Raw genomic sequence first — 57671 nt, forward strand, 5'->3', positions numbered from 1 at the left:
AGTCGCACCGCCGAGCTTGCCATCGGCTTCGATAATCATGACCCGGGCACCTGCGAGGCTCGCCTCGATAGCGGCGCACATACCTGCCCCGCCGCCACCGACAATAATCACGTCATAGTCAACTTGATCTTCATTGCTCATCACTCACCACCTTACTCAACCCATCGTTGTCAGTTAGAACTTGAACCCAAACCACTCGCGTACAAGTCGCACGATTCCTGCGCCACCTTCAGCTCTGAAAATTCGATGGCCAGTTGGGCTAGAACCATACGGGTTATCCGGCCTTAACAAACAATCGTATCTGTCTTTTTGCTTGAGCACGAGCCGTGGAAACCCTCACTGCTGAAATGGTCACACCGCTACCGCGACTCGTCCCCGCGCAAGCAAGGCGAGCGCTGTCGATTCCATGAACGACTATGAACCGCCCCGGATTTGGTGGAGGCTCCAACTCTTGAGAGAATGGAGCCATGAACAAGTCGAACAAGTTTTCCCCCGAAGTCCGAGAGCGCGCTGTCCGCCTGGTGCGAGAGCAGCGTAGTGAACATCCGTCGCTGTGGGCGGCAGTCGAGTCCATTGCGCCGATGATCGGCTGCACACCACAGACGCTTCTGGACTGGGTCAAGCGAGACGAGGTTGATACGGGCGGGCGCGATGGGGTGACGAGCGCTGAGCGTGAACGCCTCAAGGCATTGGAGCGCGAGGTCAAGGAACTGCGCCGCGCCAATGAGATCCTGAAGCTGGCGAGCGCGTTTTTCGCCCAGGCGGAGCTCGACCGCCGCCTGAAGTCCTGAAGGCCTTTGTCGATCAACATCGCGACACCTTCGGAGTCGAGCCGATATGCAAGGTCTTGCAGATTGCTCCGTCGGGCTACCGTCGCCATGCTGCACGGCTTCGCGATCCGTCGCTGCGATGTGCCCGGGCCAAACGGGATGGCATCCTGCGCCCCGTAATCAAGCGTGTCTGGCAGGCCAACATGCAGGTCTACGGCGCGGATAAGGTCTGGAAACAGATGAACCGGGAGAGCTTCACGGTGGCGCGCTGCACGGTCGAGAGGCTGATGAAGCAACAGGGTTTGCGCGGTGTGCTTCGCGGCAAGCGGGTTCGCACAACGATCCCGGATGCTGCTGCCCCGCGTCCGCTGGACCGTGTCAACCGCCAGTTCAAGGCCGACCGGCCGAATCAGCTCTGGGTTTCGGACTTCACCTACGTTTCGACGTGGCAGGGCTGGCTCTACGTGGCGTTCGTGGTCGACGTGTTCGCCCGCCGCATCGTCGGCTGGCGCGTCAGTTCGTCGATGACCACGGACTTCGTTCTGGATGCACTTGAACAGGCGCTGTACGCTCGTCAGCCGGGCAATGACAGGACGCTGATACATCACTCCGACATGGGGGCGCAGTACGTCAGCATTCGCTACAGCGAGCGGCTGACTGAGGCGGGCATCGAACCATCGGTCGGCAGCCGGGGCGACAGCTACGATAACGCGTTGGCTGAAACGATCAATGGCCTGTACAAGGCTGAGCTGATTCATCGGCGCGCGCCATGGAAAACTCGTGAATCCGTCGAGCTGGCGATACTGGAATGGGTGGCTTGGTTCAATCATCATCGGCTGATGGAACCCCTGGGCTATATCCCGCCCGCTGAAGCTGAGGCAAACTACTATCGGCAACTTGAAAAAACTGCCGCCGAACCACTATCAACTTAAACCAACCAGCCTCCACGATTCCCGGGGCGGTTCACTACACCAAAGGCGGCCGTTAATTTGATACCCGGGATTCCAGATCCGCTAAGGGTTACTCAGAGTCGCGTGATCACTATCCTTGACTCACCGTGGCTGGATTCAGTTCGAGCCAATTTCACTCACTCAAATGAAACGAAGCCTGCTCAAGGATAAGCATGAACCCAAACAGTTCGCACATACTTCGAGAAATTATGGATCGCATGGAAATCGAGGCGCTTATTTGCAAAACATGCGAAGCCTCGACCGCATGCTGTTGGATGAACTTCGCGAGATATTCCATGACGACTCCGTTGTGAATGTAGGGGGTCTCTTCAAAGGAACTGGCGACCAAGCCGCGGTTCACGCCTCCAGGTTTCTCTCCGCATACGAATCCACACACCATCAACTCGGGCAGATGAGTATTCACCTCGAAGGGCATAGTGCCCATGGTGAAAGCTATTTCACCGCCTACCATAAGGTGATCAGGGACGGCGTATCGAACGACCTGGTTGTTGCAGGTAGCTATAAGGATCGCTATGAAAGCATGGATGGCGCATCGCATCCTGCGTTATCGTCACCGACTGGTCCAGCACTCGCCCAACTTCACAAGGGTTCATGGATGATCCTGGAGTCATTACCGGCTCAAGGGGTCAACTCGGCTAATTTCGGTATTATCTAAAAAAAAAACGCCGACATTATTTTAGCGCGTCGGCGTTTTTGCTTTTTCATATTCCGTCATCCATACCTTGGTCAGCAACGCTTTAAAGTCGTCGGTGATGAAAAAGCGAATCGATACACGATCAAACTGTACTGCCTGTGATATCGACTTCAGTGGTTACCTGATTGCCATTCCAGTTCTACGGCCATCGGCAATAGCGGCTTGAATATCCCGGGGCGAAGCGGCGTCACCAATGCGGCGAACGTCAGGAAGTTCGTCTCGCAATTCCATATAAAGCTCGTTGTTGGCGCTATTAGGCGTCACCAGCACAACCAGGTCTGCCTCCACCGACTCAGGGGAAACGCCACGCAGGTGACGAACACTGCACGCGTCGGCTTCGATTTCCTCCAGGTGCGAATCCACCATCAAACGGAACCGGCCGCGCGAGAACCGCTCGCCAGCAGGAATCGTGCGCTGCGTAGAATCGACATAAGGCGTCATCATGGCGTGGCGGGTAACCAGCGTGACTTCCATGTCCTGCGCCATCAGCGTATCAATTACCGCAATCGCTTCGAGATGCCCAACGTCATCCAGTACCAAGGCCTTCTTGCCCCAAATCTTCGGCGGATTCGTCAGCAGTTCGATGCTCGTATAAACATGGGGCAAATCGACGCCCTTAGGACGCACCCACGGCGTAAGCGTCTGGACTCCGTCTTTACGTTGAGTCGCACCCGTGGCCACGATCAGGACGTCGGGCTTCTGATCTCGCATGTCCTCTGCATCCACGTACGAATTGAGTCGAACATCGACGCCGAGCCTGTACACCTCCCGCTCGAGCCAGTACATGATGTCGCCAACACTCGACATATTGGGGGCTTTCATCGCCACTCGAATTGTGCCGCCCAGATTCGGTGAGGCTTCGAAGAGGACCACGTTGTGGCCCGATTTTGCTGCCACTCGAGCGGCTTCCATGCCGGCAGGGCCACCGCCGACGACGAAAACGCGGCGGGGTTCCGTTGCCTTGGCAATCAAGTCCTCTGAAAGTGTGGTTTCGAATCCGACTGCAGGATTCACCAGGCACCCCATTTTGCCACCGCGATAGAGTCCGCCGATGCAACCTTGATTGCACCCAATGCAAGGCCGTATTTCATCAACGCGACCGTCAACCGTTTTCCGAACCAGATCAGGATCGGCGATCTGTGCGCGAACGATCGAGACCATTTCTGCATCGCCATTCTTGATCACCTCTTCCGCCTCCTCGAGAGTACGGAATCGGCCAGCAACAATGCGTGGCAATGTCGAAGCTGCAGCGATGGGGACCGACGACGGCAACTCGTACCCGCTGGGGGTTTCCATCGTGGCAGTCATGGAGGCGATGCGATAGTAATCGCCCAACGAAACGTTCACGTAGTCGATCAGCCCCTCTTCTTCGAGTGCGCGGATGATCGCGTGGTTGTCCGACTCGTCAACGCCAATCGGGGCTTCGGTTGCCGACAAGCGAATGCCGACCACGAAATCAGGACCCACACGTGAGCGCACGGCTCGCATCGTCTCCATCAGAAAACGCATGCGGTTTTCCAGCGTCCCCCCGTACTCATCCGTGCGTTTATTCGTAACGGTCGACAGAAATTGGTGAAACAGGTAGCCGTGTGCGCCATGGATTTCGACGCCATCCAACCCACCTCGCTTGCAACGCTCAGCAGCAGCGGCAAACGCTTCGATAATGGTGTCGATTTCGCGACGGCCCATGGGTTGCGGCACCGACCCATAGAGCCCAGGGACGTCCGACGCCGACCACGAAAGTCCATCGATCCCCGGGAAATGCGCACCACCGTGATGTAGTTGCTGAAACAACTTCATCCCATAGGGGTTGATTACCTTGACCAGCTTCTGGTACTCCGTGACGATAGAGTCATCGAAATTTCGAATCGACCCCACTGACGAAGGATGGACGCTTGCGATCTCCAGGATAGTGAGACCGCAGCCGCCTCGGGCTCTCGCCTCATGGTAGGCAATGAAATCGTCGGTAAGGTGAGTCGTAGCGAAGTGCGTGCCATGCGCGGTGCGCACGATCCGGTTGGGAATCTCTACACCGCCGATTTTGATTGGCGTAAACACGCGAGACAGTTGCATATATTCCCCCTCTGTCAGTGGCTTATCTGACCTATACTAACAAACATACATGTTTGTTCTTATAATGGTTAACAAGGAGACTAGATGTCTAAAGGTTTCTTGAACAATCCCCAGCGCCGCCGTGCCCTTATTAAAGGCGGCGTCCTGGCTAGTGGTCTGGCTGCACTGGGATCAGCGGCCACCCACAGCTTCGCTGAAACCGAAGCCCCGACCCAACACTGGGACTATGAAGTCGATGTGGTTTGCGTGGGCTCCGGAGCCGCTGCGTGCTCTGCGGCAATCACCGCGGCCTCTCAAGGTGCCAGCGTTATCCTCGTAGAAAAGCTTCCCGTGGCGGGCGGCACGACTTCCAAGAGCGGCGGCGTCGCATGGATTCCCAATAACCACTTCCTGCGTGAACGTGGCGTCACCGACAGCAAAACAGATTGCCTGCGCTTCCTGGCCCGTCTGGCATATCCCCAGCGTTACACCCCTGACAGCGCCACCCTGGGCCTTTCCGAGCCCGATTACAAGCTCCTGGAAGCCTTCTATGACAACGCGGCTCCCATGATGGAATCGTTGGAGCGCGAAAAGGTAGTGACCTTCCAGCCGTTCACCATGTGGAGTGTGAACAAGTTGGCGCCGGACTACGCCGATCACCTCCCCGAAAACAAGGTGCCGTTCGGCCGTGCAGTCGAACCCGCTGCGGGTGCCGGTGCCGTTGGTGGATCTGCTCTCGCCGCGCAATTGCACAAATGGTTGACGAATCACCGGATTCCCGTTCTGCTGGAGCACCGGGTCGCGAAGCTGGTCAAAGACCACGAGACGGGACGAATCATTGGCATCGAAGCAAAGACCGACGAGAAGGTGGTTCGGATTCGCGCCCATAAGGCTGTCATCTTCGGCACCGGCGGCTACGCCCACAACACCGAACTCATCGGCTATCACCAGGCGGGTCTTTATGGCTCTTGCGCGGTCTCGGGCTCAACAGGAGACTTCATCGACATTGCGACGTCCGCAGGGGCGCGTCTTGGTGCAATGTATACGGCGTGGCGTTGTCAGGTGGTACTCGAAGAGGCTTTGGAAAATCGCTTCCTGCCATCAGGCGCCTACGTGTTGCCTGGGGATTCGATGATCCTCGTGAATCGCTTTGGTCGTCGTATCGTCAACGAAAAATTGAATTACAACGACCGCACGCAAAGCCATTTCATTTTCGATCCAGTTGGCAAGACGTATCCGAACCAGCTGCAGTTCATGATCTTCGATCAACGCACGCTCGACGCCTTTGGCGGAGACTTCCCCATCCCGGCTGATCCGGCCAACTATCCGTATCTGATTTCCGCCAGGAACCCCGCGGAACTGGCTTCGAAAGTCAGCGAACGGCTGAGCAAGATCGCACCGAAGACCGGAGATGTTGTCCTCGATTCGGCGTGGGCGACGACACTGACGAAGACCATCGCGCGCTATAACGAGTTCGCTCGCACCGGCAAGGATCTGGATTTCGAACGAGGCGCCCATGCCTATGATCGCGATTGGCATTTGCTGTTTTCGGCACGTCGTCAGGGTACCAGGCAGGAGCCGAACACGATGCCTAATGTCACCATGCACCCGATTGCTTCGGGTCCGCTGTACGCAATCATTCTCGGTGCGGGTGCGCTCGACACCAATTCAGGTCCCGCCATCAACGAACATGCACAAGTGCTGGACGTCGGCGACCGTCCTATTCCCGGGCTCTATGGCGCTGGCAACTGCATTGCGAGCCCAGCACGCGGCGCCTACTATGGCGCAGGGGGCACCATTGCGCTCGCCTTGACCTATGGCTATATCGCAGCAAACCACGCTTTGAAGGAAAATGTTTGATGTCGATACGAAAGAACATTTCGGTGGCCCTCGCGGCCCTGTCTGTCACCGCTTGCGCATATGCAGCACCCGTGAGCTTTTCGAAAGACCTGGCTCCGGTTTTAAGCGCGCGTTGTGCTATGTGTCATGCGACAGGTACTGAGGGCGGTGGGATCAGCCTTGCCCCCTCGAAAGCCTATGCGAACCTGGTCGGCGTACAAGCCACCGAAAGTCCCGCCATGGCTCGCGTCAAAGCGGGGGACCCCGATGCCAGCTACCTGATTCGCAAGCTCGATGGCACGCAAGCCAAGGCCGGTGGACATGGTGCGCAGATGCCTTTCGGCGGCCCCTACCTCGATAAACCCACGATTGATGCGTTCCGCGCATGGGTTCAAGAGGGTGCCAGGAACAATTAAGTTCCGAGCGCAAAAGAATAGGCCGACATGCAAAACATGTCGGCCTTTCTGGTTAGCGCCCTCCGAAGAGAACGCTATGCGGAGCAGGTATTAGCGAACGCCGTTACCCACGAGTGCGTCTTGCTTGTAGAACGATTCGCCCTTCGATGCGATAGCCGTGACAGAACCCTTCATCGAGGACCAGTCCTGCATACGGACGTATGCGCCCGAGGTCAGGTCCAGCGTAACCCATTGGTCGGTGAACTGGCCTTGTGCTTCGTACATCGGCGTCGGGATCGACATACCCACGCGGAAGATCTTGCCAGCGGAGTCGTAGTTAGCTGCGACGCCAACGCCCGGCATATCTTCGTCCCATACGATGTTACGGCGCTGATACACGTGGCGCTTGCCAGGCTTGAGCTCGGCTTCAACAACCCACACGCGATGGAGTTCGAAGCGCATGCAGTCCGGGTTCATGAAGTTCTTGACCTTGTCCTTGACGTCACGCGGGCACACCGTGTTGTCCTGGGTCTTGAAGGCGTTGTATGGAATGTACATTTCCTTCCTGCCGATCAGCTTCCAGTTGTAGCGGTCAATTGCACCGTAGAACAAGGCTGAATCGTCCACCGTTGCTGCTCCGCCGCCAGTCGGGCTCGGCGTGTCATACGCGATATCCGGGGCGAGCTTCACGCGACGTTGGCCAGGCAGATATGACCATGCACGACGACCAATGTCGACCATGTTCATGCTGTCCTGAACGACCAGCTTTTCGCCGTCCTTTCGAGCCGGCGCGAACCAGTCGATACGCAGGCGCTCGTACGGTTCGTCCTTGCCGATGGGGGTCGTTTTCTTCGGATCATAGATCGGGTATTCAACCCACATCCACGAGTCGCCCATGACGTCCGGCGTACCGCCCGCTTCCATCAGAACGGACGATTGCGACGACATGTAGTACGAGTATTGGTCGTACTTCAGCAGACGGTTCCACATGACTTCCGCGCCCGTATGGGGGATCGGGAACGGGGTTCCTGCGTAGCAGCCGTCGAGTTGCAGTTCGCCCGCAGCGGTCTTGCAGGCCGTTGCATTCTTGATGGCGTTGTCCTGCACGTACTGCGGATACTGCGCGGTACGGTGCGTCGGGTACACGTCCATGCGGAATGCCGGATACTTCTTGAACAGTTCCTGCAGGGCTTCCGGAAGCTTGTCCTTGTGCTGTTCCCAATTGTCGTGGGTGATGACCAGCACCGGCTTTTCGTCAGCGTACGGATCGGGACGGCGCGTCGGGTTCTTCGGGTCGAAGCCCGCAGGAATCTTCATCTTCTCGCCGTAGGCGGGAATCGTGCCTTCCTTGTTGCCTGCCTTGATCGCGCCCCATGGCAAGAGGTCCTTACCGAGGTGTTCAGCTTCTTCCGGAGTGGCAGTCGCAAATGCGCTGCTCGCAGCGACAGCGGTGATCACCGCTGCCAACAATAACTTCTTCATTACATCAATCTCCTAATTTAGAACGTCGAAGTGAACGTCAGCGAAACCCAATTACGGTCGGAGTACACTGCGCCGCCCGTGTTATCCGAGCCGACGTACAGGCCATTGGTCGTGTTGTAGTGACCGAGATAGCCGTTGTACGCCAGCTTGAAGATGTACTGGTTGCGAACTTCAGCCGTCAGGCCCAGCGAGTACGTACCGTTGCCCTGGTGACCGCCGCCCAACGTCGCTTCGTTGCCACTCAAACCCATACCGAAGTTAATCGGGGCCTTCAGGTCCACACCCGGAACGACCTGGTACCACACCGGCTCGAGCGCCAGGTTGATACCCACCGCGTTCTTCGTCGCGCAACCGTTCCACTTGTTGGAACCCGCAACCGAGCACGAATTGAACAGGTCGGCATTGCTGGTCGCCCGAATCCAGTGCTGGTACGTCAATTCAGCCATCAGCGAAGCCGAATCCCACAACGGATTCTTGCCAAAGTACGCCATGCCGTTCACGAGGGCATGGAACGTATCGCCACGAGCGCCTTCCGCGCTGAGCGCCGCATTGCTGATCAAAGCGGTGTTCTGGCGGTATGAAATTTCCGTTGCCAGGCTCATGCCCGCAACCTGCTTGGCGAAGCTGATACCGTACAGGTTCACATTGCCTGCGTAGTTGAACGACAGGGGAGCGCCACCCGAGCCCATATTGAACATTGCCCAAGGCAGACGCTCGGACAGGCGACGGAAGTAGAGGCCTGCGGTGCCGTCAAGCCAGTCCGGCGAATAACGGGTCATCACGCCCCAGTCGCCAATATTGTGCGGCTGTACGCGCTTGCTGGAGAAAACGCTGCTGCCGCCCAGCGAGAACGTATCCATAGAACCGAAGTACGTTCCACCATCGGGCAGACGCGACGGGCTCCAGTCGAGCATCATGTAGGTGCCCAGCGTCAGGTCGGGCGTGACCTGCGAGACAGCCGAGATTTGCGGCGTCGGCAGGAACAATTCCTTGGCCTCTGTGCCCGGATTAGCGAGTGCCTTGCGCAGATCGACTGGGCCTTGCGCGTAGGCAATCGAGTCCGACAGGGTGAACAACGATTCACCCCAGAAGATGTTGTGCTGACCGACTTTGACGTTGATCGGAATATGGCCCGCGTCGATCTTGCCGAACACGAACGCGTCGAGCAGGTCAGCCGAAGGGCCCTTGTTCCAGCGACGCGTGTAATTCGAGTATGGAACGCCGAGACCGTCGTTCGTGTCGCTGTATGCCGAGTCGTACCAGCCTGTCCCGCTGATGCGGAAACCGTAGTCCTTCTTGTAGACCATGTCGAATTCCGACATCAGGTCAACGCGGTTAGTGATGATTTCGCCCGTATTGCGGAACTTCGAATCGGAGCCCGCCTGAATGCTGCCGGGGTCCGCGAGATCGGCGTTGGCCCGTTGAGCACGCAGGCCGATGTTGTAGCGCACGGTGTTGTCCCAGCGCATATCGATGTCGGGGTTACCTGTATCGATAGAGAACGCTGCAGCATGGCCGCTGGCCAGTGCAAAGGCCAGGACAGCCAGGGTCTTCACTTTAGGTCCAACGGCTCGACCCTTCGCGTACTTCTTCATGTCTTCCTCCTCTCTACCCACTTATATGCATGCCCCTCTCGGAGGAGGAACACGTTCTCACAAAAAACGTACTTGTTCGTTTTTTATCAAGATACCGTGTGCATCCGTGCTTGGCAAGTTGGTGCCCTGGTAAGGGAATACGAGACTTGCTGAGGACGCAATTGCATCAACCCCTCCACGCCACCATCGTATTGAGGTGACCAGTAACAAACAATCAGGTATGCTTGTTTGGAACACTTTATATAACGGCGAGTCAGTGCGCTTATATAGGTATCAACACTCACTCTTTCGAGGAAAACAGATGACGAATCGCCAGGTCTATGTCGTTTCAACCGCACGTACCGCAATCGGCACTTACGGCGGTTCGTTGAAAGACGTTCAGCTAAGCAAGCTCGCAACCACGGCTGTTCGAGCAGCGCTGCAACGTTCCATGATCGACCCGCTAGAAGTCGGACACGTGGTGCTTGGCAATGTCGTGCCCACGGAGCCCGCAGATGCCTATCTGAGCCGAGTGGCATCGGTCGATGCAGGTGTCAGCCATGAAACTCCCGCATTCAATGTGAACCGTCTGTGCGGTTCTGGCCTGCAAGCCCTGGTGTCTAGCGCGCAATCGATTCTCCTGGGCGAAACCGAAGTCGCAATCGCAGCGGGTGCTGAATCGATGTCACGAGGCATCTATGTGATGCCTTCCGCACGCTGGGGCCAACGCATGGGCGACAGCCAGATCGTGGACTATATGAACGGCATCCTTCACGACCCGTGGAAGCGCACGCACATGGGTGTTACGGCGGAAAACGTGGCAGCTCGCTACGGTATTACCCGCGAACAGCAAGACGAACTTGCTCTGGAAAGCCAAACGCGTGCTGCGCGTGCAATTGCGGAAGGCCGCTTCGCAGATCAAATCGTGCCTGTCGAAGTCAAGAGTCGCGGAAAAACAACTATTTTCGCTACTGACGAGCACGTACGCGCAGACGTGACGCATGAAAAGCTGAGCCAGATGAAGCCCGTTTTCTTGAAAGAAAACGGTACGGTCACGGCAGGCAACGCCTCGGGTATCAATGACGGTGCATCGGCTGTGGTCCTGGCATCGGATCAGCGCTGCCAGGAACTCGGTCTGCAACCCCTCGCCCGTTTGGTTTCATACGCTCACGCGGGTGTGGACCCCGACTATATGGGCATCGGCCCGGTTCCGGCGACAAAGCTGGCCCTGAAGCGCGCCGGGTTAACCATCGACGCCCTCGACGTCATCGAAGCCAATGAGGCATTCGCAGCACAAGCTTTGGCAGTCACCAAGGAATTGCAACTCGACCCGGCCAAAGTCAACCCCAACGGTTCGGGTATCTCGCTGGGCCATCCGGTCGGTGCCACGGGTTGCATCATCACCACGAAGGCCATCGCTGAACTGCACCGCATCCAAGGGCGTTATGCTCTGGTCACCATGTGCATTGGTGGTGGCCAAGGCATCGCCGCAATCTTCGAACGCGTTTAATTAGGAGAATTCGCAAATGAGCAACAAAAAGATTGGCGTCGTTGGCGCTGGCACGATGGGTAATGGCATTGTCCAAGTCTGCGCAATTGCAGGTTTCGACGTTGTAATGCTTGACATCTCCGGTGCTGCGCTCGACCGTGGTATGAGTGCTATTCAGAAGAGCGTGGGCACCCTTGTGAAGAAGGGAAAACTCACGGAAGAGCAGCAAGCGCAAGCGCTGGCACGCATCAAGTGCACGACGGACTATGCCGACCTGGCGGGCGTCGATATGGCAATCGAAGCTGCGACCGAAAACGCCGGCATCAAGGCCACTATTTTGGCGAAAATGGATCAGGCTGTCGGCGAGACCGCCGTGATTGCTACCAACACCTCGTCGATCTCGATCACGAAACTGGCATCCAAGATCCGAAACCCGAATCGTTTCATCGGCACGCATTTCTTCAACCCGGTCCCTGTCATGTCGCTCGTCGAACTGATCTGCGGTCTGCAGACGGACGGCTTGACGCTCGATACCGCAAAGAGCTTCGTTGCCCAAATCGGCAAGGTCAGCATCGTGGCCAAGAACATGCCGGGCTTCGTCGTGAACCGCATTCTGGTCCCTATGATCAACGAGGCGATTTTCGTTCTTCAAGAAGGGCTGGCCTCGGCGGAAGACATCGATGCAGGCATGAAGCTGGGCACGAGCCAGCCTATTGGCCCCCTCGCCCTCGCTGACCTAATCGGCTTGGACACCCTGCTGATGGTGCAGGAAGTTCTGTATGAAAGCTTCAATGATTCGAAGTATCGCCCGGCTCCGCTGCTGAAGGAGATGGTCGATTCGGGCAACCTCGGTCGCAAGACTGGCAAGGGTTTCTACTCGTACTCGTGATGGATAAGCCGCTCGTCGAACTGGCTATCGCGGAGGGTATTGCGGATCTGCGCATTACCCGCCCCGATGCTCTAAATGCGATCAATGCGGACATGGCTGCGGATTTTTTGTCCGCAGTCTGTCGTATTGAGGATGACCCGTCTGTCCGGGTCGTAAAGATTAGCAGCGAAGGCCGAGCCTTTATGGCTGGCGGCGATATTGCGTCCTTCAAGGAAGGGGCGGACGCGATTGCCGACAATCTCATCGCCCCGATGAGTGAAGCCCTCGACATTCTGGCTAATTTGAAGGCCCCCGTCGTCGGTTGCGTCCAGGGCGCAGCCGCCGGTGCGGGTATGAGCTTGGCGCTCGCCTGCGACATCGTGATCGCTGCCGATAACGCGAAATTCACGTTTGCCTATGGCATGCTCGGCGCTTCGTGTGACCTGGGCATATCGTGGCATCTGCCGCGTGCTGTCGGCCTATCCCGCGCCCTGACTATTGCCTTGTTGTCAGATGCCATCACCGCTCATGAAGCGCATAGTTTGGGCTTCGTATACAAGGTGGTGCCAATCGATCAACTGGAAGGGGAGACCAATGCTCTGGTCAAACGCCTGGCTGATAGCGCAACGGTGGCTATGGGCGCCATTAAGAGCCTGTTCCGGTTATCTTCCCAGCGTCCGTATATGAGTCAAATGGCAGCAGAGCGCGATATGTTCAAGGCGTGCGCCGAAACCCAAGACTTCAAGGAAGGCGTAGAAGCATTCCTGACCAAGCGCCGGCCCAAGTTCATCGGGTCATAAAGACAAAGGGGACGATCAGATCGTCCCCCTCTTCATTTGCCGCTTACTCGGCATACGATCCGCCGTCAGCGATCAGACAATGGCCCGTCATGTATTTGCACTTGTCCGAAGCCATCCACACTGCGGCTTCAGCTATTTCCTTGGGCTCGCCAATACGACCCATCGGTGTGTGATTGCGAATCGAGGCCGCTACTTCTTCCGATTTGCTCATAATGCCTTCAAGCATTGCCGTACGAACCACGCCAGGGCATAGGGCGTTGACGCGAATATCTTGACGAGCATATTGCAATGCCGCCGTCTTGGTAACCCCTGCCACTGCGTGTTTGCTCGCCACATATGAGTGCAGGAACGTTGTGCGCGAGCCGATGAATGCGCCCAGCGATGCTGTGTTGACGATCGAGCCCCCGCCAACCTTCAGCATTTCCGCTATTTCTTCGCGCATGCAAGACATAAGGCCGAACACGTTTACATCGAAGCAAAGCCGCGAAACCTTGTCATCGAAGACGTCATCGCCCTTCGGCGAGATCCCGGCGTTGTTGAAAGCGACGTCGAGGCGACCGAATTGCGCGACCGTCTGCTGGATCATGGTCTTGATCTGCTCTTCTTTCGTCACATCCACGCCTACCGAGATCGCGGTCAGACCCAGACCATTGATGATTTCGGCCGTTTCTTTAGCCTTTTCATGGTTGATGTCCGTGACCACGACCTTAGCGCCCCGTTTGGCCATCAGAATCGAAATCTCCCGGCCGATGCCATCACCGCCGCCAGTAACCACCGTCACCTTTCCGGCAAACCATTGCTCCAACTCGCTCATCCTTTACCTCAGTCGTTTAGACGTGTTTATCCAGCAAGAAACTTACGTGTGGCCGTGGCGACTTGACGAGCACGCTCGACCGCATTGGGGTACATCTCACGCAAAGTCTTGGACCGTAGTTCCACGCTGAGCGGTGTATTCTTCGGTAGGACCGAAACGAAGTCACGCAAAGGCAATCCACCCTCACCGAGTTGCATGCGATCGTCTATGGCCTCGCGAATGTACTCCGCGACATCGGCATCAGCCTTCCACGTTGCCGGTGCGTCGCAAATCTGCGCATACGGAATGTAATGCTGATGGAGTTGCACCAGATCACTGGGAAGCGCACCAGAGCGAGACAAATGAATAGAATCCGGGAGAATGGCGGCTGCCGGATGTTTCACATCATTGAGGATCCTGATGGCTTGTTCGAGTCGCTTGACCTCGGTAAACATGCCGAACTCAAGGCAGACACGCAGCCCGCATTCCGAGCCGTGCTCAGATAGCCGGAAAAACTTCTCGGCAGTCTCGTGCATGTCGGGATCGGAACTCACCACCAAGACGTTGCGAGCACCGACGGCAGCTCCGATGTCAATGATCTTCAAGTGATTCGAATCGAAGACTCCGGGCTTGATCCAGACGACTTCGACATCGAGAACCGGGAAAGCCAGGGTCTCCAATAGGGATCGGACTTCGCGCGTGGTGCCCGTTGTCCATTCGTCTGGCTCAACCCACAAACCTACCGCGTCAAAGCCGCCGCCGTACGCTGCCTCAATGGCCTCAATGGGTCCGCATTCGGGCACAACCCCTGAAGCCATAGATACAATCTGCTGCGTCTCGGTACTCAAGCATCCTCCCAGGGAACTATCAGATTCTGGCCACCCCATCGGCTGGGGGCTTCGCGTGCGATGCGGTACATGTCGTGAATCGTCGGATCGTCCGGATAGATTTCGATCATGTGGCCGAGAATATGTCGGGCGTCTATATATCCGATCTGGATGCCGTCACCGAAGGTAAATTCAGATGCCACGGTGCAGCCACGGGCAACCAGTTCCGCCTTACGCTGTTCGTAATCGACACAAAACATAGCGACGTGATGTATCCCTTCTTCACCTGGGAGATACATATCGTGAAAAGCGCTGGGACCTTCGGACTTCAACTCCAGCAGTTCGATGTTGAGTTCGCCGCTTTGAACGAATGCACCCTTCAACGTGACCGGTCGCGCAGGTTCACCACGATATTTATGATTGGCCAAGTCGAACTCTATCCCGCCAAGAAAAGGTCCGACGCCAAGAAGGCGATGCATGTTTTCACACGCCTGCTCAAGGTTTTTTACCATGTAGCAAACCTGCACGATTTCCATAACTGTGTCCTACATATCCAGTACCAAGAGTGGAGTCTTCGAGCGCGAACAGCAAATCATCATTTGATTATTCGCCAACTTCTCTTCGTCGAGAAGGTAATGATCGCGGTGCTCGATCTCGCCTTCGAGGACACGCGTCAGACATGTGCCGCATACCCCTTGTTCACATGATGTTTCCACTTTGACCCCATTGCAAGCCAGGGCGTGCACGATGCTTTGGTCTGCTTCTACGCGTATGGCCTTACCCGAGCGCGCGAGTCGAACTTCGAATGAACCGTCATTCGAAGTGTCCACTGCAGGGGCTCCGAAGTATTCGAAGTGGACACGATCGGTGGACCACCCAGCAGCAGCAGCTTCGGACTTCACTGCTTCGATGAAGCCAGAGGGGCCGCACACGTACAGGTGTGTATCGCGGGACGCCCCACGCAATATCGCAGTCAAATTCAGCTTCTGTTCGTCAGGGCCATTGTCGAAATGGAATTCGACGTTTTCGGAAAATGGCGATGCGTGCAGGCGATCGACAAACGCGGCACGATCCGATGAGCGCGCGCCGTAGTGCATGGTGAACGACGAGCCACGGCGATGCAATTCTTCGGCCATGCACATGATGGGCGTCACCCCAATGCCACCCGCGAAGAGCAGCGTATGCTTGTGGTCACCGAGTTCGAAGTGGTTGCGCGGATAGCTGATCTGCACGGTTTGACCCTCGCGGAGTTCTTCGTGCACAGCCACCGAGCCACCACGCGAATTCGGGTCGCGTAGAACCGCTATATGATAGCGATGCGTTTCGGAAGGGGCATTGCAGAGCGAGTACTGCCGCACCAGGTCAGGTCGAATCGCGATGTCGATGTGGGCACCCGCGGTGAACGGCGGCAGCGTGTCCCCGTCCGTGGGAATGAACTCTAGACCCACAATATCCGTTGCTTCGGTTGCACAACGTGCGATTCGCACATTCAGCGATTTTTTATCCATCTTTGAACTACCCCATCAACTTCTTCTAAGTTGTTAACCTGCCTGGCTTTCTTGTGCGATACCCTGGCGAATGTCTTCGCGCAGCTTGTCCTTACGGATTTTACCCGATGCCGTACGCGGGAAATCCTCAACCACAACGAGGCGTTCAGGCGTCTTCTGACGCGCCATGTCCGCACCCCTGACGTATTCAACAAGGGTCGACAGGTCCAACTCCATACCGGGTTTCAGGATCACGTAAGCACATACGGTTTCGCCCATACGCTCGTGAGGCATCGACACAACCGCCGCTTCCTTGATCGCCGGAATCTGATGCAGAACGTCTTCGACTTCCTTGGCGCTGATCTTCTCGCCACCACGATTGATCAAGTCCTTCTTACGGCCCGTAATGACGATGGCGTTATCGACCGTCACGTACCCCAGATCGCCAGTCGCGAAGAATCCATCTTCGTCAAAGCTTTCTGCGGTCTGATCGGGGTTCGCGTAGCCCAGCATCATGGAAGGGCCACGAGCGCAGATCTCGCCGATTTGCCCATTCAGAAGTTGATTGCCCTCGTCGTCAACTACACGAACGTCGTAATCGACAATCACGCCATCCGTGGTGGCCGCCAGTTCTTCCTGATCATGGCCAACGAATCCCAGCGTAATCAACGGACATTCGCTGGAGCCGAAGACGCGAACAGCCTTGCATTGGTCCAGGCTCTCGTAGGCCTTGCGAATAAGTTGCGGGGGAACTTCAGCACCACCGCAAGCAAACACCTTCAGCGTTTCCAGACGCGAGCCTTGACGCTCAGCCTCTGCGAGCAGTTCTTGAAGGAACGGAGTTGCCCCAACGCTCCATGTGACGCGCTCGCTTTCGATAAGCCCGATTGCCGCCTCAGCGTCCCAGCGCTCCATGAAGATCGTTCGCGCGTCGCTGAAGAATGGCAATTCCATAGCCGACTGCCCAGTTACGTGCGTCACCGGACTGGCCATCAGCATCGTCGTGCTCAAACCTTCTTCGTCGCGCACGTCCTTGAACCAGTAGTTCACCGCCGCCTGGTTGCGCAAGGGACCTGTGTTATGCGTGTGCAGTACGCCCTTCGGACGACCCGTGGTGCCCGAGGTGTACAAGATCATTTTCACGGAATTTGGATCGACGTGCGGGCGTTGCCATTTGTCGTCGCCTTCCGCTATCAGTGCTTCGAAGCTGTCTGCATTTTCCTTGATAGCACGAACCGGAATGCACAGCTTGAGTTCAGGCAGTTGGTTTTTGAGGCGATCCATCATGGATGCGAAATCCACGCCGCGATACGACTCCGCAAAGAATGCGGCTTTGACGCCAGCATCCTTAAGCATGTATTGAACCTCTGCATCGCGATAAATCGGCACGATCGGAGCCACGACGAGCCCCAACATCGAGCACGCGAGGTCAATCGCCACGGCTTCACGCCAGTTCGGCAACTGGAAGCTCACGACGTCACCGGCAACCAGCCCTCGATTTTGCAATGCCGAAGCCAGGCGGCGAGCCTCATTCAGAAGTTGCGGTGCTGTCAGGCGTTCCGTACCAAACACGTGGGTCACGCGTCCGGGTGCTCGTTCCGCTACTTCTTCAGCGTAATCGGCCATCGTCTTGTTCGGCCAATCCCCGCTCTTCGTGTAGCGCTCGATGAGTTTGTCATCGAGGCGAACACTCCATCCGCTGATGTCTTTACGCATATTCTCCACGAACACCTAGATATTTAGATATTGAAACTCGCGGCAAATCGCTTGAAATGGTCTTCTCGGTCACCAAACAACGTAGCCATTACCATGAGGCGGCGGAAGTAATGGGTAACGTCTAGTTCCTCGGTAACGCCAAGGCCGCCATGCATTTGGACAGCTTCGTTAGCGATCTTTCGTGCGGCTTCGATAATGTATGAACGACAACCACTTACCACGTGATCCCGATTTGCCGGGACCGCCTTAAGCGCCTGCTGTGCAGCCACCGTCAGTGCTTTAATTTCTTCCAGCAGGAATTGCATCTCGACCGCACGATGTTGCAGCGCTTGAAATGTGCCAATGGCAACACCGAACTGCTTGCGGACCTTCAGGTATTCCACTGTCGTGTTGACTAGAGTCCGCGTGATTCCCAGCGTTTCCGCACAAAGTGCAGTAGCAGCCTCCGCACGAATCTGACCCAGCATGCCCTCCACATCCGACTCGCCGTCCAGTACTTCGCCGCGAACCCCTTGCAAAGTCATCATTGCTGCCCCACGACCGTCCACGAGTTCGTATGAGTGACGCTCAAGGCCTTCGGCATCAGTGAGCACCGAGACGATGACGGTATCCCCTTGCTCATCCACTGCCGGAACCAGAAGCATGGAGGCTGAATCGCCATGCAATACCCCCGCACGACTACCAAACAAACGTTGATCGCGCCATTGGCAGGGTTCGTGATCTTGCAGCACGTCGTCTGCGAACACGGCAACCATCGAGCCATCGACGAGCGATGGAAGCCATTCCCGGCGCTGTCGCTCTGACGCGAGTTGGGTAACGATAGACGTGGCGACGATAGCCGAAGAGAAAATCGGTTCCATCAGGAGGCGACGACCAACGGTCTCCATGACGGTGGCCACAGCACGCGGGTCACCGCCCAGCCCGTCTTGATCTTCGGGAACCGAGATAGCCAGCCAACCCAATTCGGCGAAGTTGTTCCACACCGAATCTGAGTAGCGCTTCGGGAGATTCAGCACCCCGTGACGTTCATGGAATGGATAGTGCTGATCTGCGAATCGGCTAACTTCCTCGCCCAGCATCGAAATGATTTCGTTATCCATCTCACAGCCCCAATACAGCTTTCGCAACGATGTTGCGTTGAACTTCCGACGAGCCACCAAAGATCGTCGCTGCCCGATTGTACAAATGGTCCTTGATCAGACCGCCAGCATCATCCGGCCCCAGAGGCGGCATTCCAGCGCTGTGGAGCGTCTTGAGGTCGCGGGCCACCCCTGCCATCCCCAAGGCCTCCACCAGCGTCTCCATCACCTCCTGATACAGTTCAGGTCCACGTACCTTGATGTATGAAGCCTCACCACCATTTTCGGTGCCATCCATCATGGCCCGCACCGCCTGATACGAACCTTGCTCTAGTGCAAGAAATCGCAGTTCGAATCGAGCTACCTTTTCCTGTAGTGCAGCGCGACGCGATTCCGGAACGTCTTGACGCACGCACTGCTGGAGGCGGTCCAAGGCGTGACGCGCCCAGCCGACCACTGCGCCGGTAGTGCGTTCGTTGACCAGCAGGTACTTGGCGTAGGTCCAACCCTTGTTTGGTTCTCCGATCAGGTTGGCGACCGGAACCTTGACGTCTTCCAACCACACTTCGTTCACGTGGTGATAGCCGTCCATTGTCTCAATGGGCTTGACTGTGACGCCGGGGCTCTTCATGTCGATCAGCAGAAACGAAATGCAGCGCTGGGGCTTGTCGTCGCGACTCGTTCGAACCAGACAGAAAAGCCAGTCGGCCCAGTGCGCGTACGTCGTCCACACCTTCTGGCCATTGACCACATAGTTCTCACCCGGCTCATCGAGTTCGGCATACGTCGAGACGTTCACCAGGTCCGATCCTGCGCCAGGTTCCGAATACCCTTGGGCCCAAAACTCGTCGGTGGTTTTGATCGGACCGAGGAAGCGCTTCTTCTGTTCATCCGAACCGAAGGCGTAAATCACTGGACCTACGTATTTCACGCCGAAAGGGAGAATCCATGGGCAGCCTTCACGGGCCAAGGTGTCTTCGAAGACGAAGCGTTCGAGAAGTGTCCAATCCAATCCGCCCCACGCCTCAGGCCAGTGTCCGGTTGCCCAGCCTTTGGTTTCCAGCAACTTCATCCATTGCGCGTAATCCTCTTTGCGCATCACCTGATGGCGATGCGCACGGTCTGCGAGTTCGGGAGGCAATTCGTTACGACAGAACTCCTGCACCTGAACCCGAAGTGCCTCAGCACGCTCCACGACTATGGCCATATTCATTCCCAGTTTCCTCCGGGGCAATTCTAATTAACTGGATTCCCTTGTTCTCGCCGCGAAACACTTTGCCAAGAGCGTCAACGAAGTTGTCTAGGCCGTCGATCACATCAACGCGATACTTCAGCCACCCATCACGGATCCCTCCTTCCACTAACGTCGCGACATCAGCGTATCGGTGCATGTATTCGCTGACGAGGAACCCTTCTATCCTTGCGGCCTTATTCACGACTCGCATCAGGGATTCCGTGCTCTGCGTGCCGCCTGCTCCGTTGTACGAGCTAACGAGCCCACACAGAATCACGCGCCCCTTGAAGTTCAAGCGGTCAATGATGAGATCCATGACTGGACCACCCACGTTTTCGAAAGCCAGGTCCACGCCAGAGGGGGCCATCTCATCAAGCTTGGCCGCAAGATCGTCCGCCTTGTAGTCGATGACATTTTCGATTCCGCATTCCTGGCGCAGCCATTCACACTTGTCAGGTCCGCCCGCGATGCCAACGACATTCAACCCGATCTTCTTGCCAATCTGGCATACGAGAGAACCAACCGAGCCCGCCGCAGCCGTCACTACAAGCGTTTCACCTTTCTGTGGCTTACCGACTTCTGTTAGCCCGCACCATGCCGTCAGGCCTTGAACGTCGATCACCGTGCGGTAAAGCTCAAGTGGCATATCTGCTGCCACTTGAACCTTCTGCAGGGAATCGGGATTGGCCACGAACCACTTCTGGCACCCACCCAACCCGTTGACGTAATCGCCAGGTTGCAGCTCCGGTACGTTAGATGATTCGACAACGCCGAGCGTGATGCCCGTCATGACCTCACCCAGTGGCTGAGGCGGGAAATACGTCTCCCGCTCATTCATCCACAGACGCATAGACGGCGCAATCAACAGGTACAGATTGCGGACCAGCACCTCGTTGTCACCCGGCACAGGAATAGCCGTATTGCGGACTTCGAAGTGACGGTCTCCAACAGCAGCCTCAGGCCGTTCGATCAAGCACCACTGTTCATTCGCCGTCATCACTCACTCCGCTGCGTCGAGGTATTTGTCCAGCGTCTCGTGCATGTGACGGATACGGATTTCCTGGTACGAGGCCAGACTGACCGTCCCCTTCTTCGATGCGCGCAAGCCCTTGGCCATGCAATCGAGGTTACGGATGTCCTGATCGAACACGGGGCCCAGAGCCGCCAGTTCCGGAGCCGAGCCGAACGACTGTTCGAGTTTCAGATTCGTGACCTGAGCGCCCTTCGGACGCTCTTCGCCTTCCTTGTAACGACCCATGAGCATCACGTCGAAAATGCACGAATCGACATCCTTGCCGTTGGGGATCACGCGATAAACAAGGTTCATCCCCCAGCCCGCCCAAATCTGCGTGTTCGGGAAAATCGAATACAGGATGGCGTCCTGCAGTTCAGCCATCGTGGCATGCGATAGATCTCGGCCCAGCGCAGCGCCGAACATTTCCCGATTGATATTCGCCATGTACTGACGAGCGGTCATGCCTTCCGGCAGTTCGAACTTCTCACCGTCCGATGCAGCCATCCGTCCCGATTCATTCAGCGTGTCGAACAGGATGCGCTCTTGCGTGACGTCGTAGATGTGGGGGCTGGGCACTGCCGAAGGCGAAACCGAGCGGCTGATGTTGTCGCCGTAGCAGTCATATTGCGAGTCTGCATCCGCGATGTTCGTCAACAGCTGGGGATGCGTGACGTGGGCATGGAATGATTCCATGAACGCTTCCTGCACGACCTTCCAGTTGCCCGTCACTTCGCGACGGACGTGAGCCAGCACGTACGAGCGTTCGAAGTTGTAGTCCTTGAAGTGGTCGGGGAACACACCCATGTATTCCTGGAGCGAGATCGCGTTCAGGTCCGGGTTGATGAACACAAAGCCATTCCACGAATCGACCAGCGCTTCCGGAAGGTTGTTGTTCTTGGACTCTATGTGCTTGAAGTCCCACTCGCACGGGATGCTGGCAATCGCGCCGTTGACGCTCCAGGTGAAGCCGTGGTACGGGCACTTCAGTTCTTTAGCGTGGCCGTCATTCATGCGCAGGGCGCGGCCACGGTGCAGGCAGGAGTTGTACAAAGCACGGATTTTGCCGTCGTTGCCTCGGATGACGATGAACGACATGTCGCCCAGATCGTAGACGACGTGGTCGCCCGCATTCGGGATCTGCTCTTCCCGGCAAACGAATTGCCACACCTTGGTCCACATCTTCTTCAATTCCTGGCCCAAGAAGGCTTGGCTCGTGTAGCGCTCGATAGCAATATCGTCGTCGCTGAACTTGCGGTCATCGAATGCCAGGTGTGCGGGGATCGGTACCGTCTCTTCTTTCAGTAGTTCCTGAAATTTGTTCGGGTTACCGACTTCCGACTGGTTGCGCATCTTGTATGGCGCAGTTTTCGCAGCCTCAATCGCGTTCGACATGTCTCACTCCTATCTCTAAAGCAGCGTTATGCGGATTGCAGGATGGTGACAGCGCTTACACCAGGTGCGCCATACACATGGGTATAGCCCAGACGCGGATTATTCGGAACCTGACGCGTTCCGGCCTGACCACGCAGCTGGGTGCAGACTTCGATGACCTGACGCAACCCCGATGCGCCTACGGGCTCGCCATTCGCCAGACATCCGCCATCGGTGTTGATAGGCAGACGACCATTGATTTCCGTGGCACCACTGCGGAGAAGCGACGGCTGCTCACCGTGTTCACAAAAGCCGTTTTCAGCGATGTGAATCAATTCAGAGCCCGCATCAGTATCCTGCAACTGGATCACGTGAATATCCTTCGGCCCGACGCCTGCGATTTCGAACGCAGCACGCGAAGCGTCCACCGTGGGCGCATGGCCACGCTGAGCGGTCAAACCGGGGGCGAATACCTCGAACGAACCATGCTTGCGGGTGCGCATCACCGCCGCCTTGACGATCACCGGAGTCTTCGTGTACTTGTGGGCCTCAGAAGCCCGGCACAGCACCAGCGCTGCCCCACCTTCAGCCGGATTACAGAACATGTACTTGCGAAGCGGATAGCTGACCATAATGGATTCAGCAATCTCCTCGTAGCTCAGCTCCTGCTTACGCCATGCGTGCGGGGTCCGCGCGCCGTTACGGAAAGCGCGTTGGGCCGTGAGAATAAGGTCGTCGTTCGCCAGTCCGTACTCGTGCATGTAGCGCTGCGTCTTCATGGCGAAGAATTGCGTGGTGAGCATCATGCCAGTCTCACCGTACCAGTCCTCAAGCCCCCATTCGGCGGGCTTTGCATTGAAGGCTCCGCGCGGGTGCTTGTCGAAACCCACGGCCACGCCGATTTCGGCAACACCGGCTTTAATGGAGGCAACAACCGAAGCCAACGACGAACCGCCCGTGGCACAGCCGTTGGCGATATTCGCGAAAGGCACGCCCGTGAGGCCCAAATGATTAGTCAATGCGTCCGCATTGCCACCGTCCTGCGAGCCGCCGTAAGCAACACCTACGCGATCCCACGTGACCCCCGCATCCTTGAGGGCCTCGCGAACGGCGATAGCTCCCTGCTGCTGCCCCGTCAACCCATCGTGACGACCGAATGGCATCATGCCGATACCAATAATAGCGACATCATTATTCATGTGATGGCACCTATTAGGGACAGGGAGTGAATGCATACGTATTCAAGCTCGTACCATCCGGAGCCGTGCCGTACGCTTCGATCACCAACTTCATATCCATGCCGACCTTCAGCGCCTCGGACTCGCTAACAGTAATGCGCGATTCGACTTTTACCCCGCTGGGCATTTCCACGTAGCCCACGCCGTAGGGCTTGAACGCCGATGCGTCTTGACAACCATCGTAGGGCTTCTTCGGCATAAACCCTTGGATAGTAAACGCCCAAAGCTTGCCAACATCACCCAGCTCGACAACTTCCATTTGAGTTGAACTGCAACGGGTGCAAGCACCGGTTTTTGGGAAGTAAGTTTCCCCACACGACGAGCAACGACTTCCCAGCAAACGAGGCGCGCCACCATCAGTGAAGCGCAAGTGCGATGCGCAATTCAAGCGCAGCGAGACTTGTTTTTCCATTGCCTAAAGATCCCTAATTACGTTTTACGCGTTCGTATTGATCCGTTGCGATCCGCACCAGCAACTCATTTAATCTTCGCATCCGTCTACTTTTCGGTGCTGGATCAGCATTAACGATCACACTCCTCAGTATCGCCAAAAACAGATTCTGCAACAGCGCCTCTGATTCCGGGTTCTCACGCCAATTTGGAAAACACTCCATAAGGACGCGAGCTATCACCTCATCCAACTCCCTTTGGAGGGGTGCGATGGTGGCCCTCAATTCCCTATTAGCCCTGGCACTTCCAAGCAACTCTTGCCAGGCCGCATTGGCAAGTGTTTGAGAATAGTGGGTCTGCAGCATTTCCACTGCCTTCGACATCTTAGGAAATGAGCGTTTTTCATCTAAGGCTAGTTTCCGGATAAAATCGTCATATTCCTGCGTGAGCTTCGCTGCCAAATAACGCGCCACCTCGCCAATGATGTGTAAGCGGGAATCAAAGTGGTGCATCATTGCCCCACGGCTGAGCTTCGCCCTCTGCGCTATAGCCTGAGTCGTCGTCTGCAAGAAACCGTTTTCGACAAGACATTCGACTGTCGAATCCAGCAAGAGTTGACGGGTATGCCTGCTTTTCTCTGCTTGCTTGGTCCTTCCGGTTGAGGCGTCGTCTTTATTAGTTTCGGTGACGAGAGACTCTGGACTCGCAGCTATGGGCTCTCCCCTCTCATTTACCACCCTACCCCCTTGTCATAGCTGCTAATTCAATCAAGTCAATCGAACTGAGTGACCGTAGTCCACTGTAATGCACGAACCATTCATATACGACGAAGCGTCAGACGCAAGAAGCAGCAGTGGGCCATCGAGTTCTTCGAGGCGACCGAGACGCTTCGCCGGAAGGTTTTGAATCTCCTTCTTACCGGCTTCCGATTCGTAAAACGGATTTGTCATGTCGGAGGGGAAGTAACCGGGGGCAATGGAATTCACGCGAATACCGTGCGGTAGTAGATCGAGTGCTTGGTACTGGGTGAGGCTAAGGAGCGCTGACTTCGAAACTCCGTAGTTCGAAAATGCCTGATACGCCAGATGGCCCAGAATCGAAGCGATATTGATGATCGATCCTGGCTTACCAGCCTTGATGAGGCGACGCGCCAGTTCCTGAGTGAGAAAGAACGGCCCGTTCAAGTTCACGTCGAGCACCGACGTCCACTGGTTTTCCCTCATCTCGGTAAACGTCGAAGGGTCGGTCAGACCTGCGTTGTTCACCAGGACATCAGCCACTCCGTAGTGGGCTTCGATGGCATCAAGAGCGAGATTGATGCTCTTTGCATTTGTCACGTCCAGAGCGCACGCCAGTGCATCGCCACCCGCATCACGGATAGCCTGTGCAGTTTGCTCCACTTTGTCCATGCGACGAGCAGCGCATACGACCTTGGCACCTGCGGCACCCAGCGTTTGCGCCATGTGTGCGCCCAAACCCGAACCCGCGCCCGTGACGAGAGCGATGCGACCTTCTACAGAAAACTTCTTATTCATGTTCTTCCTTCCTTACAGCAGGTCATTCAATGGACAAGGCTCATCGGATTGGCCAAAGCATCAATGATGGCACGCAGGAAACGCGCAGCATCGGCGCCGTTGATAACGCGATGGTCATACGACAGTGAGAGCGGAAGTGCCGTGTAGCCTTCGGCTGAGCCTTCGCCAGTCATGCGCACACGATCTTGAGCTCGAGTCACGCCGAGAATCGCGACCTCGGGGGCATTGATGATCGGAGTGAATGACGTGCCGCCCACGCTGATAGATGAGATCGAGAAGCAGCCGCCCGACATTTCCTCCATCGGCAGACCCTTCGTGCGTGCACGCTCAGCCTTTTCTGCGAGTTCAGCCGCGATTTCAATCACCGACTTCTTGTCGCAATCGCGAATCACCGGCACAACCAGACCAGCCGCGGTTTCCACCGCAATGCCGATATGGAAGTACTTCTTGAGAATCAGAGTGTCGCCTTCCGGACTCAATGATGAATTGAAACGCGGAAATTCCTTCAGAGCGGCGACGACTGCCTTGACGATGAAGGGGAGCGGGCTCAGTTTCACGCCGTGCGTGGCCCCCACTTCGCGGCGCGCCGTGTCTACAGCCGTGGCCGGAGCTTCGTCGTTGTGCGTGACGTGCGGAATCTGTGCCCAGTTACGCGAGAGAAACGCGGCAACGAACTTCTGCGTCCGGGAGACCGCAACTGCCTCGACTTCGCCAAACATCGAGAATTCGACTTTGGGCATTGGGGGCAGCGTTTCCGGCCACACCCTGGGCTTCGGTGCGTCGATCGTCATTTAGTGGATTTCCCCGATAACCGACCCCAACGGATATTCAGCGCCAGCCGGGCTGATGATCTTGAGCACGCCTTCTGCCGGGCTCTCGACTTCGTTCACAGCCTTTTCGCTTTCGAACGAAAACAGCGGTTGGCCCTTCGTGACGGTCGCACCATCGGCAACCATCCATTCGACCAGATTTGCGTCGCCGTCAGCAAAACCGATCTGCGGCAGAATAATTTGCGTCGTCATGATTAATCCTTGTTGAGCGTTTTGAGAATTGCGGCTTTGATGCGGGTTTTGGTCGGAACGAATTCCGCCTCCAGCGCCTTCGAGAACGGCACGGGCGAGCGCTTGGCACCGACTCGGCCCACCGGCGCTTTCAACTGGCCGAACAGTTCGTCGCTCAGACGAGCCGCGATTTCCGCACCGACGCCAAAATCGACTTGCGCTTCGTGTGCGATTACTGCGCGACCGGTCTTCCTGACCGATGCGAGCACCGTTTTCATGTCGAGCGGAACGATGGAGCGCAAATCCACAACTTCGACCGACACGCCTTCCCTTTCCAGTTCCTTGGCCACCGCCAGAACGTCGTGCGTGGTCTTCGAATAGGTGATTACCGTGACGTCGGAGCCTTCGTTGGCCACTGCTGCCTTGCCAAGAGGAACCTTGGTGCCGCGCACCGGAGCGTCGCCGCGTGCGAAATACAGGGGCAGGTTTTCAACGAAGATCACCGGGTCGTTGTCTTCGATGGACGACAGCAGAAGACCGTAGGCATCAGCCGGGGTCGACGGGCATACGACCTTGAGGCCTGCGGTGTGTGCGAACCATGCTTCGAGATAATCCGAGTGCTGACCGCCCGTGCCGATGCCAGCACCCGTACACGTGCGCACCACGAGCGGAACGTTGGTCTGGCCACCGGTCATGAAACGCAGCTTTGCCGCATGGTTCACGATCATATCCATCGCGACCGTCGTGAAGTTCATGAGCATGATTTCGGGCACGGGGCGGAAACCGGCGAGCGCCGCACCGATAGCCGCGCCCATAATCGCTTCTTCAGCAATCGGAGTCGAGCGTACACGATCCGTGCCGTATTTTTCGCTCAGGCCGCTCGTGCACTTGAACACGCCACCGCCCTGGCCGTCAGCGATGTCCTCACCCAGCACCAGAACGGTCGGATCCGCTGCCATTGCGTCGTCGAGGGCCCATTGAATCGCTTGAGCCTGGCTGATCTTTGCCGGTGCGTTCATTCTGCAACTCCTTGTTCAGCGTAGACATCGATGTCGAGTTCCGAGACATCGGGGAACGGCGAGGCCAGACCGAATTCAACGGCAGCCTCGAAGTCCTCTTTGTTCTTGAGTTCCATAGCTGCAATCTGTTCTTCCGTGGCATGGCCGTTTTCGATCAGCCATTGACGGAATTTCGGCAGCGGGTCGTCGGCAACCGCGCATTCCATCTCTTCTTTCGGAATGTAGTGCGAGTCATCGCCCAGTAGATGGCCACGGAAGCGGAACGTCATGGCTTCGATAAGCGTCGGCCCCTTACCTGCACGTGCGCGTGCGATAGCGTTAGCAGCAGCACCATACATGGCCACAGCATCGTTACCGTTGACCTGCACGCTATTCATGGCATAGGCAACACCACGAGCGGCGATGGACTCGCCCGACGTGCCGAGGTTGAATGCCGTGTGCTCTGCGTACTTGTTGTTCTGGCAAACGAAGATCACGGGCAGGTTCCATACCGATGCCAGGTTCATGGCTTCGTGGAATGCGCCGATATTCGACGCGCCGTCGCCGAAGTTCACCACCGTGACCTGATCCGTCTTCTTGAGGAGCGATGCCCATGCCAGACCGTTGGCGATAGGCAGGCCTGCGCCCACGATTCCCGTGGTAACCGGGAGCCCCGATTCGACGTGCGTGATGTGCATCGGGCCACCCTTGCCCTTACATGTGCCATCGACCTTGCCCATGAATTCGGCAACGAACGGCTTCAGCGGAATGCCCTTCGCGAGCTGATCGTGAATGCCGCGATACATGGTCACCACGTAGTCGTCCTTGCGGAGATTCACGGAGATCGCGCTGGGAATCAACTCCTGACCACGCGTGGGATAGTAAGGCCCGGACAATTGGCCCGCCTTGAACAGTTCGATAAATCGGTCGTCGGCGGTCTTGATGAGATTCGCCTTACGGTAGATGTCGAGCAAGACAGCGGTTGTCGGCTGACTCATATCGTCATTCATGTCTCGTCCTCAGGTTGGTGGAATCGCTAGGCGCGGATTCATTCAATACAAACCAGCGTGTTCGTTTTTTTATTATATGAGTGGGTCCTGGCAGTGGCAAGCGTAATAACCGCTACTCGGTAACAACCCTTAAGTATCTGAGGCTTGCCGATCCCCAAAAGAAAACAGGCTACGTTCTGGCGTTGAACGTAGCCTGTTCATACATCGGTGTTTAACCTAGTAGATTACTCGCCGGCCTTCTATGCTTGAGTGGCAGGAAGCTGATATTGCTCAGGCGAACGACCCGCACCGATTGCGAACGCTTTGTGCATATTTTGCAGAGCCGGCTCGTTCTTACCGAACGTCGAGAACTTAATAATGTTCGCTTTCAGGTTCCTCATCACGTTCATGGAGATCCAGTAATCTTCAGTATCGACGATCTTGATGATGAGGTTTGCGTGATCTTCCGGCGTTCCGCGCGACCACGACTTCTCGGCACCCAGCGACTCACCCTGGCCGCGCCAGAAGCAGCGATAGCGCGTGTGATGCGTACCGACTTCCTTGCCCGGGTAGAGTTGGAAGAACTCGATGGAGTTCAGCGACACCAAGATCGACGTATTCGGGTAGATGTAGTGCACGAGCTGGAAGTCCTGGAAGACCTGGTCATCCCACTGATCTTCCGGAATATTACGCAGACGGTCGATGGTGTGGTTCGGGAATGCCAGACGGTGGTTACGACCGTTCGGCCCGAACGTATCGAATGCCGACACGTTGCCGTACTGGAATGCCAGCAGTTCCTTGTGCAAGATGCCGAAGTGGTAGCCTTCGCAGAATGTGTCGAGCGCGAGCTTCCAGTTCGTATCGATGTGCCAGCTGTGTTCTTTGACCAACTGGGCCGAACCCAGATCCCACGATGCGAAGACCGGAGCGAGATCGCCGAAGATCGTGTCGATGTCTACCTTCACGCCTGCGTGGAGTCCGACGAAGATCATGCCGTACTTTTCATGGCTCGGCAGTTCGACGAGGTTATAGAGCTCCTTGTCGACGTTACCGAACGACGATTCTTCGTAGATCGAACGCAGCTTGCCCTTCAGGTCGAAGCCCCAGCCATGGTACGGGCACGACATTGCTCTGAGCTTGCCCGAGCCTTCCTTGATGCGTGCCGAACGATGGGTACAAGCGTTCAGGAACGCCCGCATTTTACCTTCGTTGTCGCGGACCAGCAGCACGGGAACACCTGCGTCGTCCCACGTGAAATATGTGCCCGGTTCCGGCAGTTCGGAGCTAAAGCCCACGAAGTACGGTTCGTCCTTGAAGATCGTGTTCTTTTCGCCTTCGAACAGTTCCTTATCGCTGTAAACGGCAGTCGGCTGACGATAGATGTCAGGTGCGCTATCCACGGTTTTCGCATCCAAATGGGCCAGGAGTCGTTTGGCCAGCGACTTATAAACTTCCAGGACGTTCATGTCTCTCTCCATTGTAAATGTACTGCTATTATCAGGCACGGCTAGCAGTCGCGCGCAATTCAGTTGACCCATCTAGTCCCAATTATCGCGACCTCTGCTCATCAATGATGAGTTCGGAAGCCCGATATCCAAATGCCATAGCAGGTCCACTCGTGTTTGCCGACACCAGATCCGGCATTGCCGAACAGTCCGCAACACGCAGCCCATTGACGCCACGCACACGAAGGCGCTCATCCAGAACGGAATTCGGATCACGACCCATGCGACAGGTACCCACACCATGCAAGCCACACATTGCAGTGCGCTGGAGATGCTCGAAAATCTGCTCGTCGGATTCGACATCCGAGCCCGGTATCGTTTCGTCACCCAAATACGCGGACAGCGCACGGCTGTTCATGTACTTACGCATATAGCGCACCATGTCGACAGCAGACTGGCGATCTTCGGCCGTGCTCAACCAGTTCGGACTCACTGACGTCGGATCATCTGGATTCGAACTTGTTATGTTGATCTGCCCTTCGCTTCGAAGATTCAGTAACTGACCATAGATCGTCATCCCTGGCACTTTCTGCACTTGATCCGGAACCGGGAAATTATCCGTACCCAATTGGTACGAAAAGCCGCCCATATAAAGCTGGACATCCGGCGTCGAAAGCCTGTCATTCGATTTGATGAATGCACCGACCTCGAACGGTCCAGTCGCCATAGGACCCTTCTTGAGCATGAAGTATTCAGCCATCGATCCAGCAAGACCGATGCCCTGGAACCGATGATTCAAACCCTTATCGTTTTTAAGACGATACGACATCACGTAGCCGAGGTGCTCCTTGAGTCTTTGCCCAACGTCAGGAGAATCATGAATTACCTGAACGCCCGCGCTCTTCAACACTTTTGCTGGGCCTATACCAGACAATTGCAGAAGTTTCGGACTATTCATTGCCCCTGATGAGATAATGACTTCCCGATTACACAGATAGGTGACAGGTCGACCGCTGGCTCGGCATTCAACGCCGGTCACATGCTTGTTCTCATCGAACAGCACTCGATCCACATTGACGTCGGTCACGACCGTCAGATTACGACGACCCAGCACTGGATTGATAAAGGCGTTGGCCGAGGATACGCGCTGACCATTCTTGATCGTGTGGCAGTAATAGCCCACGCCTTCCTGGTCTTCGCGATTCAAGTCTTCCTTGCGGGCCAGTCCCATTTCAACACCTGCCGCAACCATTGCTTCGCTAAGGGTGTATCGGAACTTACCGGGGCTGATATGCAGCGGACCATCCTCACCGCGCAATTCATCTGCACCCAATTCGTGATTCTCGATGGTTTTGAAAACACGTTTCATGTGCTCCCAACTCCAATTCGAGCCAGCCAGTTCTTCCCAACGGTCATAGTCCTCGGGCTGACCGCGCACGTAGATCATGCCGTTGATGGCTGAGCTGCCACCCAAGCCCTTGCCCCGGACCCAAACCTCGCCGCCCCCAAGGTCGGGACGACGCTGCTGCTCCACTGGATAGTGCCAAGCGTGCCTGGGCTTGCTCACGAGTTTCACGATACCCTTGGGCATGTGAACCAGCATCGTGTTGTTGTCACCACCGGCTTCGATCAGCAGAACGGTCATCTTCCCATTCTGCGACAACCTGTTGGCGATCACACAGCCCGCCGATCCCGCGCCGACGATGATGTAATCGTACCTGTTCGTATGGCTCATTTCGCGATCCTGGCGGCGGTTATTTCGTATTCCAACCGCCGTCCACGGTAATGAGCGTACCGTGAACGAACGTTGCCGCATCCGACGACATCCAGAGAACAGCGTCGGCGATTTCGTCGACCGTGCCCAGTCGTTTGACTGAAGTCAGGTTGACCAATTCCTTGTTGAACTCTTCGATGTCGAGCGCCTTTTGGACGAGCGGCGTGACGACCACACCCGGGCAAATAGCGTTGATACGAATGCCCGTCTCTGCGTATTCGACCGATGCCGCTTTGACCATGCCCGCCACAGCGTGCTTCGACGTGATATAGGCCATCGAATTCGGAAGCACGGTCAGCGCCATAGCGGATGCAGTTGCCACGATGATGCCCGAGCCTTGCATTTCCATTTGCTTGAGCGCGTATTTCATGGACAGGAAGACGCCCTTGACGTTCACCGCCATTACGCGGTCGAAATCTGCTTCATCGCATTCAGCGGTGGGGCCAAATTTGCAGTCAATACCTGCGTTAGCGTGCAGGATGTCAAGCGAGCCGAATTCACCGACAATGCGCCTGATAACCGAGTCGATCTGAGCGCCACTCGTCACGTCGAGCAGACAGCCAACGGCGAAACCGCCTTCAGCCTTGAGCTTTTCCGCAGCAGCAGCCGCGGCATCAGCATTGATGTCCGCGACCACGACTTTGGCACCGGCCTTAGCAAAGGCTGCAGCCGTAGCGAAACCAATGCCGGAGGCACCACCAGTAACGAGGACCACTTTACCCGTGAAGTCGTATTTGACGTTCATGGTCTTCCCAGAATTTGGTTAAGGGGCTGAAGCCCCTATCAGACTTACGCGGCTTTCGCTGCGGTAACACGTGTTGCAGCTTGTTCGAGGCCTTCGAACATGAACAGGTAGGCACCGCGCAAGAACGCGTCCGATTCATCGGGCTTGCCCGACGACGTGAGGAAGTTCGAGTGGTAGTGCATGCGGCAACCGCCTTCGATATCTTCGAAGCGTGCGACCGCGCTGTACTCGATCATATCGACCGGTTGCTTGTGAGTCACCGACAGCTTGTACTCGAAGCGCTCCGGATCGATCCAGTCAAGACGCTCGCTGATCGGGTTCGGGAAACCGACGTTGTAGATATGACGGGTCATGCCCATGCCCGAACCTTCGTTGATGACCTTTTCGATCGCGTGCTCGGGATGGTTCGTGGGCCACCAGCCTTCGATGTTACCGAAGTCGGCGAGCAGCGCGAAGATCGTTTCCTTCGGGAACTTGAAGTCGTGGTGAACTTTGATGTCGAACATTATCTCCTCCATTTCTTGATTAATGTATTCGAGGCGCTTTAGACTTTGAGCCAGGGAATAGACGCGCTCTCACGCTCTGAAATGCGATCTCGCCAGTTAGCAAGATGTTGCAACTCAGGTGCGGGCCCCTGCCCAACGAGGGCTCCGAATTCAATAAAGCAGTACAGCAGCAGATCCGCAACCGTCAACTGCGACCCTGCAATGAATTGCCGAGCATCAGCCAACTGCGTGTTGAACCATTCGAGACCTTCCTGGGCCATCTTTTTGTAGGCGTTGGCCACCGTGGGGAAACACCGCACACGATCCCGGAACATATCGTGACCCTCGGCGCCGCGGAATCCAGTCGTCATCGGCTGCACGAGCTGAAGATCGACTCGACGCCACCACATCATGGCTTGAGCCGATTCCTCCGGATTGTTGCCCAGAAGGCGTGTCGTATCAGGGAATGCCGTCTCGAGGTATACGCAAATCGCAATAGTTTCTGCGATGGTTTGACCGTCAGGTAGTTCGAGTACTGGGGTAGTACCCGTCACATTCTTGGACAGAAATGGTGGCAAACGATTATCGCCGGCATAGATGTCGATGTTCTGGACATCAAGATCGATGCCCTTTTCGGCGGCAAACATACGAACCAGACGCGGGTTCGGACCAACGGAACTGTAGAGCTTCATTGCAATTGCCCTGGACGGAGTTCAGCGATTAGAACTGGACGCGCTTCGTGTAGCCGCCGTCGATCACGAGATTCGTTCCCGACGTGTAGGACGATGCAGGGCTCGCGAGGAACACGATGGACTTAGCAACTTCCTCCAGCGTGCCGAAACGACCCGTGGGGCACATGGCCCTGTGTTGGGCGTAGAGTTCGGGCATAGCTTCTTTGATTGCTTCCCAGTTGCCGCCCGGATATTCAGTCGGACCAGGGGAGACCGTGTTCACGCGAATGTCATCCGCCGCCCACAGTTGCGACAATTGTTTGGCGTACGTGAGGATCGCGGCCTTGATCGCATTGAAAGCTTGCGGATAGATGAAAGTCTCGACTGCAGCCGTACTTGACATCAGAATGACCGAGCCGACGCCCGAAGCCTTCAATTGCTCGTGTAGTGCTTCGCAGCTAAGCACTGCAGCCTTCATATCGAGCTTGTAGGTCAGATCCCAATCCATCGTCCCGCCAGTGGAAGACGAGCCCGACGACGATGCGTTGTGAATGAAGATGTCGCAGCCGCCGAGTTCAGCGGCAGCGTCCTTCAGCCACGCTGTGTACGCATCGAGATCGTTCATATCGAGCGCCTTGCCGATGACCTTTCCGCCGAACGCCTTGAGTTCAGCAACCGTGGTTTGAACGCGATCTTGATTGCGCGAAATGAAGGCGACATCGCATCCTTCGGCGGCGAACAGTTCGAGTGCGGCCTTGCCGATGCCACGCGAACCGCCATTTATGATGACCTTTTTACCCTTCAGACCCAAATCCATTTTCTTCCTCTCCTTGAGCACTATCTAGTTAGGCGACACGCGCCTGTTGCACCTGATCGCCACGACCCCAAGCGATGCCACGCTTCAGGATTTCATAAAACACCGGAACGTCCCACGCGCACTTTTGCACCTCGGGCCAGTACTCCACGAGGGGTTGCATGTCGTAGTGACCACGGCAGTGGCCCAGCGTGAAGTACAGAACCGAGCCCTCGCCCAGCGGACGTCGATACAAAACCGGATGGCGGGCCGCCGTCCAGTCGCGCCGAGCAAATCCGGTGGCTTCGCCCTCGAACGACGTATCGAGAAGCACATGCAGTTCCGCGTGAACGTCGGACAGATACAGTTCGTCAGAGACCTCGAAGGGTTCAAGCCCCTGCGTCATCGGGTCCTCGGAATCCGCGACTTCAACCAGGTAGGGGCCAATGGGAGGATGAGAGATGAACTGCGAGCCCAGTGTCTCCATAAAATGCGGAGCCAGCTTGGGCGAATCGACCTCTCCCGTGGACAGGAATCGCAGAATCGATGCTGTTCCATGCAGGGCAAACCAGCGACCACCGCCCTCGACCCATGCGCGCAACGCCTCTTGCTGATCCAGCGAGGGCACCACGTCACACGTATAGGTCACCAGAAAGTCGGCGGCCCGAATGGCTTCGAGGTTCGAATAGTCTTCGAAGACGCGCACGCGAATGCGTTCGTCTTCCGCGAGAAGCTTCAGTATTTCCAGACGGGCGAAGTCGATGTCGTGGAACTTCCCCGCGGCCACAAACACGCAGTTGATGCGCTTGTTCTCGGATTTGCCAGATACCGCCCAAGCCGGTGTCGTTGTACTCATTTGCTTTTATTCGCCCGCCTTGATAATCGGATTCGTACCATCCCACGACCGCGCCGCGGCCTTCATGACGTCAAAGTACGCCAAGCCTTCTGGCATCAACTGGATTAGCTCGACCATATGCCCCTGTCCACCGCCCGCGTCCACGTAGATCGCGCCGCCACCACCGACTAGATCGACTTCCTGTTCGATTTGAATGCCAGCGTCAACGCAGATTTGACGCGCCTTCTTGATGTCTTCGACAACGACACAGACGTGGTGCAGTCCTTCACGATTCTCGTCCAGCCACGACTTGTAGATCGACGGCGTGTCGTTGTGCTGCTCGATGATCTCGATCTGAATGTCGCCCCAATAGCCGATATATACCGAGAAATCGATATTTGCGTTCTCGCCACGGTACAGAGTCCTGATGGTCTGGATATGGTCCAAAAGATAGAACGGGCCGACGCCCATCGTTTCCGTCCAGTAGCGCAGTTCCGCTTGAACGTCTTTGGGCACGAATGCCAATTGCATCACGTCGCCGAGCTTCGAAATAAGGTTGTTGACGTTATCCATTGTTTGTCCCCTTCTGTCCTGTACGACTACTCTTGTGTTGCTTTGGCAATCGATGCCTGAATTTCGGCGTTCGTCGGATTGCGACGCAACGTCAGACCGCCGTTGACCTGCAGGTTCTGGCCGGTCATGAAGCATTCGTCCGACGACAGCCACACGGCAGCCGCAGCGATGTCTTCCTTGGTTCCGATACGGCCAAGCGGATAGCACGACAGAAACGCGTCGAACATACCGGGAATGTCTTTGGCCGCCGACGTCATCGGCGTTTCCGTCAGACCAGGCGAAATAGAGTTCGCACGAATGCCGTATTGGCCGTACTCGTTGGCGACCGTGCGCAGCAAGTGATCGGTACCTGCCTTCGTGCCCATATATGCGGCATGATTTTCCAGCATGATCGTCGCGGTGGCCGACGAAATCTGGATGATCGAGCCGCCGTTTGCCTTCATATGGGTAACGGCTGCTTGGCAGAAGTAGAAAGGGCCCTTGAATTGCAACGCCGTCATTTGATCGAGTTCCTCGACGGTTGTTTCTTCGAGGCTCTTCAGGAGGCCCCAGCCCGTGGCGTTCACTGCGACGTCCACCGCCCCCTTCCCGCTGAATGCGGAAGCGCATTCGAAAAGCGCCGTCACATCATCCTTGCGCGTGATGTCTGCAACGTGCGCGACACCACCGATCTCAGAGGCAAAGCGCTGGAGTTCGCTTTCGTGACGGCCCGCGACCACGACTCGGGCACCCTCGTTGGCAAAGCGACGGGCGATGACCTGGCCCATGTTGTCTCGACCTGCAGCACCGAAGACAATAGCGACCTTACCTTCCATGGATTTGTTGGTCATACCGGACCTCCGAATACGCTCGATGCGTTGTCGATGACAAGTTGTGCGCCATTGATATGGCGCGATTCATCCGAAGCCAGGAAGAGCACGAGATTGCCCACGTCTTCGGGGTGGCCGATATTGGGCACGCCGGTTCCGACTACCGATTCCAGTAGCGGTGTTTCGATTTGACCTGGAGCAATCGAGTTGCAGCGAATCTTGTAGCCTTTGTCGCGGCAATGAACTGCAACCGAGCGAGTCAGGGACGACACTGCGCCTTTGGCTGCTGCGTAGCTGATGACGCCCGGAAAGCCTTGGATGGCCGATTGCGATGCCACATTGATGATCGATCCGCCACGCTCCTTCATCGCCTCGATGGCGAACTTGCAGCCGAGGAACGTGCCTTCGTTGTGAATGGCGTTGATGAGTCGGTAGGTTTCCAGCGTCGTGTTCTCGATGTCGGAAACGATCACGATACCGGCGTTGTTCACCAGAATGTCGAGACCGCCAAGACTGAGCGCCGCGCCAATGGCTGCTGCCCAATCGGCTTCCGAACGTACGTCTTGCTTGACGAATACACCACCAACTTCGGCAGCAACAGCCCGGCCTGCTTCCTCGTTGACGTCTGTGACCACAACCTTGGCACTCTCACGGGCCAGTGCAATTGCATCCGCGCGTCCGAGTCCGGAACCAGCACCCGTTACCAGTGCTACCTTGCCTTCTACACGTGCCATGTCTACCTCCATATTCGAGTCGTCACACCGGGCGGGCGATATTAGGAGACCCCGACTATCTACTCCAGTGTGACTTACCCTTATCTGTTATCAATGTTGTTAGCTATATGTAGCATTCGCTTTTACTGCGTCGCTGGCTTGAGTCTTAACTTCTTTTGGCGACTCCTTCTTACCGCCCTTGACCTCGCGGTTGAGCAGAAAGTGCGACAAAGCCGGAATCAGTATCAATGCACCCAGCATGTTCCATACGAACATGAAGGTCAGCAGAATGCCCATGTCGGCTTGAAACTTGATCGGAGACCATGCCCACGTCACAACACCCGCAGCTAGCGTCACTCCAACGAGCGCGATCACCTTTCCAGTGAATGCCAGACTGCGCACGTAAGCCTGTGCCAGCGTGTAGCCCTGACGTTGTTGTGCCAATTGCACAGACAGCAGGTACAGAGCGTAGTCCACACCGATACCGACACCGAGTGCGATCACGGGCAGCGTTGCCACTTTCACGCCGATGCCCAGCTGCACCATCAATGCTTCAGCCAGCGACGATGTCAGGATCAGAGGCAGAACCGCGACCACCACTGCACGCCATGAGCGGAACGTGACCAGGCATAGCAGGATAACGGCACCGTACACGTAGAACAGCATCGTGCGGTTCGCTTCCTTAACCACGATGTTCGTAGCTGCTTCCACGCCTGCGTTACCGGCAGCGAGTAGGAACTGACGATCCGGGGTCGTATGTTCGGCTGCAAACTTCTCAACGACACCAATCACCCGATCCAGCGTTTCAGCCTTGTGGTCGGAAAGGAATGCTTCAACCGGTGCAATTGAACAGAAGCGATTCAGGTATTCCGAATTCCAATTAATTGCGTTGCCAATCTGTGCGTCTTCCACACGTTGATTGTCTGCAATCGAAATCCATTTCGGATTACCTTCATACGAGCCGGACACGTATTGGCGCATTTGACCAGCCAGCGATTCCGTCTTTTGCACGCCCGCAATCTGCGCCAGTTGCCAATCGAGACGGTCGATTTCGTTCAGGTTGTGAACAGTGCCGCAGCCGTCGTTCTTCGTCTTCACCATAACGGCCAGAACGTCAGACGAAACACCGTAATGCGACGTGATATAAGCGTTATCCTTGTTGTAGCGCGAATCCGCACGCAATTCCGGAGCGCCCGGATCAATGTCACCGATCTTCAGTCCTTCGCCACCAATATAACCAGCGACACCCAGAATGAGTGCAATCATGATTGCGCCCGTTGCCCATTTGCGATCCGTGAATCGAACGAGCGAACCCAGCAGACCGCCGACCTTGACGTTGTCCCCCGAACCCGCTGCATCAGCTTGACGCTTTGCCGCCTTCTTCGAAACACCGACGTACGACAGCAGAATCGGAAGCAGAATCAGGTTCGTGAAGATCAGGACGCCCACACCCATCGAGGCCGTCATTGCCAGTTCACGGATGACGGGAATGTCGATCACCATCAGAACGGCGAAGCCAACCACGTCAGCAAGAAGAGCCGTGAGACCGGGCAGGAACAGGCGCCGGAATGTGTAGCGAGCGGCCACCCACTTGTGCGTGCCACGGCCAACGTCGGTCATGATGCCGTTCATCTTCTGTGCGCCGTGGGAGACCCCGATAGCAAAGACCAAGAACGGAACCAGAATAGAGAACGGATCGAGATCGATGCCCATCTTGGCTACGGCACCAAGCTGCCAGACCACGGCGATGGTCGAGCACGTCAGAACCAGAGCCGTCGAACGAACGCAGCGCGTGAACCAGAAAATAATGACTGCGGCGACCGCTGCGGCGACCAGGAAGAATCCCATCACCTGGTGGAGACCCGTGATCAGGTCACCTGCCATCTTGGCAAAGCCAATAATGTAGATTCGGACAGGAATCGTGCCCGGCGTACCGGCTTGATACTTCGCACGAATCGCGTCCAGACGATTCGAGATGTCCGCATAATCGACGCTCTTACCATCTGCATCCACTGCCATCAGCGGGATGTTGATGAGAGTCGAATGACGGTCGTTCGAGATCAGCGATCCTTCAACCCCGGCACGAGCTGCATTGACACGCAGGTTCTCGATAGTGCGGGTCGAGCCGTCATAGTCGTTCGGAAGAACCGGGCCACCGACGAAGCCTTCTTCCGTTACTTCAGTCCAACGCACGACCGGCGTCATGATCGACTTCATCCACGATCGGTCAACGCCCTGGAGCAGGAAGATCTCGTCGTTGATCTTGGCGAACGTATCAAGGAATGGCTTGTTGTAGATGTCGCCTTTCGGATTTTCCACCACCACGCGAATCGAATCACCGAGACCGCTCAACTGATCGCGGTTCTCCAGATAGTTCTGAATATACGGGTGATGCGTGGGCAGCATCTTGTCGAAGCTCGCGTTCACCGTGAGATGACGAAGCTGATATCCGAAGAAACCGGTCACCAGAACGCAAAGCAGGACAATCAGCATCCGGTTGTTGAAGATCAATCGTTCGAGCAGGTTCCCAGACTTATTATTGAAGTCTTTAGGATCGGATATGACTTCCATATCCTGATCATTTGATGAAATAGCCATGCGCTTTTAAACCTTGAAGAATAATCGAATCCAGAACGCGTTATTTGAACGTTTCCGCGCGCACACCGTCAGAACCGACGAAGATCACATTCGAATTCTCATCCGACGTGACGCTGTAAAACGCCATAGGCTGCTTGGACTTGATCCGGGCAAACGTCGCGCCGTGATCGACGCTCATACGAATCGTGCCGTCCTGAAGCACAATAAAGATACGGCCGTCAGGCGTCACCGTACCGCCAGTAATACCGGCATTGCTCTCGATGTCGATACGATCCCAGCTCACACCGTTGTCCGTGCTCCGATATAGAGCACCACGCATTCCGTAAGCAATCATGTTGGAGCCATCGGTGACCAAACCAAACAGCGTTCCCTTGTAGGGCGTGTGAATGGCCTCGAACTTGGACGCCCCAGCGTTGTAATGCCAGATCGTGCCCTGCTCGCCCGTCAGGTAGATGTTGCCGCCCTGACCGTGGATCGAATAGAGATGGAGTTCGTCGTTGTTCTCGATGTGATCCATCCAAGGTTGCCAGGTCTGACCACCGTCCACCGTGTGATAGAGCCGATTGAATGCCCCGATCACGAATCCTTCCTTCGCGTCCTTGAAGTACACGTCTAGAAGTGCGAGCGTGCCGCCTTCATCCTGGTGGATTTTCTCTTTATCCGCGTAGTCCTTCATGGCCGGCTCATCTTTGGCCTTGTCTTGATAAATTTTCAAGGCTGCAGCACCGGCCTGACGACCGTCTAGCTGCTTCGACCAGGTCTGACCGCCGTCCGCAGTGTGGAGAACGACACCGCCGTGGCCGACTGCCCAGCCGTTGTTCTCGTCAATGAACTTGACCGCCGTAAGGTCAGAACTGACCTGCATAGGGGCTTGATTCCAGTGCTGCCCCCGATCCGTCGAATACACGACTTGGCCATGGCTGCCCACGGCAACGATGCGATTGCCGACCGAAGCAACGCCCATCATGGGCGAAATCGGAGCCCGTGCGCTTTGCAGAGCGGGAACGTCGAGTGGATCCTTATATGCCCCGGCCATAGTCGAGGCGGCAGAGAGGACGAGTGCCGCGCCCACGGTAAGTCTTATAGCACTCGAAAGATAGCGATTCATCGCGATTGTCTCCTTGATACCGCGCCTGAATTAGTAGACCGTTGCGCTGACAATGACAAACCAACGCGTCGGTTTCTTTTTGAAAGACTACTCCCGGGGGTCGCAATGCAGATATTGGGGTATCCCCTACGACCCGCAATCAAAGAAGCAAAAGAGGTCTGTCCATAAGGCACAGACCTCTTTTCATTGGTGCTCGCGACCCTATTACGTGCCTAGATCACGCAGCGGGTGTTGATCTACAGACCACGGAGAGCTAAGAGAATGTTTGACGTGCTCGGGCCGGACCTCTTCGTGGCCGTGGAGCTTCCACGTGGGATTCTTGTCTTTGTCAACCAGCAGTGCACGAACGCCTTCGCAGAAGTCGCCCTCATCGATAGCGCGATACACAGCGTCAAGCTCCATGCGAAAGCACTCTTCCAGGGTCTGATTCCGACCACGCAAAAGCGCCTCACGGGTAACAGCCAACATCAGAGGCGAGCAATGCGTAAGCGCTTCGAGTGCGGCTTCGAGCCATGCGCGATCTCCCTCCGTATGCGTGAGCTTCAGATCTCCCTCGATAGATGCCTGGATTTCGCTAATACTCAGCGACGAATGGAAGTGACGGCCGATAAGATGCGCGAAGGACTCGACAACACTCCTGTCACCTCGTACAGCTTTCGTGGCAAAGACGTTGTGCAGCACCTCCAAGACGTCCGAGGCCTCTCCCCATTGTGCGAGCTGTAAGCGCTCTTCGTAGTCTTCGAAGGCGGCGGGCTCAACGCAAACGTCGGCGAGTCCACAAAAGACCGCATCCACGCCGTTCAAGTGAACACCCGTGAGACCCACATAGAGTTCGAAGTCGGCACGCATGCTGGACAGGAATTTCGTGGCCCCAACGTCGGTCAAGAGTCCGATGCGAGTTTCCGGCATTGCGATCTTAGTGCGAGTCGTGGCGACCCGCAGATCACAGCCTTGCGCGAGACCCATGCCGCCACCCATCGTGATGCCATCCATGAGGGCGACGACGGGCTTGACGAACCGATGGATAGCGTAGTCGATGCGGTATTCGTCGACGAAAAACTGCGCCCAGCCTTGCGGGCCATCGCGGCGGCCTTCCTTGGCGTCGACGTACAGCGTACGAACGTCACCACCAGCACAGAAACCCTTGACGCCAGCGCCTTCAAACACGATAGCCAGTATCTCTTCGTTATTGGCTGCCAGTTCAAGGAGGCGTTCGATTTCGAGAATCATGCCGTGCGTCAGCGAGTTCAGCGCCTTGGGCCTGTTGAGCGTGATGATGCCGACACGGTTCACAACGCGAAACAGAATCGACTGTTCGATGGTGGCCGGTGCTTCGTTAATGACTGCGTTCATGGCGGGTTCTTAGCTGACGAGCTGGCGAGCGATGACGATGCGTTGGACTTCGCTCGTGCCTTCATAAATCTGCGTAATCCGGGCATCCCGGTAATGGCGCTCAACCGGGTAGTCGTTGAGGTAGCCGTAACCACCGTGGATCTGGATAGCAGACGAGCAGACGCGCTCCGCCATTTCCGAAGCGTAGAGCTTGGCTTGCGAAGCCTCTGACAGACACGGCTTACCCAAGGTGCGCAGACGCGCTGCGTGGTGCACCAAATGGCGTGCAGCGTTGATTTCGACTTGCATGTTGGCCAGCATGTTGGCCATCGATTGGTGCCCGATAATTGCCTGGCCGAACTGCTGGCGTTCATTCGCGTATTTCACTGCAGCTTCGAACGCGGCCCTCGCGATACCCAAGGCCTGTGCGGCGATACCGATACGACCACCTTCCAGACCTGACAAGGCGATCTTCAGACCATCCCCCCGGCGACCGAGCATCGCCGATTCAGGTACCGTGCAGTCTTCGAGCAGCACCGGACACGTGTCACTGGCCTTGATCCCCATTTTCTTTTCCGGGTGGCCGACGATGAACCCAGGAGTCGAGGTCGGGACGACGAACGCCGACAACCCCTTCTTGCCCAGCTCCGGATCGGTGACGGCGAAAACGATGGCCATAGCCGCGCGCGAACTGTTGCTAACGAACTGCTTGCTGCCGTTGATAACCCATTGGCCATCCTTGAGCACGGCACGCGTCCGGAGATTGTGAGCTTCAGAGCCCGCCTGAGGCTCGGTCAGGCAAAACGCGCCAATGGCGGTACCTTGCGCCAGCGCTGCTAGCCAAGTGGCCTTCTGTTCGTCGCTACCATACGTCAGGATCGGCCCGCAACCCACCGAATTGTGGATACTCATCAGAGCCGCCGTCGAGGCGCAACCGACAGCAATTTCTTCGATGGCCAACGCATAGGCCGTGTAGTCGGTGTAAGAGCCACCTTGGTCTTCCGGGACTACCATGCCTAAGAATCCGAGTTCGCCCATCTGGCTCACCACCTCATCGGGTAGCCGTCCGTCACGATCCCACTGCCCGGCTTTAGGGGCCAGTTGTTCAGTTGCAAAATCGCGCGCTGCGTCGCGAATCATGCGCTGTTCTTCTGTGTAGAAATCATCCATGTCGCTGTGCTCCCCTCCTATGCGTTCTAAGAAAGAAGAGCCCACCACGTGCTCTTCTTTTGAGTGGCTTAGCCGAGTGCGGCGACCAGTGCCGGGACTTCGGTAAACAAGTCACCGACGAGGCCGTAATCAGCGACGGAGAAGATCGGAGCCTCTTCGTCCTTGTTGACGGCTACGATCACCTTCGAGTCTTTCATACCGGCCAAGTGCTGGATAGCGCCCGAGATACCGACAGCAATGTACAAACCGGGAGCGACGATCTTGCCGGTTTGGCCAACCTGGTAGTCGTTCGGCACATACCCCGAATCCACAGCCGCGCGAGACGCACCCAAAGCAGCACCCAGCTTGTCAGCCAGCGGTGTCATGACTTTCGCGTAGTTTTCGCCTGAGCCAAGTCCACGACCACCGGAGACAATGATCTTTGCGGACGTGAGTTCCGGCCTGTCGAGCTTCGTGATTTCACGGCCAACGAATTGCGAAAGGCCGCTGTCTGCTGCCGCATCGAGCAATTCGACGGCAGCGCTGCCGCCTTCAGCAGCAACAGCGTCAAACGCCGTCATACGAACGGTGATGACCTTGATCGGATCGATGGATTGCACCGTCGCGATCGCATTGCCCGCGTAAATTGGACGTTCGAACGTGCTTGCGTCCACCACAGCGGTGATGTCGCTGATCTGCGCGACGTCGAGCTTCACGGCGATACGCGGCGTGACGTTCTTGCCCGCTGCCGTGGCCGGAGCGAGGATGTGCGAGTAGTCCTTCGCAATCGCGAGAACCGTCGCTTCGACGTTTTCCGCGAGCCCCTGTTCGAGTTGCGGCGCGTCGGCGAGGAGCACCTTCGCAACGCCTGCGATCTTGGCTGCGGCGTCGGCAGCAGCTTGCGCGTTGTGGCCCGCGACGAGCACGTGCACGTCGCCGCCAAACTTCTGTGCTGCAGCGACCGTGTTCAGCGTCGCCGCCTTGATCGACTGATTGTCGTGTTCGGCAATAACCAGAATCGTCATGTTCGTTTTCCTCAGAGGACCTTGGCTTCATTACGAAGCTTTTCGACCAGGGCCGCAACGTCTGGGACCTTCTGGCCAGCACTGCGTTTCGCCGGTTCTGCGACCTTCAGCGTCTTCAAGCGCGGGGCCACGTCAACACCCAGATCAGCGGGGCTCGTGACGTCCAACGGCTTCTTCTTGGCCTTCATGATGTTGGGCAGCGTGACAAAGCGCGGCTCGTTCAAGCGCAGATCGGTTGTTACCACAGCAGGCAACGAGAGCGAAAGCGTTTCTTCACCACCATCGACTTCGCGCGCCACTACAGCACGACCCTCGGCGACCGTGATTTTTGCCGCGTACGTGGCCTGCGGGAGACCTGCGAGTGCCGCCAGCATCTGGCCCGTCTGGTTCGAGTCGTCATCAATCGCCTGCTTGCCCAGCAGCACGAGCTGGGGTTGTTCCTTGTCGATCACGGCCTTCAGTAGCTTGGCAACGGCCAGTGGCTGAAGCTCTTCGTTGGTGTCGACGAGAATCGCACGGTCAGCGCCGATTGCCAGTGCCGTGCGCAGCACCTCTTGGGACTGTGCGGTACCTGCGGAGACAACCACCACTTCGGTGGCCGTCCCTGCTTCTTTGAGTCGCACGGCTTCTTCGACGGCGATTTCATCGAAGGGATTGATGGCCATCTTCACGTTGGCCAGTTCAATGCCTGTTTGGTCCGTTTTCACACGGACCTTGATATTGGCGTCAACGACGCGCTTGACTGCTACGAGGATCTTCATAGATTCGGTCTCCATTGACTGCCGGCCGATTACCACTCGAACTTCCACTCGGGGGCGCGCTTTTCCAGGAAGGCGTTGACACCCTCGCGCTGATCCGGACCGCTGAACAGGTCAACGAAACGCTCGCGCTCGACAGCCAGCGCGGCCGCACGCGGTACGCCGTTGCGTGCTTGATGAATCAGTTGCTTGCAGAACACGTTGGCTTGCGGGCTGTTCTTCATCACGCGCTGTGCCATGGCCAACGCCGCTTCCAGCGACTTGCCGGTTTCCACGACCTCCTCCACGAGACCGATACGCAGCGCCGTTTCGGCGTTCACGCGTTCGCCCGTGAGAATCATGCGCTTGGCCCAGCCCTCGCCAACCAGCCAAGGGAGGGTCTGCGTGCCGCAACCAGCGGGAAGCAATCCAACGCCTGGTTCCGGCAATGCCATTTGTGCATGCTGTTCTGCGATACGGACGTCGCATGACAAAGCGCATTCCAAGCCGCCACCCATCGCGTAGCCGTTGATAGCAGCAATCACGACAGCACGGGCCTTCGAGAGCGCTTCCATTGCGGTACCAAAAGCCGAGGCCGCAATCAGCGCCGATTCCTTCGAACCCGACGCGAATTGATTCAGGTCCGCGCCTGCCGAGAAAAACTTCGGTCCTTGTCCCGTGACGACGATCGCGCGAACGCGTGCATTTGCGTTTAGCTGGCCGACGTACTCGCGCATCTGTGCCAGCATCTCCGGCGTCCATGCGTTTGCCGGGGGGCGCGCCAGCGTGAATTGAGCGATGGAGCCGTCGTTGTGAAAGCTTAGTTCGATCATAATTGGGGAAATAAAGAGCAAGCAGATTCAGACAGATAGGAGATCACAGGGTCTCCACGAGCGGAGACCGTGTCAATGAGCTATCAGCCCATACGGTACAGATTGATAACTGCGGAGAAGTCCAGGTTACCCGAACCGCGCGAGGACAGCGTTTGATATAGCTGCTGGGCAATGGCACCCATATACGCAGGTTGCTTTGCCGACCGTGCAGCGTCTGCGGCGAGACCCAAGTCCTTCAACATCAGATCAGTGCCGAAGCCGCCCGTATAACCCCTAGTGGAAGGCGCGGTTTCAACAATGCCCGGATAGGGGTTGTAGGTCTCGGAAGACCACGAACGGCCCGTCGAGGTATTCATGATTCCGGCCAGCACTTGGGGATCGATGCCCAGCGATTCACCGAGTGACATGGCTTCAGCCGTACCCGCCATGGTGATGCCCAAGACCAGGTTGTTGCAGATCTTCGCGACCTGCCCCGTACCGACGCCACCGCAGTGCACGATGTTCTTGCCCATGCACTTCAGGACTGGCGTCACGGACTCGAATTGCTCGTCAGAACCGCCGACCATAAACGTCAGGGTCCCGGCTTGCGCACCACCCGTGCCACCCGAAACAGGCGCATCCACAAAGGTCAGGCCTCGCTTTTCTGCAGCTTCTGCCATGACGCGCGACGTGTGCGGATCAATGGTGGACGAATCAATAATCGTCACGCCATTGTCGCAGCCAGCAAACACGCCATCGTCTGCCGTCAGCACCGAGCGGACAATCGCAGCGTTCGGCAACATGGTGACCACGGTCCTTGCACCTTTAGCCGCGTCCTTGGGACAAGCCGCGACCTGGGCGCCCGCATCACGTGCAGCTTGTACGGCGACGGCGCTCAGGTCGAACACTGTGACCTCGTGTCCTGCTTTGATGAGATTGGCGGCCATCGGGCCACCCATGTTACCCAGACCGATAAAACCGATTTTCATTTCCGTCTTCTCCGGGGGCTTACTTCAGGCTGATGGTCGTGTTCACGCCATCGTTCACCGTCTTGTCATCGAACCAGCGAGCCGTGACGGTTTTCGTTTGCGTGTAGAACTGCACAACTTGCTTGCCATACGGGCCGAGGTCGCCGAGCTTCGAACCGCGCGAACCGGTGAACGAGAAGTACGGAACGGGAACCGGGATAGGAATGTTGATACCGACCTGACCGACGTCGATTTCGGCTTGGAACTTGCGAGCCGCAGCACCCGATTGAGTGAACAGGCCTGTGCCGTTGCCGAACGGATTGGCGTTCACCAGAGCGATTGCCTGATCGAGCGTATCCACCGTGAGAACCACCAGCACCGGGCCGAAGATCTCCTGCGTGTAGATGTCCATGTCGGTCGTGACGTCCGAGAAGATCGTCGGGCCAACGAAGTTGCCTTGCTCGTATCCCGGGACCACGACATTGCGGCCATCGAGCAGCAGAGTGGCGCCCTGGGCAACCCCACTGTCGATCAGGCCCACAACACGGGCCTTAGCGGCCTTCGATACCACCGGACCAACGTCCGTACCTGCTTCAACCCCGGCATTGACCTTGAGCTTCTTCGCCTTCTCCACGATCTCGGGGAGCCATTCCTTGCTCTCACCAACGAGGACCACCACGGAGGTTGCCATGCAACGCTGTCCAGCTGCACCGAAACCGGCACCGGTCAGCGCATTGGTGGTTTGTTCGCGGTTTGCATCCGGGAGCACCACAGCGTGGTTCTTCGCACCCATCATGCACTGCGCGCGCTTGCCGTTGGCGCTTGCGAGGTTGTACACGTGGGTACCCACCGCGGTCGAGCCCACGAACGACACGGCCTTGATATGCTCGTGCGTGCACAGTGCGTCCACCGCAGTCTTGCCGCCGTGAATGACGTTCAGAACGCCCTTGGGCACCCCGGCCTTGATGGCCAGCTCCACGAGCATCATGGTGGACATCGGGTCTTGTTCGCTGGGCTTCAGGACGAAGGTGTTACCGCAGACGATTGCCATCGGGAACATCCACAGCGGGATCATGGCCGGGAAGTTGAACGGCGTGATGCCGGCGCAAACGCCGATAGGCTGCTGCAGCGTGTACGTATCGACACCGCCGGCAACATTTTCGGAGAATTGACCTTGCTGCAGGGTACCCACCGAGCATGCGTGCTCGACGACTTCGAGGCCACGGAAGATGTCGCCTTCCGCATCGGGAATCGTCTTCCCCTGCTCTGCCGTCAGGACCTTCGCGATTTCCGACATGTTTTCGCGAATCAAAGCCTGGAACTTCAGCATGATGCGCATACGTGCACCGATAGCCGTGTTCTTCCATGTCTGGAATGCAGCGTGTGCCGAGTTGATGGCTTCGTTGATTTCGTCTTCGGTTGCGAAGGGAACGCGGGCCAGTACTTCTTGCGTAGCCGGGTTCACGACGTCACGGAATTCCGTGGTCTTGGATTCAACGAACTCGCCGTTGATGAGCAGCTTTACTGTTGGCGTTGCAGTCATGTTTCGTCTCTAAGGTTGTGTTTCTGCCCGTGTAGGGCCGCGGGGGTTTCAATCAGTGGTCAGTGTTCTACAGCCTTCACCATGTCTTCGATGACCTTTTTGGCATCACCGAAAACCATCATGGTTTTATCCATATAGAACAGTTCGTTGTCGAGCCCAGCGTAGCCGGATGCCATGGAACGTTTGTTCACGATCACCGTCTGCGCCTTGTACGCCTCGATGATCGGCATGCCAGCAATCGGCGACTTCGGGTCAGTCTTTGCTGCAGGGTTCACCACGTCATTGGCACCCAGCACCAGCACCACGTCGGTCTGCCCGAATTCGCTGTTGATGTCCTCCATCTCGAACACCATGTCGTACGGGACTTCAGCCTCCGCCAGAAGGACGTTCATGTGACCAGGCATGCGGCCCGCAACGGGGTGAATTGCATAACGAACATCCACACCTTTTGCTACGAGCTTATCCGTCAGCTCCTTCAGCGCGTGCTGTGCACGAGCCACGGCAAGGCCATAACCGGGGACGATAACGACGGATTCAGCATTGCCTAGCATGAATGAGGCATCGTCAGCGGAACCCGATTTAACCGCGCGTTGCTCTTTGGAGCCCGTGTCAGCAGCCGAAGCCTCCGCGCCAAAGCCGCCGAGAATCACGCTGAAGAACGAGCGATTCATCGCCTTGCACATGATGTACGAGAGAATCGCACCGGAGGAACCGACCAAGGACCCGGCGATAATCAGCATCGCATTGTTCAAAGAGAAACCGATACCCGCTGCAGCCCAACCCGAGTACGAGTTCAGCATCGACACCACCACCGGCATATCTGCGCCACCGATGGGGATGATGATCAATACGCCAAGCACGAACGCAATGGCGGTCATGATCAAAAACGGCGTCCACGCTTGCGTCAGGAAGAACATCGTGCCGAAACCCAGCATGGCCAATGCCAAGACCAAGTTCGCCAGGTGCTGACAGGGGAACGTAACTGGTGCGCCTTGGAAGAGACGGAACTTGTACTTGCCGCTGAGCTTGCCGAAGGCAATGACCGAACCCGAGAACGTGATAGCACCAACGAAGGTACCAATCACGAGTTCGATTCGATTGCCGAAAGGCAGAAATCCGAGTTCTCGACCTTCCTCGACAAGACCAAAGGCCTGAGGCTCCGAGACCACAGCGTAGGCGATGCACACAGCAGCCAAGCCGATCAGCGAGTGCATGGCCGCCACGAGTTCCGGCATCTTCGTCATCTCGACGCGCTTGGCCAGCAGGGAGCCCACGGTACCGCCAATCAACAGCGCCAGCACCAGCAAGCCCATTCCCGTTTCGAGATCAGCGCCGAGTTCCAGACTGCGCTTGCAAATCAGCGCCGCCGTGGTAAAGACGGCAATAGCCATCCCCAACATACCGAACGCATTGCCCTGACGAGCTGAGCGGGGATTCGACAGGCCCTTGAGTGCTTGGATAAAGCACACAGAGGCCGCCAGGTACAGCAAGGTCACGACATTCATGCTCATCATGCACCTCCCTTCTTTTTAGCCTTGAACATTCCGAGCATGCGGCGGGTGACCAGAAATCCGCCGAAGACGTTCACAGCGGCCAGAAACACTGCAGCGGTACCGAAGTACCTCGCCTGATGGTTTGTTGTCAGCGCGGTGGCCAGCATTGCGCCAACGATCACGATCGCCGAAATTGCATTGGTCACGGCCATCAAGGGCGTATGCAGTGCAGGGGTGACATTCCACACCACGTGATAGCCGACGTACACGGCCAGCACGAAGATGGAGAGATTGATGACTGTATGGCTGATGATTTCCATGTCGATTTTCCCGGCCCTTAAGCGGCCTTGCGCATCAGTGAACCATCGCGGGTCAGCAAAGTTGCGGCCACGATGTCGTCTTCCAGGTCAATATTCAGTTCCGTGCCTTTGGTGATCAGCTTCAGGAAGTCCAGGAGGTTACGGGCATACAAAGCCGAAGCATCCGAGGGCACCTGAGAGGCCAGATTCGTGTACCCGCAAATGTTGACGCCTGTGTGCGTAATCACCACCTCATCGACTTCGGAGAGTGGGCAGTTACCACCACGACGGCCAGTAGCCGGATCAACCACAGCGCCCTTACCTGCGGCGATGTCGATAATCACGGAACCAGGTTTCATCGCCAACGCCGTTTCTGCGCTGATCAGCGTCGGTGCATCACGGCCAGGAATCAATGCCGTGCTGATGACGATATCGGCGGCCTTCACGCGCTCGCTTACGAGCTTGGACTGACGGTCAAGCCACGACTTGGGCATCGGACGTGCATACCCACCGACACCCACCGCACATTCGCGCTCTTCGTCAGTTTCGTAGGGGACCTCCAGGAATTTGGCACCCAGAGATTCGATTTGCTCCTTCACCGAAGGCCTCACGTCAGAGGCTTCGATCACTGCGCCCAGACGCTTAGCTGTGGCGATGGCCTGAAGGCCCGCAACGCCAGCGCCCAGAACCAGGACGCGTGCCGCCTTCACCGTACCGGCCGCCGTCATCAGCATAGGCATGAAGCGCGGGTACAAGTCGGCAGCAATCAACACCGCTTTATATCCTGCGATATTGGCTTGCGAGGACAGCACGTCCAGACTTTGGGCCCGGGTCGTCCGGGGAGCGGCTTCCAGTGAGAAAGCCGTAATTCCTGCGTCGGCCAGCACTTGTGCGCGCTCTTTGTTGAACGGATCGAGCATGCCGACCAGCACCGTATCGCGCGGAATGAATTCCAGTTCGCTATCGGTAGGAGCCTGGACCTTCAACACAATTTGCGCGCGCAGAGCCGTTTCCCCGCTGCAAATGCGACCACCAGCAGCGATATAAGCCTCATCGGTGAAGCTAGCCTCTTTACCCGCCCCGGATTGAATGGAGACAGTATGACCTTGAGCCACCAGCTTCTTGACCGTCTCAGGTGTCGCGGCAACTCGTGATTCGCCTGGGCGGGTCTCTTTCAAAATGCCAATATTCATGCGACCTTCCTCTTCATCGAACGTTGAGCTTCTTTCCAGGCGTAGCCGGCAACCCGAGAGAACTTATCGCCCATCGCGCTTTCACTAACTGCAGTTCCACGCGCCGACCGCGCCTTGACGCCATGCAGAATGGCGGCGAATCGAAACATGTTGAAGACCACGTAGTAGTTGAAATTCGGTACATTGGGGCGGCCCGTGGAGCGTGCATACTGAGCCACGTATTCGTCCTCTGAGGGAATGCCCAAGGCCTTCAAATCGAATTCTGCAATACCGCCTGCAATGTCCGAGGGCAGTCGGTACATCATGGCGTTATAAGCGAAGTCCACTACTGGATCGCCCAGCGTTGAGAGTTCCCAGTCCAAGACCGCCAGCACACGGGGTTCCGTGGGATGGAAGATCAGGTTATCAACGCGGAAATCACCGTGAGTCAGCGATGTTTCATCACGCTCCGGAAGGTTGGCCTTCAACCAAACGATCACGCGATCCATCGCCTCATCGCGGCCTGCATCCTCAGCATCCGTCATGTATTGACTGGACCAACGTTCCAGCTGGCGGGCAACAAATCCGCCACGGCGTCCATAGTCACCTAGAGCCACGGCTTGGTAATCCACGCCGTGCAGCTGGGCCAGCACGCGATTCATTTCCATCGTGTACAGGTGGCGATCCTCGTTGCTGACGCCTTCGAAGGTGGAACCCCAGAAGATGCGGCCCTTCACGAGTTCCATGACGAAGAACGGTGAGCCAATCACCGAAGACTCATCACACTTGCCGTAGATCTTGGGTACCGGGAATCCGGCCTTCCCCAAGGCCGCCATGACGCGCGCCTCCCGCTCAACTGCGTGCGCACCTTTCAGCAGCGTACCGGGCGGCTTTCTCCGCAGCACGTATTCCCTGTTGGGGGTAATCAGGCGGTACGTGGGATTCGATTGACCGCCCTTGAACTGCTCAACCTTCAATGGACCCAGGAAATCTGCAATCTGAATCTCCATCCAACGATACAAGGCCGAAAGGTCGAATTCATGGCCCTGACGTACCGGGCCCGTGCCCGCAAACTTATCTGCGTCAGCCATTCGCGTTCTCCGAAGCGAGAACTGCGTGTTTGATCTTCTTGGCCAGCGACCATTTGTGGACTTCCGTGGGGCCGTCATAGATGCGGAATGCGCGGACCTCGCGGAAGAATCGTTCAACCACCGTATCGCGACTCACGCCCTGTCCGCCCATGACTTGAACGCAACGATCTGCTACACGGAACAGCGCATCGCTCACAGCCACCTTCGCCATGGAGCTTTCCATGGTGCCCAGGTCACCGGTATCCAATACCCCAGCGCACCAGTCGATCATCAACGCCGCTTGCTGCAGGTCGATCATGTTGTCGGCCAACATGAATCCCACACCTTCGTGGTCAATCAAGCGCTTGCCGAAAGCACGCCGTTTCGTCGCGTATGACCCCGCGATTTCTTGGGCACGAATGCCCAAGCCAAGCCAACGCATGCAATGACTGAGGCGTGCCGGGCTCAAACGGACCTGAGCGTACTTGAAGCCCTCATGGACCGCGCCGAGCACCTGCGAGGCGGACACGCGCAGATCGCGAATTTGCATACGGGAATGGCCACCCGGCATCGATGAGTCGATGGTGTCCAGCACGCGTTGAACCTGAATGGCTGCATTCGGAAGCTCGACCAGGAACATGGTCGCCTTGGCAGGTTCGTGGTCTTCGCTGGTGCGAGCCATGATGATGCCGACTTTGGCACCCACCGCGCCCGTAATGAACGTCTTCTCACCGTTGATGACCCACTCTTCGCCTTCCTTGCGGGCCACGGTTTTGATCATCGCCGGGTCCGAACCAGCACCTTCCTGGTCTGCGGGTTCCGTCATGAAGAAAGCTGAGCGTGCATCGCCTGCCAGCAGCGGTGCAAGGAACCGGACCTTCTGTTCCTCATTGGCGACTTTGCCCAGCAGGAACATGTTTCCTTCGTCGGGGGCCATCGTATTGACTGCCGTGGGGCCAAGCGGGGACAAGCCTGAGCACTTGAGCACCGCGGCGGTTTCGACCTGCGTGAGGTGTTCACCATTGGGCAACACGTGAGGCGTCAACACGCCAGCGGCCTTGGCCTTGGCACGAAGTTCCACAACGAGGTCTTCACTGGGGCCATGGGAACCCAGACGGGAATCGCGCTCATAGGGAATTACCTGATCGCGAACGAAAGCCTCAACCCGGGCAGCGATTTCGCGGCTACGCTCAGTAGGACACGGGGTTAACAGCATGTTCATCTCCTCCTATTGTTCACCGACATTGTGGGACAATAATAAAATACAAACGTGATTGTTTCAACTGCTACGATTTGAAAATGAACACAAAAGGACAAACCGGAACTGGATCGAGTGCCGGCGACAAATCTCCGGTCGCAGCCTCCGACGTGGTGTTTTACGGAGTTCTCCGAGGGCTAGAGAATCAGACGTTTGTCCCCGGACAGCGGCTTGTGGAATCGGATTTGGCGTTGACCTTCGGCGTCAGCCGGAACTCGGTGCGGGAGGGGCTTCAGCGTTTGGTCTCTGAAGGCGTGATCGAGCTGCTGAAGCACCGCGGTGCGGTGATTCGAACGCTAGACCTGAGGGATACGATGGCGGTTCTGGATGTCGCAGAATTAATGACTGGCCTCCTCTTGAGGGCGGCGGCAGCACGTCAGGAGCAGTGTCCGGATTTGAAGCAGACTCTGATGCAAAGCCTCGATGACCTTCAGGCAGCCCACGACAGCAGGGATGACCCGACGTTCAATCGGTCTCGCAGGGTCTTGTACCGTGCGCTACTAGATATGGCGAACAACCGGGAGCTACGCCGATTGTTCCCAATGATTGGCATGCCGATTGTGTATGCGCAACACCGGTTGCCGATGCTGCAGCAAATACGCGTCCGTGATTACCGGCGTATGGTTGCCGTTGTCTTGAGTGGGGAACAGGAGGCCGCAGAAGCGCTAGGTAGGCAGCACGTGCAAAACGTCAGCACCTGCATTTGCGACAACTACGCTCGTCAAGTCGTGCGGGAGTAGGTGAACCACGCTCGCGTGTACCCTCAGTTCTCCCGTATCAAGCGCTGCCTCGGCCAGCTAAACGAAGTGGCTGCATCTTCAATGACGCAATGGCGCAACAGACAGATTGGCTCAAAGGCGCGAGGCTGCAGTCAAAGGCCTAAAGATATGCTCTATAATTCGTGCGGCCAGCCTTCCCTCCGTACCCGCCACCGGTGTATCGAACAGGCTGCCATGGAAGTATCCTGTGAGACATGCGTGAATCAGGCTAGCTTCATCGACGATGTCAATGGTCCCACAAACCTCTCGGGAGCTTACCGCGTGGCTCAATGCAGATTGAATACGTGTTCGCGCGAACTCGTTGGCTTCGCTTAGCGTTGCTCGCGATACGACGCCACACCGGTCGGACCACTCCATAGAAAACGTAATGCCATAAAGACGCCGCTTCGTCCCTGCATGCAAAACGTCACACAATAGGGCTTCGAGGTCGGCACGCAAAAGTTCAATTGACGAACCATCAGCGCTGCGATACGGCACGGTGAATGGATCCCACGGCAATGCCGCTCGCTCGAACAATGCGCTTAATAACACGCTCTTGTTTGAGAAATGCCCGTATATAGCTCCGCGAGTCATACCGACAGCGTTAGCGATGTCGTCGAGAGATGTGCGACCCACACCTCGCCGAAAGAACTCGAGTTCGGCACCATCCAGTATTTTGTCACGCGTGACGAGTGCCTGTTGTTGACGTTTTGTCGTTCGGTTCATGTGACACCAAGTCGATACCTCGAGTTCAGGAAATCCGCAGGTCCAGACCGCCTCGGTTTCGGCTCGGGACATCAGCTCATCCACTGCAGCAACAGTGTCGATATTGATATCCAATCGCCGGCCACCCGCCCCTTCCATGTCCGTTGCCCGAGGACACCATGAGCTGCACCAGGCAGGCAAAAGTCAGCTCTTTCATTTTGTGTTAAGGCGACAGACTGCATAAGTCCAGACTCGAGCCCGCCCAAAAATTCTCTTCTTCCAGCACTGACTTCCGCCGGGTGTGCACGCAGCTTTCGCGGCACTCCCAACGGAAATCCACCACCACTTAGCCGCTCGTCAATTGCAGTTCGATGAGCAGATCCTTCGCCGCAACGCGATCGCCTGCCTGTACGTGCACGGCGGCGATCACGCAATCGCGCTCAGCCGCGATATGCGTTTCCATTTTCATCGCCTCGAGTGCAAGCAACGTGCTGCCTGCCGTCACACGCTGTCCGGGTTGAACCGCGACGGCCACCACCGAGCCAGGCATCGGCGCGGCGACATGCAGCGGATTCTCCGGGTCGGCCATCGCGCGGCCCTTGCGCGCCGCCGTCGCCTGCGCGGTGCTGCGCTGCTCGACAGTGGCCGTACGCGATTGGCCATTCAGTTCGAACTGGACCTTCACCATGCCCTCGTTACCGTCGGCATGCTTCCCCTGGAGCGAAACAAGCAGCGTCTTGCCAGCGTCAATATCGACGGCAACTTCTTCCTGCTGTTGCAGTCCGTAGAGGAACGCCGGCGTCGGCAATACCGATGTATCGCTGTACGCGCGCAGGTGCGCATGATAGTCGGCCGTCTGCTTCGGGTACATCAGGTACGAAGCCAGTTGCCGGTCGTCGAGCGGATGCTCGCAGGCCGCCTCGCCCTTCGCACGTGCCGCATCCAGATCGACAGCGGGAATCTGATCGCCCGGCCGGTAGGGCGCGGGCGGCTTGGTGCGCAGCACCTTGCGCGACAGCTCCGCCGGGAAGCCGTCGGGCGGGAAGCCGAGCTCACCCTTGAAGAGCGACACGACCGACTCCGGAAACGCGACGTCCTTCGCCGGGTCGCACACGTCGGCAGCACTGAGGTCGTTCGCCACCATCATCAGCGCCATGTCGCCTACCACCTTGGAGGTCGGCGTCACCTTGACGATATCGCCGAACATCCGGTTCACGTCCGCGTACGCGCGCGACACCTCAGTCCAGCGATGCTCGATGCCGAGCGAGCGCGCCTGTTCGCGCAGATTCGTGTACTGGCCGCCCGGCATCTCGTGACGGTAGACGTCGGCGGTGCCCGCGCGGATATCTGATTCGAACGGCGCGTAGTAACGCCGTACGCCTTCCCAGTACATCGATGCCTCATGCAGCTTCTCGAGGCTGAGCCCCGGATCGCGCTCGCTGCCGGCAAGCGCAGCCGCGATGCTCGAGAGATTCGGTTGTGATGTGAGCCCGCTCATCGCATCAAGCGCACCGTCGACAGCATCGCAGCCCGCCTGGATCGCGGCGAGCGCAGATGCCGCCGAGATACCGCTCGTATCGTGCGTATGGAAGTGCACCGGCAAACCGGTCTCCTCCTTGAGTGCCTTCACGAGTGCCGCGGCAGCCTGCGGGCGGCAGATGCCCGCCATGTCCTTGATACCGAGAATGTGCACCCCGGCCCGCTGGAGTTCGCGCGCGATCCCCACGTAGTATTTCAGGTCGTACTTCGAGCGTGCGGGGTCGAGCAGATCGCCCGTGTAGCAGATCGCGCCTTCGCACAGCGCGCCGCTTTCGCGTACCGCGTCGATGGCGACGCGCATGTTGCGCACCCAGTTCAGCGAATCGAACACGCGGAATACGTCGACGCCCGCACTCGCCGCCTGCTGCACGAAGTAGCGCACGACATTGTCCGCGTAGTTTGTGTAGCCGACCGCGTTCGAACCGCGCAAGAGCATCTGGAAGAGAATGTTGGGCACCCGCTGGCGCAATTGCGCGAGGCGTTGCCACGGGTCTTCCTTGAGAAAGCGCAGCGCCACATCGAACGTCGCGCCGCCCCAGCATTCCATCGAAAACAGCTGCGGAAGCTCACGTGCGTAGAACGGTGCGATCGGCAGCATGTCGGCGGTGCGCATGCGTGTGGCGAACAGCGACTGGTGAGCGTCTCGCATCGTCGT

Annotated in this window: 55 protein-coding genes and 1 other annotated feature (2 of these 56 only partly in view); of the genes, 8 read left to right on the forward strand and 47 right to left on the reverse strand. The window is 57.0% G+C overall.

What is annotated here, in order from left to right:
- Positions 1-141: the 5' end (the start) of an FAD-dependent oxidoreductase gene (locus AB3X86_RS07405; protein WP_368595454.1), read on the reverse strand. It extends 1296 nt beyond the left edge of the window; the window shows 141 of its 1437 coding nt (coding positions 1-141); the start codon lies at positions 139-141; its stop codon lies off the left edge, out of view.
- A 326-nt stretch (positions 142-467) separates the two neighbouring features.
- Between AB3X86_RS07405 and AB3X86_RS07410 the strand changes: the two genes are divergently transcribed.
- Together AB3X86_RS07410 and AB3X86_RS07415 are read left to right on the forward strand one after the other, a co-directional pair.
- Positions 468-1702, forward strand: a protein-coding gene (locus AB3X86_RS07410) for an IS3 family transposase (RefSeq protein WP_368595455.1) whose coding sequence is annotated in 2 segments (ribosomal slippage) — positions 468-756 and positions 756-1702 — 1236 coding nt in all. Because the reading frame shifts where the segments join, the coding sequence is not laid out codon by codon here.
- Positions 746-862: a sequence feature (AL1L pseudoknot), on the forward strand. Its footprint overlaps the gene before it by 117 nt.
- A 163-nt stretch (positions 1703-1865) precedes the next feature.
- Positions 1866-2396: a nuclear transport factor 2 family protein gene (locus AB3X86_RS07415; RefSeq protein ID WP_368595456.1), complete on the forward strand. Its 531-nt coding sequence runs from the start codon at positions 1866-1868 to the stop codon at positions 2394-2396.
- A 156-nt stretch (positions 2397-2552) separates the two neighbouring features.
- Here AB3X86_RS07415 and AB3X86_RS07420 read toward each other — a convergent pair whose 3' ends face one another.
- On the reverse strand, positions 2553-4508 hold the full coding sequence (locus tag AB3X86_RS07420) for an FAD-dependent oxidoreductase (protein WP_368595457.1): 1956 nt from the start codon (positions 4506-4508) through the stop codon (positions 2553-2555).
- Positions 4509-4592: 84 nt separating this feature from the next.
- Here AB3X86_RS07420 and AB3X86_RS07425 point away from each other — a divergent pair, with 84 nt between their 5' ends.
- Entirely contained in the window at positions 4593-6347 is a 1755-nt protein-coding gene (locus AB3X86_RS07425; RefSeq protein WP_368595458.1) for an FAD-dependent oxidoreductase, read from the forward strand.
- Positions 6347-6742: a hypothetical protein gene (locus tag AB3X86_RS07430; RefSeq protein WP_368595459.1), complete on the forward strand. Its 396-nt coding sequence runs from the start codon at positions 6347-6349 to the stop codon at positions 6740-6742. The genes AB3X86_RS07425 and AB3X86_RS07430 overlap by 1 nt, the downstream gene beginning before the upstream one ends.
- A gap of 90 nt (positions 6743-6832) precedes the next feature.
- Here the strand turns inward: AB3X86_RS07430 and AB3X86_RS07435 are convergent, their stop codons facing one another.
- Positions 6833-8203 (reverse strand): DUF1329 domain-containing protein, encoded by a 1371-nt coding sequence (locus AB3X86_RS07435; protein ID WP_368595460.1) that lies wholly within the window; start codon positions 8201-8203, stop codon positions 6833-6835.
- 17 nt (positions 8204-8220) lie between these two features.
- A complete protein-coding gene (locus tag AB3X86_RS07440; protein WP_368595461.1) occupies positions 8221-9798 on the reverse strand; it encodes a DUF1302 domain-containing protein in 1578 nt (525 codons plus the stop codon).
- Positions 9799-10099: 301 nt separating this feature from the next.
- Here AB3X86_RS07440 and AB3X86_RS07445 point away from each other — a divergent pair, with 301 nt between their 5' ends.
- The 3 genes from AB3X86_RS07445 to AB3X86_RS07455 are packed head-to-tail and all read left to right on the forward strand — an operon-like array spanning position 10100 to position 12934.
- The gene (locus tag AB3X86_RS07445; RefSeq protein ID WP_368595462.1) at positions 10100-11287 is read left to right on the forward strand and encodes an acetyl-CoA C-acyltransferase family protein; all 1188 of its coding nucleotides are present in this window, start codon (positions 10100-10102) and stop codon (positions 11285-11287) included.
- A 16-nt stretch (positions 11288-11303) separates the two neighbouring features.
- Positions 11304-12155, forward strand: a complete 852-nt coding sequence (locus AB3X86_RS07450; protein ID WP_368595463.1) for a 3-hydroxybutyryl-CoA dehydrogenase — start codon at positions 11304-11306, stop codon at positions 12153-12155.
- Entirely contained in the window at positions 12155-12934 is a 780-nt protein-coding gene (locus AB3X86_RS07455) for an enoyl-CoA hydratase/isomerase family protein (protein ID WP_368595464.1), read from the forward strand. Before AB3X86_RS07450 ends, AB3X86_RS07455 begins: the two co-directional genes overlap by 1 nt.
- A gap of 43 nt (positions 12935-12977) precedes the next feature.
- On the opposite strand, the gene AB3X86_RS07460 is transcribed toward AB3X86_RS07455, so the two are convergent.
- The 41 genes from AB3X86_RS07460 to AB3X86_RS07660 all read right to left on the reverse strand — a co-directional run bounded on the left by AB3X86_RS07460 (position 12978) and on the right by AB3X86_RS07660 (position 53969).
- Positions 12978-13748, reverse strand: a complete 771-nt coding sequence (locus AB3X86_RS07460) for an SDR family NAD(P)-dependent oxidoreductase (protein ID WP_368595465.1) — start codon at positions 13746-13748, stop codon at positions 12978-12980.
- A gap of 26 nt (positions 13749-13774) precedes the next feature.
- Positions 13775-14575 (reverse strand): sugar phosphate isomerase/epimerase family protein, encoded by an 801-nt coding sequence (locus AB3X86_RS07465; protein ID WP_368595466.1) that lies wholly within the window; start codon positions 14573-14575, stop codon positions 13775-13777.
- Positions 14572-15090, reverse strand: a complete 519-nt coding sequence (locus AB3X86_RS07470; protein WP_368595467.1) for a VOC family protein — start codon at positions 15088-15090, stop codon at positions 14572-14574. The genes AB3X86_RS07465 and AB3X86_RS07470 overlap by 4 nt, the downstream gene beginning before the upstream one ends.
- Before the next feature lie 9 nt (positions 15091-15099).
- Entirely contained in the window at positions 15100-16062 is a 963-nt protein-coding gene (locus AB3X86_RS07475; RefSeq protein WP_368595468.1) for a 2Fe-2S iron-sulfur cluster-binding protein, read from the reverse strand.
- A 33-nt stretch (positions 16063-16095) separates the two neighbouring features.
- Complete coding sequence (locus AB3X86_RS07480) at positions 16096-17757, reverse strand: AMP-binding protein (protein ID WP_368595469.1); 1662 nt, start codon at positions 17755-17757, stop codon at positions 16096-16098.
- Positions 17758-17780: 23 nt separating this feature from the next.
- Positions 17781-18857 (reverse strand): acyl-CoA dehydrogenase family protein, encoded by a 1077-nt coding sequence (locus AB3X86_RS07485; RefSeq protein ID WP_368595470.1) that lies wholly within the window; start codon positions 18855-18857, stop codon positions 17781-17783.
- 1 nt (position 18858) lies between these two features.
- On the reverse strand, positions 18859-20049 hold the full coding sequence (locus AB3X86_RS07490) for an acyl-CoA dehydrogenase family protein (protein ID WP_368595471.1): 1191 nt from the start codon (positions 20047-20049) through the stop codon (positions 18859-18861).
- A complete protein-coding gene (locus AB3X86_RS07495) occupies positions 20018-21067 on the reverse strand; it encodes an NADP-dependent oxidoreductase (RefSeq protein WP_368595472.1) in 1050 nt (349 codons plus the stop codon). The genes AB3X86_RS07490 and AB3X86_RS07495 overlap by 32 nt, the downstream gene beginning before the upstream one ends.
- A 3-nt stretch (positions 21068-21070) precedes the next feature.
- Positions 21071-22477 (reverse strand): SRPBCC family protein, encoded by a 1407-nt coding sequence (locus AB3X86_RS07500; RefSeq protein WP_368595473.1) that lies wholly within the window; start codon positions 22475-22477, stop codon positions 21071-21073.
- Between the two features lie 26 nt (positions 22478-22503).
- Positions 22504-23655, reverse strand: coding sequence for a thiolase family protein (locus tag AB3X86_RS07505; RefSeq protein WP_368595474.1), 1152 nt, complete (start codon positions 23653-23655; stop codon positions 22504-22506).
- 13 nt (positions 23656-23668) lie between these two features.
- The gene (locus tag AB3X86_RS07510) at positions 23669-24106 is read right to left on the reverse strand and encodes a Zn-ribbon domain-containing OB-fold protein (protein ID WP_368595475.1); all 438 of its coding nucleotides are present in this window, start codon (positions 24104-24106) and stop codon (positions 23669-23671) included.
- Between the two features lie 13 nt (positions 24107-24119).
- Positions 24120-24821 carry a TetR/AcrR family transcriptional regulator gene (locus AB3X86_RS07515; protein ID WP_368595476.1) on the reverse strand — a complete coding sequence of 234 codons (702 nt, stop codon included), beginning with the start codon at positions 24819-24821 and terminating at the stop codon, positions 24120-24122.
- 30 nt (positions 24822-24851) lie between these two features.
- Positions 24852-25619 carry an SDR family NAD(P)-dependent oxidoreductase gene (locus tag AB3X86_RS07520; RefSeq protein ID WP_368595477.1) on the reverse strand — a complete coding sequence of 256 codons (768 nt, stop codon included), beginning with the start codon at positions 25617-25619 and terminating at the stop codon, positions 24852-24854.
- Positions 25620-25645: 26 nt separating this feature from the next.
- Positions 25646-26410 carry a 2-oxo acid dehydrogenase subunit E2 gene (locus AB3X86_RS07525; RefSeq protein ID WP_368595478.1) on the reverse strand — a complete coding sequence of 255 codons (765 nt, stop codon included), beginning with the start codon at positions 26408-26410 and terminating at the stop codon, positions 25646-25648.
- Complete coding sequence (locus tag AB3X86_RS07530; protein ID WP_368595479.1) at positions 26411-26641, reverse strand: biotin/lipoyl-containing protein; 231 nt, start codon at positions 26639-26641, stop codon at positions 26411-26413. It lies immediately after the preceding gene.
- Between the two features lie 2 nt (positions 26642-26643).
- The gene (locus AB3X86_RS07535) at positions 26644-27639 is read right to left on the reverse strand and encodes an alpha-ketoacid dehydrogenase subunit beta (RefSeq protein WP_368595480.1); all 996 of its coding nucleotides are present in this window, start codon (positions 27637-27639) and stop codon (positions 26644-26646) included.
- Entirely contained in the window at positions 27636-28628 is a 993-nt protein-coding gene (locus tag AB3X86_RS07540; RefSeq protein ID WP_368595481.1) for a thiamine pyrophosphate-dependent dehydrogenase E1 component subunit alpha, read from the reverse strand. The genes AB3X86_RS07535 and AB3X86_RS07540 overlap by 4 nt, the downstream gene beginning before the upstream one ends.
- A 239-nt stretch (positions 28629-28867) precedes the next feature.
- Positions 28868-30073 (reverse strand): SRPBCC family protein, encoded by a 1206-nt coding sequence (locus AB3X86_RS07545; protein WP_368595482.1) that lies wholly within the window; start codon positions 30071-30073, stop codon positions 28868-28870.
- 82 nt (positions 30074-30155) lie between these two features.
- Positions 30156-31787, reverse strand: a complete 1632-nt coding sequence (locus tag AB3X86_RS07550) for a GMC family oxidoreductase (protein ID WP_368595483.1) — start codon at positions 31785-31787, stop codon at positions 30156-30158.
- Between the two features lie 19 nt (positions 31788-31806).
- Positions 31807-32571, reverse strand: a complete 765-nt coding sequence (locus tag AB3X86_RS07555) for an SDR family NAD(P)-dependent oxidoreductase (RefSeq protein ID WP_368595484.1) — start codon at positions 32569-32571, stop codon at positions 31807-31809.
- A 44-nt stretch (positions 32572-32615) separates the two neighbouring features.
- A complete protein-coding gene (locus AB3X86_RS07560) occupies positions 32616-33077 on the reverse strand; it encodes an SRPBCC family protein (RefSeq protein ID WP_368595485.1) in 462 nt (153 codons plus the stop codon).
- Between the two features lie 38 nt (positions 33078-33115).
- Positions 33116-33748 (reverse strand): glutathione S-transferase family protein, encoded by a 633-nt coding sequence (locus tag AB3X86_RS07565; RefSeq protein WP_368595486.1) that lies wholly within the window; start codon positions 33746-33748, stop codon positions 33116-33118.
- Between the two features lie 28 nt (positions 33749-33776).
- On the reverse strand, positions 33777-34544 hold the full coding sequence (locus AB3X86_RS07570) for an SDR family NAD(P)-dependent oxidoreductase (RefSeq protein ID WP_368595487.1): 768 nt from the start codon (positions 34542-34544) through the stop codon (positions 33777-33779).
- A 28-nt stretch (positions 34545-34572) separates the two neighbouring features.
- Positions 34573-35376: a ThuA domain-containing protein gene (locus AB3X86_RS07575; protein WP_368595488.1), complete on the reverse strand. Its 804-nt coding sequence runs from the start codon at positions 35374-35376 to the stop codon at positions 34573-34575.
- Between the two features lie 6 nt (positions 35377-35382).
- Positions 35383-35928 carry a VOC family protein gene (locus tag AB3X86_RS07580; protein WP_368595489.1) on the reverse strand — a complete coding sequence of 182 codons (546 nt, stop codon included), beginning with the start codon at positions 35926-35928 and terminating at the stop codon, positions 35383-35385.
- Between the two features lie 26 nt (positions 35929-35954).
- Positions 35955-36758 carry an SDR family NAD(P)-dependent oxidoreductase gene (locus AB3X86_RS07585; RefSeq protein ID WP_368595490.1) on the reverse strand — a complete coding sequence of 268 codons (804 nt, stop codon included), beginning with the start codon at positions 36756-36758 and terminating at the stop codon, positions 35955-35957.
- A complete protein-coding gene (locus AB3X86_RS07590) occupies positions 36755-37471 on the reverse strand; it encodes an SDR family oxidoreductase (protein WP_368595491.1) in 717 nt (238 codons plus the stop codon). The genes AB3X86_RS07585 and AB3X86_RS07590 overlap by 4 nt, the downstream gene beginning before the upstream one ends.
- Positions 37472-37570: 99 nt before the next feature.
- The gene (locus AB3X86_RS07595; protein ID WP_368595492.1) at positions 37571-40048 is read right to left on the reverse strand and encodes an RND family transporter; all 2478 of its coding nucleotides are present in this window, start codon (positions 40046-40048) and stop codon (positions 37571-37573) included.
- A gap of 40 nt (positions 40049-40088) precedes the next feature.
- A complete protein-coding gene (locus AB3X86_RS07600) occupies positions 40089-41156 on the reverse strand; it encodes a WD40/YVTN/BNR-like repeat-containing protein (protein WP_368595493.1) in 1068 nt (355 codons plus the stop codon).
- 204 nt (positions 41157-41360) lie between these two features.
- A complete protein-coding gene (locus AB3X86_RS07605; RefSeq protein WP_368595494.1) occupies positions 41361-42509 on the reverse strand; it encodes an enoyl-CoA hydratase/isomerase family protein in 1149 nt (382 codons plus the stop codon).
- 9 nt (positions 42510-42518) lie between these two features.
- Positions 42519-43658 (reverse strand): acyl-CoA dehydrogenase family protein, encoded by a 1140-nt coding sequence (locus AB3X86_RS07610; protein ID WP_368595495.1) that lies wholly within the window; start codon positions 43656-43658, stop codon positions 42519-42521.
- Between the two features lie 68 nt (positions 43659-43726).
- Entirely contained in the window at positions 43727-44662 is a 936-nt protein-coding gene (locus tag AB3X86_RS07615) for an electron transfer flavoprotein subunit alpha/FixB family protein (RefSeq protein ID WP_368595496.1), read from the reverse strand.
- A gap of 11 nt (positions 44663-44673) precedes the next feature.
- Positions 44674-45423 (reverse strand): electron transfer flavoprotein subunit beta/FixA family protein, encoded by a 750-nt coding sequence (locus AB3X86_RS07620; protein WP_368595497.1) that lies wholly within the window; start codon positions 45421-45423, stop codon positions 44674-44676.
- A gap of 29 nt (positions 45424-45452) precedes the next feature.
- The gene (locus AB3X86_RS07625; RefSeq protein WP_368595848.1) at positions 45453-46232 is read right to left on the reverse strand and encodes an enoyl-CoA hydratase; all 780 of its coding nucleotides are present in this window, start codon (positions 46230-46232) and stop codon (positions 45453-45455) included.
- An 83-nt stretch (positions 46233-46315) separates the two neighbouring features.
- Positions 46316-47200 carry a 3-hydroxyisobutyrate dehydrogenase gene (gene mmsB / locus AB3X86_RS07630; RefSeq protein WP_368595498.1) on the reverse strand — a complete coding sequence of 295 codons (885 nt, stop codon included), beginning with the start codon at positions 47198-47200 and terminating at the stop codon, positions 46316-46318.
- 19 nt (positions 47201-47219) lie between these two features.
- Positions 47220-48722 carry a CoA-acylating methylmalonate-semialdehyde dehydrogenase gene (locus AB3X86_RS07635; protein ID WP_368595499.1) on the reverse strand — a complete coding sequence of 501 codons (1503 nt, stop codon included), beginning with the start codon at positions 48720-48722 and terminating at the stop codon, positions 47220-47222.
- A 59-nt stretch (positions 48723-48781) separates the two neighbouring features.
- A complete protein-coding gene (locus tag AB3X86_RS07640; protein ID WP_368595849.1) occupies positions 48782-50233 on the reverse strand; it encodes an NAD(P)(+) transhydrogenase (Re/Si-specific) subunit beta in 1452 nt (483 codons plus the stop codon).
- Positions 50233-50535 carry an NAD(P) transhydrogenase subunit alpha gene (locus AB3X86_RS07645; RefSeq protein ID WP_368595500.1) on the reverse strand — a complete coding sequence of 101 codons (303 nt, stop codon included), beginning with the start codon at positions 50533-50535 and terminating at the stop codon, positions 50233-50235. The genes AB3X86_RS07640 and AB3X86_RS07645 overlap by 1 nt, the downstream gene beginning before the upstream one ends.
- A 17-nt stretch (positions 50536-50552) precedes the next feature.
- The gene (locus AB3X86_RS07650; protein WP_368595501.1) at positions 50553-51707 is read right to left on the reverse strand and encodes a Re/Si-specific NAD(P)(+) transhydrogenase subunit alpha; all 1155 of its coding nucleotides are present in this window, start codon (positions 51705-51707) and stop codon (positions 50553-50555) included.
- On the reverse strand, positions 51704-52777 hold the full coding sequence (locus AB3X86_RS07655) for a phosphotransferase (protein WP_368595502.1): 1074 nt from the start codon (positions 52775-52777) through the stop codon (positions 51704-51706). Before AB3X86_RS07655 ends, AB3X86_RS07650 begins: the two co-directional genes overlap by 4 nt.
- Entirely contained in the window at positions 52770-53969 is a 1200-nt protein-coding gene (locus tag AB3X86_RS07660) for an acyl-CoA dehydrogenase family protein (protein ID WP_368595850.1), read from the reverse strand. Before AB3X86_RS07660 ends, AB3X86_RS07655 begins: the two co-directional genes overlap by 8 nt.
- An 86-nt stretch (positions 53970-54055) precedes the next feature.
- Here AB3X86_RS07660 and AB3X86_RS07665 point away from each other — a divergent pair, with 86 nt between their 5' ends.
- A complete protein-coding gene (locus tag AB3X86_RS07665) occupies positions 54056-54754 on the forward strand; it encodes a GntR family transcriptional regulator (protein ID WP_368595503.1) in 699 nt (232 codons plus the stop codon).
- Positions 54755-54865: 111 nt separating this feature from the next.
- Here AB3X86_RS07665 and AB3X86_RS07670 read toward each other — a convergent pair whose 3' ends face one another.
- Together AB3X86_RS07670 and AB3X86_RS07675 are read right to left on the reverse strand one after the other, a co-directional pair.
- Positions 54866-55612 carry a TetR family transcriptional regulator gene (locus tag AB3X86_RS07670; protein ID WP_368595504.1) on the reverse strand — a complete coding sequence of 249 codons (747 nt, stop codon included), beginning with the start codon at positions 55610-55612 and terminating at the stop codon, positions 54866-54868.
- Between the two features lie 211 nt (positions 55613-55823).
- Positions 55824-57671, reverse strand: partial view of a pyruvate carboxylase gene (locus AB3X86_RS07675; RefSeq protein ID WP_368595505.1) — the 3' portion only. Its footprint extends 1665 nt past the window's final position; only the last 1848 of its 3513 coding nucleotides appear in the window; the start codon falls outside the window, past its right edge; the stop codon is at positions 55824-55826.

This window comes from Paraburkholderia sp. BR14374, assembly GCF_040948685.1.
Classification (GTDB): Bacteria; Pseudomonadota; Gammaproteobacteria; order Burkholderiales; family Burkholderiaceae; genus Paraburkholderia; species Paraburkholderia youngii.

Bases quoted from the DNA above. Each gene is read 5' to 3' on its own strand.
- AB3X86_RS07530 (WP_368595479.1), bottom strand. From the start codon at position 26,641: ATGACGACGCAAATTATTCTGCCGCAGATCGGTTTTGCTGACGGCGAC.
- AB3X86_RS07580 (WP_368595489.1), bottom strand. From the start codon at position 35,928: ATGGATAACGTCAACAACCTTATTTCGAAGCTCGGCGACGTGATGCAA.
- AB3X86_RS07480 (WP_368595469.1), bottom strand. From the start codon at position 17,757: ATGCGTAAAGACATCAGCGGATGGAGTGTTCGCCTCGATGACAAACTC.
- AB3X86_RS07450 (WP_368595463.1), top strand. From the start codon at position 11,304: ATGAGCAACAAAAAGATTGGCGTCGTTGGCGCTGGCACGATGGGTAAT.
- AB3X86_RS07625 (WP_368595848.1), bottom strand. From the start codon at position 46,232: ATGATCGAACTAAGCTTTCACAACGACGGCTCCATCGCTCAATTCACG.
- AB3X86_RS07490 (WP_368595471.1), bottom strand. From the start codon at position 20,049: ATGAATATGGCCATAGTCGTGGAGCGTGCTGAGGCACTTCGGGTTCAG.
- AB3X86_RS07605 (WP_368595494.1), bottom strand. From the start codon at position 42,509: ATGAACGCAGTCATTAACGAAGCACCGGCCACCATCGAACAGTCGATT.
- AB3X86_RS07525 (WP_368595478.1), bottom strand. From the start codon at position 26,410: ATGACGATCGACGCACCGAAGCCCAGGGTGTGGCCGGAAACGCTGCCC.
- AB3X86_RS07460 (WP_368595465.1), bottom strand. From the start codon at position 13,748: ATGAGCGAGTTGGAGCAATGGTTTGCCGGAAAGGTGACGGTGGTTACT.
- AB3X86_RS07560 (WP_368595485.1), bottom strand. From the start codon at position 33,077: ATGTTCGACATCAAAGTTCACCACGACTTCAAGTTCCCGAAGGAAACG.
- AB3X86_RS07505 (WP_368595474.1), bottom strand. From the start codon at position 23,655: ATGAATAATGATGTCGCTATTATTGGTATCGGCATGATGCCATTCGGT.
- AB3X86_RS07600 (WP_368595493.1), bottom strand. From the start codon at position 41,156: ATGAATCGCTATCTTTCGAGTGCTATAAGACTTACCGTGGGCGCGGCA.
- AB3X86_RS07510 (WP_368595475.1), bottom strand. From the start codon at position 24,106: ATGGAAAAACAAGTCTCGCTGCGCTTGAATTGCGCATCGCACTTGCGC.
- AB3X86_RS07570 (WP_368595487.1), bottom strand. From the start codon at position 34,544: ATGGATTTGGGTCTGAAGGGTAAAAAGGTCATCATAAATGGCGGTTCG.
- AB3X86_RS07535 (WP_368595480.1), bottom strand. From the start codon at position 27,639: ATGAACGCACCGGCAAAGATCAGCCAGGCTCAAGCGATTCAATGGGCC.
- AB3X86_RS07575 (WP_368595488.1), bottom strand. From the start codon at position 35,376: ATGAGTACAACGACACCGGCTTGGGCGGTATCTGGCAAATCCGAGAAC.
- AB3X86_RS07610 (WP_368595495.1), bottom strand. From the start codon at position 43,658: ATGGATGATTTCTACACAGAAGAACAGCGCATGATTCGCGACGCAGCG.
- AB3X86_RS07540 (WP_368595481.1), bottom strand. From the start codon at position 28,628: ATGAATGACGATATGAGTCAGCCGACAACCGCTGTCTTGCTCGACATC.
- AB3X86_RS07430 (WP_368595459.1), top strand. From the start codon at position 6,347: ATGTCGATACGAAAGAACATTTCGGTGGCCCTCGCGGCCCTGTCTGTC.
- AB3X86_RS07590 (WP_368595491.1), bottom strand. From the start codon at position 37,471: ATGGCACGTGTAGAAGGCAAGGTAGCACTGGTAACGGGTGCTGGTTCC.
- AB3X86_RS07645 (WP_368595500.1), bottom strand. From the start codon at position 50,535: ATGGAAATCATCAGCCATACAGTCATCAATCTCTCCATCTTCGTGCTG.
- AB3X86_RS07500 (WP_368595473.1), bottom strand. From the start codon at position 22,477: ATGTCGAACGCGATTGAGGCTGCGAAAACTGCGCCATACAAGATGCGC.
- AB3X86_RS07555 (WP_368595484.1), bottom strand. From the start codon at position 32,571: ATGAACGTCAAATACGACTTCACGGGTAAAGTGGTCCTCGTTACTGGT.
- AB3X86_RS07595 (WP_368595492.1), bottom strand. From the start codon at position 40,048: ATGGCTATTTCATCAAATGATCAGGATATGGAAGTCATATCCGATCCT.
- AB3X86_RS07615 (WP_368595496.1), bottom strand. From the start codon at position 44,662: ATGACGATTCTGGTTATTGCCGAACACGACAATCAGTCGATCAAGGCG.
- AB3X86_RS07545 (WP_368595482.1), bottom strand. From the start codon at position 30,073: ATGAACGTCCTGGAAGTTTATAAGTCGCTGGCCAAACGACTCCTGGCC.
- AB3X86_RS07485 (WP_368595470.1), bottom strand. From the start codon at position 18,857: ATGGATAACGAAATCATTTCGATGCTGGGCGAGGAAGTTAGCCGATTC.
- mmsB (WP_368595498.1), bottom strand. From the start codon at position 47,200: ATGAAAATCGGTTTTATCGGTCTGGGTAACATGGGTGGCCCGATGGCC.
- AB3X86_RS07420 (WP_368595457.1), bottom strand. From the start codon at position 4,508: ATGCAACTGTCTCGCGTGTTTACGCCAATCAAAATCGGCGGTGTAGAG.
- AB3X86_RS07495 (WP_368595472.1), bottom strand. From the start codon at position 21,067: ATGACGGCGAATGAACAGTGGTGCTTGATCGAACGGCCTGAGGCTGCT.
- AB3X86_RS07415 (WP_368595456.1), top strand. From the start codon at position 1,866: ATGAAACGAAGCCTGCTCAAGGATAAGCATGAACCCAAACAGTTCGCA.
- AB3X86_RS07665 (WP_368595503.1), top strand. From the start codon at position 54,056: ATGAACACAAAAGGACAAACCGGAACTGGATCGAGTGCCGGCGACAAA.
- AB3X86_RS07620 (WP_368595497.1), bottom strand. From the start codon at position 45,423: ATGAAGATCCTCGTAGCAGTCAAGCGCGTCGTTGACGCCAATATCAAG.
- AB3X86_RS07565 (WP_368595486.1), bottom strand. From the start codon at position 33,748: ATGAAGCTCTACAGTTCCGTTGGTCCGAACCCGCGTCTGGTTCGTATG.
- AB3X86_RS07455 (WP_368595464.1), top strand. From the start codon at position 12,155: ATGGATAAGCCGCTCGTCGAACTGGCTATCGCGGAGGGTATTGCGGAT.
- AB3X86_RS07435 (WP_368595460.1), bottom strand. From the start codon at position 8,203: ATGAAGAAGTTATTGTTGGCAGCGGTGATCACCGCTGTCGCTGCGAGC.
- AB3X86_RS07635 (WP_368595499.1), bottom strand. From the start codon at position 48,722: ATGACTGCAACGCCAACAGTAAAGCTGCTCATCAACGGCGAGTTCGTT.
- AB3X86_RS07475 (WP_368595468.1), bottom strand. From the start codon at position 16,062: ATGGATAAAAAATCGCTGAATGTGCGAATCGCACGTTGTGCAACCGAA.
- AB3X86_RS07440 (WP_368595461.1), bottom strand. From the start codon at position 9,798: ATGAAGAAGTACGCGAAGGGTCGAGCCGTTGGACCTAAAGTGAAGACC.
- AB3X86_RS07655 (WP_368595502.1), bottom strand. From the start codon at position 52,777: ATGGCTGACGCAGATAAGTTTGCGGGCACGGGCCCGGTACGTCAGGGC.
- AB3X86_RS07640 (WP_368595849.1), bottom strand. From the start codon at position 50,233: ATGAGCATGAATGTCGTGACCTTGCTGTACCTGGCGGCCTCTGTGTGC.
- AB3X86_RS07445 (WP_368595462.1), top strand. From the start codon at position 10,100: ATGACGAATCGCCAGGTCTATGTCGTTTCAACCGCACGTACCGCAATC.
- AB3X86_RS07585 (WP_368595490.1), bottom strand. From the start codon at position 36,758: ATGACCAACAAATCCATGGAAGGTAAGGTCGCTATTGTCTTCGGTGCT.
- AB3X86_RS07470 (WP_368595467.1), bottom strand. From the start codon at position 15,090: ATGGAAATCGTGCAGGTTTGCTACATGGTAAAAAACCTTGAGCAGGCG.
- AB3X86_RS07425 (WP_368595458.1), top strand. From the start codon at position 4,593: ATGTCTAAAGGTTTCTTGAACAATCCCCAGCGCCGCCGTGCCCTTATT.
- AB3X86_RS07520 (WP_368595477.1), bottom strand. From the start codon at position 25,619: ATGAATAAGAAGTTTTCTGTAGAAGGTCGCATCGCTCTCGTCACGGGC.
- AB3X86_RS07550 (WP_368595483.1), bottom strand. From the start codon at position 31,787: ATGAGCCATACGAACAGGTACGATTACATCATCGTCGGCGCGGGATCG.
- AB3X86_RS07650 (WP_368595501.1), bottom strand. From the start codon at position 51,707: ATGAATATTGGCATTTTGAAAGAGACCCGCCCAGGCGAATCACGAGTT.